Raw genomic sequence first — 55,740 nt, 5'->3', positions numbered from 1 at the left:
GAACGGTCCTTCACTGCCGGTCAAAAATCCGGCGCACCCTCGCAAAAAAAGAAGCCGCCCCGAAGGGCGGCTTTTAACCTTTGGCCACTCGTAAAGAGTGGCGGAGCGGACGGGACTCGAACCCGGTTTGGGCCATTGGAGCAACAAAGGACGTTCCTTCAATCCCTGTATCTGCCAGCCATCAAGCGGTCGCGACTGGTCAGCGATGTAGAACAACCGCAGAACATTTGGCCAAACTACTCTCTCGATCCAAGCTCCCGCCGCAAGTTCTTGAACTCATTCGTCTGCTCAAGGGTAGCCCGAAGCAAAGCGTCCCGCGAAGCCTCCCCTTTCGCCGCATCCTCCCGCATCAGTTTGATGAAGCTGTCCCGATCCTCAATCCGCGACTTCCGCTCGGCGCGCAACTCCCGGTACAGGAACACGATGGCGACGATCGCGCCGGCCAGCATGACCAGGGGCAAGCCGAATTCCCGGATCCAAGCGGGAATCTGGTCGATGGTGGTGCCGATCCAGCCGAGAATGGAAACGGCGGCACCGGTGGCGGCTTTGGCGATGTCGGGTTGCAGGGTCATACAATCGGGCCTTCGATGAGGATGTTCGGCAGGAGCTTCTGCCCGTGCGCTTTCAGGGCGTTCACGGCGGCTTGGATCCACGGCGAGCCCTCCGGCACCGTGAGGCACAGCCATGACGAGGTGCCCGTGATCGGACCGCGGCCGAAGTGCAGATTCACCTGCTGGTGCCCCCACTCGTCGTAGTTCCGCGGATCGTCGCGGCCCCACATGCGGGTGACGTGGAACTTGCCCCCGTGGGGAATCCCGAGCTGCTTGGCGACCTCGGCGTCATCGGCCTGCCGAAACGCGGGCTTCCGGCCCTTGTGGGCACCGGGGTACATCCACCAGACCCCCGGCTTGAGCATGCCATAGGGTTTGCCGACGCCTGGATTCCATCCGAGCTTGCTCGGGTCAGTGTTCGCATTGGCCGAAAGCACTCCTTCCGGGGTGACGAGGAAGAAGGCGTCATCGAAATACCCGAAGTCGTTCCCTTCCGTCGGGCCCATTGTGGTCGCCCGGTATCCGCGCACCGCGAGGTTGTAGACCTTGGGAAGCGGCGACGTGTAGCCAGCCGCACGCCACGCTTCCAGGGCGCGTGCCTTGACCAGATCGAACGGGGCTTTGGGCTGGGAGATCATGGCTTGGAACCTTTGAAGCTGCGCCCGCCGAACCATCGGACGGCGCGGTAAATCATCTCGCGGCGAGGCCAGTCCAGACCAGCGTTGAACATCGCCTCCTTGAAGAGGTCGTCGGACTGCAGGCGCGTGAAGCGGAGGTTGAGCTCGGAATAGAGCCAGTCGTGAATGATCGCCGCGCCGAACCACGGGCCGAACTGCGCGAGCACCGACCAGAAGACCCGCGGGATCGACGCTCCGTCGGTCACGAAACCGGCCGGCACCGTGATCGCCCCGCGGCTCGACAGGTAGGTGAAGGGCGCGAGCAAGCGGAATGTCCGGACGTCGCCCTGCAGGCCGTTGTCGCGGACGTCGATGGGATCAGGGAAAACGGCGCGGCTCATGGGCGTCGGCGTAGGCGGTCGAGGAAGAATCCCGCAGCGAGCGGGACGCCCATCCACACGGATAGGGCGCCGAGCGAGTGCAACAGTGGCTGCGGCGTCATGCGGATGCTGATGAGCGCGAGAACGATCGTCAGAAGCACGAGGATGAAGGCGGTGAGTTTCATCGGCGGTTGCGGATCTCCTCCGCGGTGATGGGTGCGTTCAGATTCGGCGGCGGCGTTGCAGCCGACTTCTCTTTCTCAAAGGTTCCGGCGATCAACCCCGCGACGAACGCCAGCGGGATCAGCAGCAGCGCGAACCAGAATGCCGGCGACAGGCGCTCGCTCGACTGGTGGACGTAGTCGGCTACCGCAGGCTTGCTGCCATGGATGAAGGTCGGTCCCATGAGACGGCGTCGGATGGCGCGGCGAATCCGAAGGAAGATCGGCCGCGGGAGGCTCATCGGATCAGCGGTCGTAGAACTCGCTGTGCGGGCCGAAATCACCCAATGCCTCGGGCCGCTTGGACTCGACGCCCGGGGTGTCCAACGGGTTGGCGGTGCCTTCCCACGACTCCGGAACGGTCGAGGCGCAAGAGGCGAGAGCAAGGGCGGCGGCCACCGCGAGGAAGGATAGGATTCGCGACTTCATGCCCGCCGGCAGTTTGTCAATCCAGCGGCGTCCGGTTCTGGAAGTCGCGCATGTCGCCTAGCAGCCGCACCATTTCGCGCTGCAGGTCGGTTTGCGTCCGCTGGTAAGCAATGGTCGAGTCGACGCCTGCGAACCCGCCGCCGCCGCCGATCCGCTGCATCGAGTCCACGGCCGTGATGCCTGGCTGATAGGTTGCTCCGTCCATCTTCCCGCGGATCTCCCGGAGCTTGCTGAGGAAATCCTCGTTGCTGTCCATCTTGTTGCCCTCGGTGCCGTTGGCGATCGACTCGGCGTCGGCCATCGCCTCCTTGTTCGCGCGCTGCTTCTCCGCAAGCTTGAGCTGCTCACCGGCGGCGACGAGCGCCTCGGCACGGCGCGCGGCCTCGCCGGGATCAATGCCGGCGTCCGTCAGGTCGGCAATCCGCTTGCGCACTTCCGCTTCGCGCTCGAGCTGCGCGACCTTCTCCCGGTTGCCTTCCACCTGGGCGCGGATCATCGTCAGCTCGTTGTCGTATTCGGCGACGGCCGCGGCGCGCTTCTTGTTGGCCTCCTCCTGCGTCTTCGATTGCTCCTTCAGCAGTGCCGCCCGCTTCTCCTCGATGCCCATCAGCTCGGTGGCGATCTTCAGCGACTCCGTGTTGCCGGCAGCGGATCCGTGCCCCTTCGCTTGTTCCCGCTGGATCATGGCGGCGATGTCCTCACCGGACGTGCCGGCGAAGTTCGTCTTGATCGCGCTGTTGAACGTCTCGCGGAGCTTCTGTTCGGCCGCGTTCAGGTCCTCGATCTTCGCTTCCAGCGGCAGCGCATCGAAGCGCGCCTTGTCCGCCTGGGTGAGCGCCTGCTGATACTTCTCCTTGGCCTTGTCGTAGGCGTCTGCCGCCTTCTCGGTGGCCTTGGCCTCCATCAAGCGGGCATTGTTCGCCTCCATCGCGGCGACCTTCGCTTGCTTTCGATCTTCGGATTCCTCCTTTGGTCCGGTGGACGACGGCAAAAAATGGTCCATGGCCAGCCTCGCCTTGAAAGCGATATCCAAACCCGGACCGGATCGGGCGGCCTTCATTCCGAGTTCCGCCATCTTGGAGGCTAAGGAGCTTAGCTGTGAGATCATCCGGGCGATGTCCTGCGAGGCCGTGGAGATATCGAGATCCTTGATCCAGTTCGCGAAATCCTCGGCCACCGGCAGCAACTCGGTGCCGAGCGTCGCCGCCATGTTTTCGAACTGCGCCTGAATGGTCCGCTGGCTGTTGGCCAGCCCGTCGGAGGTCTTCGCGAAATCCCCCTGAGCGGCTGAGGTTTGCTCAAGGATCAGGCTGTAGGCCGCCATTGCCCGCGTCGCCGGTTCCAGCGACCCCTTGCCGTCAAAGATTCCCTGAGTCATCGCCTCAGCCTTCAGCGTGGCGTCGTCGAGCAGCACGCCGTAACGGCGGATCGGTTCGGACTCACCGCGGAGCGCGGCGCCGATCGCCTGGATGGCCTCCGGGACGCTGGTGTTGTTGAAGGACGCGAGGTCCGCCGCAAGGTTGACCATGCGCGTCGACATGGTCGTCACCTGCGCCTGACCGAGCCCCATCGCATTGAAGAGGTTCCCGTAGTCGGCCGCCGCCGCGAGCGCCTCTTGGCCGGCCAGCCCGAGCGCCTCGGCCGAGGTCTCCGACCAGGACATAATGATGTCCTTGTTCTCGCCGAAGATCACCCCGACCTTGCTGACCGTCTCGCCGAGGTCGGACGCCGCATCGATCGAGTATTTGATCGCCTCCGGCATCCGCTGCGCCGTGGCAATCAGTTCGTCGAACATCCGGTGCCCGACCCGCTCGGCGAACCCGTTTTTGATCTTCGCCGCAGTCTCCGCGACCTTGGCTTGAAGCTGGTTCAGGAAAGCGAAGTTGCCCCCGAGCGTGATCGTGATGCCGGCCATGCTCGCGGCGGCACTGTCAAGGGTTGGCGAGGATCGCGTTTATCTCGCGGTCCTCGTAGGTCTCAGCGGCCGGCTCCATCCCCTGCCCCCATGCGTTACAGGCGGACATGGCCAGCAACTCGGCGAGGGAGATTTCATGCAGCGCGTAGTGCGGCGTCCAATGGAAAGCCGCGCACGCGCCGGTCATGATCGTCAGGGCCCACCCGAATCCGCCGTTTTTTTTTGACCGCCCGCCGTCGACTTCATCGGCATCAGCGGGGAAAGCGCCCGCTCGATGTGGGCGAGCAAGGTCTTCGTGCCTTCCTCGAAGTCGGCGAGCTCTGCGCGATCGGCCAGCTCGCAGATGGCGGCTTTCACCCGGCCGCTCTCGATCGCAGCGAAGACATCGGCCGACGGCGTGGCCATCACATAGAGCGCGGTGGCAAAATCCCAGCGGGTCACCTCGACCTGTTGTCCGCCGGCCGCCAGCACGAAGGGATGCCCGAGGCGTTCGAGCGCGAGGTACTGGCCAAGGCGAAACTTCCGCAGCTTCAGCCCGAAGAGTTCCGGCATCTCCGGCAAAAAAGTCTCGAGGACAACCGACGGCGTCCTCGACCCTGCGACCTCAACAGCGGAGGCAATCTTTTCCAGTCCGGGATTCATGCGGATTACGGCGTCTCATCCGCCGCCATGTCCGGGTAGTGCGTGAATGGCACGGTGATCTTTTTCACCTGGGCATTTTGGTAGGTCACTGAAGCATCTTCAACAAAGGTGCGCCCCTCGGCGAAGTCGATGCCATCGTGCTCACCCAGCCCCGTCAGCTCGTCGCCTTTCTCAGGAAGCGTGCTGTCGGGCTCGCACATGATCTCGATCGATCCTGTGTTTTTCTTCGCATGGTCGATGCGGGTGACGATGTCGTTCTCTTCATCGCCGATCTCGGCGACCTCGCCTCCGCGGTTCACCGTGAAATTTTGGACGATCCCGGAGGTGGTGACGCTTTGGACGCCGGTAATGACGCCAGCGGGGACGCCCCAAACAACTTCCCGACCTTTCATGCTGTGAGCCATGCCCGCGTAGAGGTTGTCAAATCTCCGCAGCGATTGCCTGGAAGCCCATCACGTGCACCCAATTCCCTTCGCTCACGGTCAGGCTTGAATCGATCGGCTCAAAGGCCGAGATCGCGACGCCCTTGGTCTCGCAGAAGGTCGCGAAGGCAGCGAGCCGGGCGGCTGCCGCGGCGTTCGTTTCATCCGCACGCGTGGTGAAGTCGACCGGCGCGAACGTCATCTCGGCCGCGGCTTCAGCATCCTCGGCGGCGATCAGATCGGCATTCTGATTCACCGAGACCAGCAGATTGAGGATCCAGACCGGTTCACCCGGTGCCAATGGTTCGGCGGTCGAGATCCGGACGACAGCATACGGCGGTTCGAGATCGAGGTCGCCGGTCTCGCGGTGGATCGTCACCGGCACCGAGATATCGGCCGTCAGGAAGTCGGCGACGGCCGCGATCAGCTTGGAGCGGATTTTCATCAGGGCGTGTAGCTGCCGATGGTGAACCAGCTCGTTCCGTTGGATTGGATCGTCCGGCTCTGCCACTGAGTGGAAAGCGTGACCGAGCTCGATGATCCATCGAGCAACTCGGTGCTATTTGGGTCGATGCTTGGCGCATTGGATGCCCCGACGTTCTTGATCACATAGACGCGGCCGGGGTGGGAGGCGGCGGCGGGTAGATCGACGTCGAACGCTCCCGAGCTGGCATCGCAAAGCACCGTGTGATGGTCACTGCCCAACGTCGTGGTAGTGGTGAGGGCATTGGTCGCCGCTTGGATGCCAGTCGCGGCAAGCCTCCAGCGCCGGCTGGATTGGCCTAGCAAAAAACCATCCGAGAACGGGTGGAGCCCCTGGTTCACTCCCGCCCCGAGGATCGCTGAGATAGTGCCGCCATTCCACAGACGCGGCTCAGCACCGGAGAAATCCATGCGAAAGCCGGTCGCCCGGTTGAGCGGGGTCGCTGGGTCGATGATGCGAACCTGCCCGTCTCCGGTGGGGATGATGTAGACCGAGGAGCGGAACTCTAACCGTCCCTTGTTGTAGACGATGTAGGGATTCCCCAGCTCCGAGTCCGCGAGCGTCTGGCCAAGGTGGATCAGGCCAAGCGGAACGCGCGACCAGAACTGATTGGCCACGAACTTCGCGCCGTTGCCCGTCAAGTGCTGCGTGTCGCCGTAGAGTCCGCGGGCATTGCCGAGGGCGTAGGTCCGGATAGCGGCCGCGCTGTTGACGAATGAGTGGCCCGTGGTCACCGCCCAAGCTCGCTGTGCTGCGCGGATCGCGGGCTGTGTTGCCTCCACATTGCCGTCGAAGTAAATCGGCCACGCGGATTTCAGAATCCAGTCCGTATCCGCCTTGATGGTATTTGCTGCGGCGTAGAGCGTCGGGAATGATCCGCCGGACTGCCATGCGGTGACGGCATCAGCGACCGAAACGACCACGAGATCAGGAGCGAACGCAGTCCAGATCGGCGTGAAGATCGCCGCCGGAGTCGTGTTCATGTCCGTGAAGTCGATGCCGCCCGCGTAGCCGAGCATGTTCCACGTCACGCCCTTGCCGTCGCTGCGAAAGATCCCGCCGCCAAGCAGCTTGAACCCTGCGCCGGTCACATTGTTCACGCGGAGGCGAAAAGCTGGCTCGTTGCTGGTCGGGAGATTGAAGGTCGAGACCGCGCCGATCGTGGTGGCATTCGCCGTGTCGATGGTGCCGAGTGAGGTCCATCCGCCCGTGCCGTTGGCTTGATATTCCAGATCGAACGTCCCGCCGCCGGACTGCTTGAGATAGACGACAACCGCACGATCGCCTTGCCGGTCGATGACCGTCGCTTCTCCGCACCGCAGTTGCGCGGTGGATCCCGAGGCCATCGTGTAAGAGACGCCTGTGATCCAGTCGGAAAAGGTGGACGTGTTGGAGGTGATGGTCCCGGACGTGCTCGCGAGGCCATCGCCGATCCGGCCCTGAACAAACATCCGCACGCCCGGCACGAAGTTGGTCAGCATCGAGTCGCCTAGCAGAACGATGTTCAGCGGCGCGGACCCGGTTGCGCCCGCGGTCGTGATCTTCTTCTGGCAGAACGGCTGCGCGTTGACGTAGTCCTCTGCTCCCGCGACATCGAAAAGCGATGCCGCCAAATCGACGTTGGAAAGGGTGGTGGCGGCTTTCGCATCGAGCGCCGCTTGCGTCGGAACCAGTGTGTCGGCCGCGACGAGGGACGGCAGGAGGAACAAGGAAAGGAGTAGCTTCTTCATGGTCGGTTAGAGTGCGGAGGAAATCGAAAGGGTCGGAGTGCCGCTGGAATCGACGATCTTCAGCTCGTGCCAGGTGTTCGCCGTCTGGTGGCGCATCACCAATTTGAAGACGCCCGAAACCAGCGAGAGCCCCGCGTTGTCAGTGGTGTTCGCGACGATGTTGATGAACGGGATTAGCGTGCCGGGACGATCCGGGAGTTGATAGGTGCGGTCTGCGGTCAGGTCGTCTGCCTCCAGCGTGCCGAACCACCCGTCAGCACTCGGGATCTTCAGGTTGGCAGCCAAAATGGAGACCAAGCCCCAATGCTTTGTGGCGTCATCATCCGGCACGACGACCGTCGGCTCGGCCTCGGTAGCAGCTCCGTTGTTGAGCCGATAGATTGCGAATCGCGGGGCGGTGAAGACCGCTTGCAGCCGTCCGGCCGCGACGTCTGAAACCTCAATCCCGTCGAGGGTCGTCGCCCCGCCGCCGGTCAACCCGATGATCGCGGGATCATAAACAATCCCATGCGCCGCGAGCCAGTCCTCTGGCGACGGCAGCGGCAGCGGCGTTCCCTCATCCCCGCGGATCACGTCGTTGTGAACCCGGCAAGTGAAGGTCCGGATCGAGACCGGGTCCGCCTCGCCGACAGCCCACGAGAATTCGCCCATCAGGTCGACCGAAGCCTTGTCGTTCGCCGAGGTGCCATCGACGAAGAGCAGGTCGTCGAGCTCCTCGGTGTTGAAGTTCGGCGTGCCGGCGTAGATGAAATTCGGCGTCGCGGTCGGGGCGGCGAATTCGTCGAAGAACACCGCGAAATCTCCGTCGTATTTCCCCGACTCCTTCAGACCGAAGGAAAGCACCGAGCCTTCTGGCAGCGCCTCGGCTACCCCGGCCCGCACGAACTGCACCTCGAGCGGCGTCGAGTCGCCCCGCTTGAATTCGACCAGGCTCAGCCGCTTCCGGTCGCCGGCCGAAATGATCAACTGCAGGGATTGGAGATCGACGGTCAGCCGCATGCCCCGCCGCCGATTGTCAACGACCCATCCGCCGCTCTGCCGCCTTCGCTTGCCGCTCCAAGATCGCCTCGGTCGCCTTTTTCAAGCCAGCCTCGCGACGGCGCAGGGCAAGCTGAATCCGCCCGTCCATACCGGAGGGGAACCACGCTTGGAAATTGGAGATCGTGATCAGCGTTCGGCCGCGTCCGGTCAGCACCGTGGCCGCGCCGCCCTGCCTGCCGTGCCGGGTAATCCAAGCCGGAGTGTTCCGCTTCGAGGTGCCCAGCGTTTCCGCCGCAGTCAGCCAGCCCCGATTCAGCAGGCCGACCCGCTTGATCTCCTGACGGATGTATGCCTTGAGGAGGTTCGAGCGCGTGTAGGCCATGTTATCGCCACCCATTGCCCGAGTTCGGCCGGTCTGCCGGTTCCGCGCAACCTGGTGCACCCGCTTGAGATCGGCCGTCGTGAAAGCGATGTCCCGGACGTGCACCGCCCGGCTGTGTTTTGTTGCCTTCACCTTCACCCCGGCGCGGATCCAGCCCTGCACCTCGGCTTCGGGCGCCTTGGTCGTCGGGAAAATCGCCGCGATGTCGGCAGCAATGCGGCTTTCTCCCCGCTTCTTGGCGGTCAGGTCGATCCCGCCGCGCTCGCTCATCGCCTCCCCTCGCTTCCCGCCCGGCGGCGTGATGGCGATCACGTGACCAACGAGTATCCCGCCTTGGTCCTTCATCGCCCCGTCGAGCCCCTTCCGGCCGGCGCGAGAGAACTCGGCGACGGCCTCTTCGAGCGGGCGGGTGTCGATCTTAGCATTGACCACGCCGCCGGGCCGGGGTCAACCGGGGGAAATCCGGCCGTGAATTTCCACTGGCCTCCCGGCGTCTATCCTGCAATCTGCCATCATGAAGCGACTCCCCTTCTTTCTTCCGCTCGTATTCGTCGTAACCCTGGCCGCCGGCATTGGTCGGGAATCGCCACGAACTTGGACCGACACCAAGGGCCGGAAGGTGGAAGGCACGCTCATGGCGAAGACCGAAACCACCGCCGACGTGCTCCTGAAGAGCGGTAAGAGAACTGTTCTGAAGCTGGCCGATCTCTCCGAAGGCGATCAGGACTACATCGAAAAGGCCACGGTGTTTCCGGAGCCTGAGATGCTGGCGAAAACCGTCTCAGTGGACAGCAACGAGGCGAAAACCAAGAGCGACGCCCGCAAGGTCGAGGTGACCGTTGAGAAGATCCACGGACGGGAATACGAGCTAACAATTCACTGGCTCGGGCCGGATGGAAACAAGGTCGGCATCTACAAGTCCGAGACCGCCGACCTCCCCGAGAGCGGGAAGATCGTCTTTTCCGTGACCTATAAGGGAGCCAACAAGAAGGGCGTCGGCGGCGACTACAAGGGCTACGTGGTCGGCCTTCGCGAAAAGGGCTTGGCGCTTTGGAGCGCGAGATCCGCGAGCCAAAAGCCTTTCGAGCGGTTCCTCGACTCAGACGCCGAATAAATCCCGGAGTTCCGCGGTCCGCACCACGGCAGGCAGGCCACTCGGCAGGGTGACGACGTGGGCCTTGTGGTATTTCAGGCGTCCAGCGCGCCACACTTGGACCACGGGGAGCGGGAAGCGCCGGATGCCGCACGTCGCCTTGAATGCCGCGTGCATTAGATTGCTCTCGCCGCAGTCATTGCATGGGGGAAAAGCCGCAAGCTTCTCCGCGACCTCCGCCATCACTTCGCTCGTCGCCGACCAACACCCGGTCCATCTGACCTTGCTGGCCTTCAGACTGTATCCATGGGCGTGCTCGGCCGTCGAGGCTAGCCACTCCACGCCCGCCCGGGATAGCAGCATGTCGGCATCCACCTTGCACACCGTGCCCTGCTCGCCGGCCATGAGTTCCGCAATGCCAATCGCGCACGCACTACCCTTGAGCCGGCGACCGCGCGGAAAGCTCGTTGCGATTTCCCAAGGGCGAAGATCCACGGCGTCTTGTCGGTCGAGTGCGACCACGCTTGAGACACCGAGATCACCCAGGCGACGGTGACACATGGCCGCCGCCTCGCGATCCGGTCCAGAACTAAAGATGAAAGCTTTCATGTATAATTCTACTAAGCGTCGTCGATCCAGCAGCACGACTGAACCGCAATATCAATGGTTCCGCCAACGTCGCTTCCGTTGATGTGGGTAATCCTTCCTTCCGCGATGGTGAGCGCAAGAAGTGGCGTTCCTGCTGTTGGTGGATCTGCCATGGCATCCGCATCGCAGTCCCGAATGGTCACCTCCGCATTAATCCCGACCTCGTCGTCCGTGTAGCTCAGGTTTGATACAAACCCATCTTTCACCGCGATGGTGACCTTGCGGGCATCCGTCACAGCCTCGTCATAGCTATTGCCGCGGATTTCCAGATACTCACCCTCTTCGTTGATCTTGAGCTGCGGGTCATCCGCCTTCTCCTTCAGGGTGCGGAAAATCCACTTGTCCTCATCTTGGGACCGCTCTTTGATGACCTCGCGACCTCCTCCGACCTGCTCGAATTCCCACAGATTTGGGACAAACTCGATTGGCCCTCCGACCTGAAATTGAGTGATGGAAACCACGTCATCCGTGATTTCGATGTAGGCGATCGGAAGCCAGTAGTCGCCAGTTACCCCGTCCGGGTCCGGCTGATAGTGAATGGTCTCCTCGTCTGAGCTGACTTGGATTAGAGGAGTCTCTTCGATGATCCCCTTGGTAGATGTGGTGAAGTGGCAATAGATGAAGTCCCCGTCCTGAATGGTGAGGCGGGCGGTCTCTCCTGTTTCCCCATCAATCGCATCCATGGGATTGCCCTCGATTTCCGGCATCCAGTCGCTCACTGGAAACTCTGCCACGGCCGCAGGGTTCTTGTTTCTCACCCAGCCGGGAGCGATCTTGCACGTCCATTCGCTGCCGTCATTTTTGAGGCCATAGACTTGGAAGGCGTAAGGCTCTGCCGCCCCTCCGCCCGAGCGCCGGCCGCCCTTCGACCAAAGCGTCGTTCCGCTCGACGCGCGCCGCATGAAGAGCCCTGGGCCCGGCAGAATCACCAGGGACTCGAGTTTTTCGAGTAGCTGGTTCCACGATTCACGCGTCGGCGGCCCCACTCCAACGTCACGCTTGAGGTTTTCAAACATCAGTAAATGTCTTCATCCCAGCCGTTGCGGCCGGAGAGCTTCCACGAGATGCGGATTTCGTAGATGAACCCGCGGCGGCGAAACGAGATATCCCACAACAGCCAGTTGCGGCCGGAGAAGTTCGGCGGGTTGCCGTTCGGAGTGTCGATCTCGCCGAGGTCGCCGAGTTCGTTCGGCTCATTGATCGAGTAGCGGGTTTCTGTCCACAGGCCGCCGGGCGAAGCGTACGACGAAACACCGGCCTTTGTGCCGGAAACACCGAACTCACTGAAGACTCCGGTGTCGTCGTCCTCCGTCACCTTGCCAGTCTCGGGATCGAGGTAGACCGCGCCATTTACCGGCTCGGCTGGCGTGCCGGCGAACTCCTCGAAATCCTCGTGCGTCTCGATCGGTTCTTCACTGAGCGCGCCGCTGAATTCGTAAGTCGGTTGCGGAAGCGCGTTGATGAAACCCTCATAGATGTAGGTGACCCGGTAGAACTGCCCGGCCCATTGCCTCGGCTTCTCCCACTGCACACGCGCGACCGCCATTGCTGGGAATTCCTCGTGCACGGTGTAGAGCGCGCGGAGAAGCCGGGTGAAGTCATTCGCCGGCACCGCTTCCACCCGCGTCAGTGAGTGCACGCCGAAGCGATCGACCGATCCGCTCTCCTCAGGTTGGCGGATGGAATCAGCCTTGATTCCCTTGGTGGTGGCGGGCATTGTGCCTGCATGAACTGTCAAGCTATCCTCCCCGTGCTGGTGGCCCTGCTAGGGTCGCCGCTGGTAGCCTCGGAACCGGCCCGCGAAGTCGCCGAAATCCGCCGCCTGTTGGAAGCCCGCGGCGAGCGACTCGACGGCAAGACGCTCGAGCTTCTGAAGACCGGCCGCCCCGCTGATCTCACTCAACTCCGCCGGCAGATCCAGCACGCGCCGCCGCCGCAATCGGCGAACATCGGCCAGGGCGTGAGCAGGAAAGCCGCTGCCTCGCGCAAGCTTCAACCCGGCAAGTTGAACTCCTCCCGCAAACTGTGAGCCTCTATCCTTCCGCGTGGGAAAATCGCCAGCGTGTTCCGGTCACCTTGCCGGACGAAGATGACGATGAAGACGTTGCTCCGCGTCCAGAGCGCTCGGCCGGCCACTCGCTCCGCAAGCTGCTCTTCGTCCTGCTGGCCGACCGCAATACCCGCCTCGGCGTGGAGTGCATGGCGCTGGTCACCGGCATCGGCTACGATGGCTCATCCATGGCCGACATCGCGAGCCGTCACGGCGTGACCCGCGCCAGCGTTTCGAAGCGCTGCATCGAGCTGTGCGAGACCTTCGGATTGCCGCCCGCCCGGGCGATGCGCTCGGTGAAAAACCGGAGGGCTTGCAAGGTGGCCCGCAGCCGCGAAATAGTGGCATCATGATCAGCCTGATAATTGACGCCGACAGCGGTCGCATGATTGCGACTACTACCGCGCTACCCCAAGCCATCACCGCCACGCCTACCGGCCTCGCCTTCACGGGCGAACTCTCTTTCGAAGAATGGTCGGATATTGGGCACCGCTTTGGCCGCGGCATGGAGTCCGTCGCTTGGTGCATTGGCGACTGGCTGCTCTATGGTGAGGCCAAATTCACGGGCCGGGTTGCTGGCGAGGCTTACGACGCCGCCATTGCCGCTACCGGCATGGATCGATCCACGCTCAAAAGCTACGCGTCCGTCTGCAAGTCGATCCCTTCCAACGAGCGCATTGATTCCCTCAGCTTCTACCATCACAAGTCCGTCGCCGCGATGCCTTCTGAAAAGCGGAGCGAATGGCTGAAGGTTGTTGCGCAACAACCTTCGCGCCCATCGGCCCGCCGCCTCCGCGCATCCATCCGCGCCGCGGCCACCGATAAGCCGCACATCCTCACCGACGAGGAAATCCTCAACCGCGACACCGGCACCGGGCACGACAACTACGGCGTGCATCTGACCCGTCTGAAGACCGTTCTCCGCAAGGACTTCCCGAACATGGACGCGCAGCAGAAAGGCGTCGTGAAGGAAGAGATCGCGGAATTGCTGGCGATCGTGGGGATGTGATAGATTTGAGCGGATGAGCCGACATGCACTTCCCGCGAGGGTGACTCAGTGTAGCGGGCTTTAAAACCCGCCCGCTCTATTCTCCAACAAAAAAGCCGCCAGAGCATGGCGGCTTTTTCGTGTTCAGATATCGCGCACGCTCACCGCTTCACCGGCTTCAGCGTGAACTTGCCCACCAAGTGCCCGGGCTGCACGTCCACCTTCGAGACGGTCCACGGCATGTCCTTGTAGCGGACCAAGCGACCGAGCGTCGGCTGCGATGGCAAGTCGGAGAGCAAGAGCATCCCCTCGCTGTCGGCCTCGGTCTGAAAGCCGCCCGCCACAAGCTCGCGCCCGAATGGGGTTTCACTAACGACTGCCTGAATCGTCGTTGCGTCGAAGGTGATAGAAACGCCAACGGCGTCCCTCATTTCGAGGAACGCCGCGGCGAGTTGGTCTTGGATCTGGCCCATTATTCGGCCGGGGTGTCAGCGGCGGGGGGTGCAGGATCAGCAGTTGCCGGGGTGGGTTCAGCAGCGGGTGGAACTGGTTCAGCAGCCGGTGCCGCGGGTGCTTCCGGCTTCGCCTTGCCGCGCTTCTTGGCGGGCGTGGCGGGGGCGGTAGCCGGATCGCGGTTTTCGGGGGCGGGATCGCGGGATTCGACCTTGTCGGCGTTGTGATTCACGACCTTACCGGCTGGAACCAGCGTGCCGACATCGGCATCGAGAAGCTGTTGGGCGGTGACGATGTCGACGTTCACCACCGCGCCCGGGTCTTTGTGCTCACCCTTCACCAGGCAGGCCTTGGTAATCTTGATCTGTTTCATGGAATGATGATTGAGGTTTGAGAGAAAAAGCCCGGCCTCCGTTTCCAGAGACCGGGCCGGGAGGGCTTACGCGCCGAGTGCGTCGAGCATCGCGGCGAACGACTTCGGACGGACAACGCCGCCGTCGTAGTAGGTGTTCGCAACGAGGGTGTACATCCCCAGCTTGGCATTCGCTGAATCGCGGATCAGCTCGAGGGACAGGCCGCCCCAGTAGCCGACGATGTAGTCGACGAAGTTTCCGAAGAAGATCGCCGAGGCGACAGCATTCGCGGAGCCCTTGGTCAGGGTCCGGCTGATCGCGTTGGTGAACTCCGAGCGGTAACCGTTCAGCATGTTCGGAGCGAGGTCCGTCAGGATGAAGTTGCCTTCCACACCCGATGCCTGCTTCGGCGTCTGCTTGAGCTTCGCGCGGATCTGGCCGTTGGTCGCGTAGCGGAGCGATCCGCCAAGCGCGTTCTGGGTGTCGATCGCGGATTCAAGCGCGATGAGGTGGGCATACGTCGGGGCTGCGCCGTTGGTGCCGCCCGCCACGCTGCCGATGCCGGAGGTTCCGGCAATGCCGTTTGCCTCACTGGTGCCGCCGCCGTGGAAGAACGCAGCCTCTTGAACCGCGAGCATCTGATTGGTCAGGTGCATGCGGATCATGGACTCGATCGCCACGCTCGACTGCATCAAGAGCTGCTGGCTGATGTCGATGAACGCAGGGAGGCGCTTCGGCGTCAGGGCAAGGTTGGCAGTAGTCGGGGTGACTTCGTCGGCGCTCGCGTTTTCGGCCTTCTTGGTCGGGGCGGTGCCGGCGACCAAGCGAGGGAGTTCGAGGTTGCCCACGAGGCCGGTCAGCACGGTCGCGCCGAGCTGGCGAATCACCGAGGCGTTGAAGAAGTCGTCGAGCAAGCCGACGCGATTCGTCTGTACCGTCATGCCGCCTTGGTCGCCCGCAACGGAGGTGGTTCCGGTCGCGGTGAGGTCACGTTGCCCACGGCGAACGAACATGCTCGGAAGCATGAGCGTGCCGGGGTTCTGGATGCCGGCCGCACGGGCTTCGTGCACGCCTTCCTGTAGAAGCTCGCGCTCGATGCCGGTAAGCGGCGTGCCTTCAGCCATGGAACGAAGAGCGACAGCGAGGTCGAAGCGGTCCATGTCGCGGACTTCGCCGCGGCTCGGGCCGGGCAGTCCCGGGCTGTAGCTGGTATTGCGCTGGGTCAGCAGCGCTTCGAAGGCGACGGCGCGGAAGGCTTCGACGTTGGAACCATCGCCAAGGGCGCGGCTCGCATCGACGATCACGCCGTTGCTGCGCATCTGGTCGGCAAGGGCGTTGATGCCGGCAACGCGTTGGCGTTCGGCGGCGATCGCATCCTGAACGGACGGAGCGGGAGGCGCTTCGCGGGTGACGACCACCGAAGCGGGCGCCGGGGCGGGAGCGGGATCAGCCTGGCGCTGTGCGGCGGGTGCCGGAGCGGGCTGGGTATTGGCCGGCAGCAGAGCGCGAAGCTCGTCGTCGGTCATTTCATCGCGAAAGGCGATATTGGCCGCGCGGAGGGCGGCGATGATTTGGGCACGGTTCACGTGGGTAGTAGGTGAGTTGTTGTTAGGACCGCGGGACGGTTCAGATTCACCCCGACCGACCCCGACGGAGTCGTCGGCAGGGATGCTCACCAGGCTGATTTCGAAGGGCTCCCAATCGACGACCCGCACGGTTTCCACACCGCCGGTCTGAGTGGTCTCCGTCCGATGCACGCGATAGCCGACCGAAACCAATCGGCGGATGCCATCGACGACGTCCTGGAAAATCTCATTGGCCCGCGCACTGCGGCCGAAGCGCACGACAGCCCGGCCGCGCCGGTCCTGTCCGATGGTCACGCTCTCGACGACGCCGACCTGATCGCCGCGGTCATGGTTGACCAGCAGTGCCGCGCCATTCTCCATCCGGCCAAGGCGGATGGAGCCCGTGGCGTGATCAAGGATCTCGATCCCGAAATAGCGCTCAACGGCAGCTTCGGAGCTGAAAGACAACGCGACGGTGCGCGCTTGTTCATCCACTGCGGCGCGGTCCAATTCGAACTCGCGGCGAAGCTCTTGGCCGGAGGTGAGCGCCTCACGAACAAGGATATCGGGATTGGTGCAGCGCGGCTTCACTGGAAGCGCGGAAACTGTCAATCCTCCTTCGGAGCCGATGGGGGCTTCGGCGCTTCTGGCACCAGCAGCGTGATTGGCTGACGAACATTGCCTTGGGTCGACCAGAGCTTCTTGGCCGAGGACGAAAGGCCTGAGAGTCCGACAAGACGGCGGACCGCTTCCTCGTCTTCAACCTGTGGCGTGATCGTTCCAGCGCGAACGCCGACGCCATAGAGATCGAGGAACCGCTTCAGCGCCTCAGTCGAATCGGATTCAGCGTCGGCACCCGCCAATGCCGGGAACGAAAGACCGAGCTTTGCCGCCTCTTCCTTGTCGGACGCCTGAGCGGTGAAGACGTCGTAACGGTCGCCGCCACCCTCCGCGATCACATCGCGCTGGGAAGTGATGCCCGCGCGGATGCCGAGGATTGCAGCCTCGATATCCTTCTTCGGATCGACCCATTGCCAGCGACGGCCGCGGAACTCCGGCACGTTGAATTTCCACATCTTCGAGATCGGGAGACCGAGCCGACCCGATAAGAGTTCGAGCTCAAGCCACGCTTCGAACACGACTTCGCAAAAGTGCTCGATCAGCCAGCGTTGCAGTGCCTTCCACACCTCGCGCTCTTCCAGCAGGCCGGCGCGAATCGAGCTGTAGTTCACGCCCTCGAGGTCGCTGGTCAAAGTGTTGTAGCTCACGCCGAGCGATGCTGCCACTCCGCGGAGGCGGGACTTGATGAAGTCGCCGAATCCTTGGTTGGGGTGCTGCGGATCCCACGCTTGGAACTCCAGCCCCTCGGGTAGTTCTTCCATCACGCCCGGGGAGGCATCCATTCGGAAATCCCCGTTTCCATCCTTCGGCCCCTCGTAGTTGTCGCCCGGCGACTTGCGAGTAAAGAAGCCCATCTTCGAAGCGGCGGTGCGCGCGGCAACAAGCTCGGCCTCGCTGTAGCCGTCGAGCATGCGCAGGCCCTTCATGGATGCGACGATCCACGGGAAGCCGCGCGTCTGGTCGCAACGTTCTTCGATGAAGAGGTGCAGCAGTTCGCCAACGGGAACGCGGGTCCGGCGGCGGAAGGTCGCAGCGCCTGGCATCGTGTCGCCGGGATGGCGATCGAGGAGGTGGTACGCGAGCACCTCGCGGTCGCGGCCGAACTCCACGCCGAAGCGGACTTCGTTCCCGCCGTCGAGCGTCGCGTTGTAATCGAGATCGAGCAGGTCAGCTTCCAGCACCTGGAGGCGCAGCCCGGCGCGCTGTCGAATCATCCGAACCAGCACCTCGCCGTCGCGGGCGATCGAGCGGACGACGATCTTCTGGACATCGCGCCACGACTGCCGGCGGTTGAGCGTGCAGCGACCGACGCGGCCCCACTGATACCATGCGTTCTCGATGGTCTGGTTCGCGATCTCGTCGAGCCGGCCGTTTTGCTCGCGGACGCGCATCTGCAACGAGATGCCGGTTTCACCGAGCACGTTGTTTTCCAGCGTGCGCAGGAAGCCGCGGATCCATTCGTTGTTCCGCTCGAGGTCGCGGGCTCGGTCGCGGAGGATGTTCAGGCGACCTTGAAGCGCGGAGTCAGCCGACAGCGGCGCGACGATCCAGTCGGCATTGAGCCGCCCGCCCTTCGCGCCTTCGAAGACATCGCGCTGCCCGTCTTTCTTTCGATCGAGCAGAAGAAGTCGGCGCGCCAGTTTCGTCCAAGAATTCACAAGCCGCCGAATTCAATGAGGATGCGGCGACCTTTCCCGCCGTTGGATGCTCGCTTCTCCGCGGCGACCTGCGAGCGCAGTTGGTCGCGGATCCGCTTCAGCTTCTCGATGTCCTGCAGCGTGTAGGACTGATCCCCGAAAGAGGACGAAGAATGCTGCTTGGAAAGGAGCGTCGTCAGGCAGGTTTCAACCGCGGCGAGTTGCTTCTCCGCATCAGTGCGCCCGTCGTAAGGTTCCTCCGATGCGGTGAGGTCCGGAAGCACTTCGACCACGCCGCTCCCGACGGTGTAGGTCTCGCCGTCCTTCGATGCCCGCGAGATCCACGAGTAGCGGCCGGCGGGCAGATCAGCGGTGTCGGCAGCCGCGCCGGTCGAGATCCATCCACCGCCGTCGGCGACGCCTTCGACATCGAGCGACTCCGTTCCACGAAACGCGGTCGTCAGCACCCAGCCGTCGGCAGCCGAATAGTCGGCGGACGACGTGCGCCACTTCCACGTATCTCCGGCGCGCAGTTGATCAGGGATGCCGTCGAGCATTGCCCCGCGGCAACTGTCAACGGGTCACCATTGATTCACGAAGCCGCTTGATCGCCGCGGCGCGCGCTTCGGCTTTTCCGCCGGTGCTGGCTTCTTGTCGTCGGGCTTCTCCACCACCGGCGGAATGATCGCAGCCTTGAGCCGCGCCCAGTTCACATTGAGCAACCCGAGCGCGCCGATCGCATAGACCCGCATGTCGAGCGCTTCGTTCCGCGAGTTGCTCGGGTTCTCGAATTTTGAGTATGGCACACCGTCCTTGTAGCGGGTGACCTTCGTTTCGGAAACGAGCTGACGGAACCAGTCTTCCGGCCGCTCCGATGGAAAGTGCATGTAGCCCGGGCCGAGATCGGCCAAGGTCAGCCGCGAATAGATCGTGTCCTTGACCGTGTCGGTGCCGACGGTGAACAGAAGCGCCCGCTCGACGCCTTGCTTTGTGGGCCTCGAAACGACCGGCAGGCCTGGACCGCCTTTGCCCTTCACCGCGAAGATCCGCCGCGAGGCCCGGCGCTTGGTGTAGGCATAGACCGACTTCGGCTTGTTGCCCGAGTCGATCAACGTCGCGGTCACTTCGAGCTCCACGCCCGAAAGCGGGTGCCGCCACTTCTGCCCGAGAATGTCGTCGAGCGACTCCTGAACGCCTGGCGAGTGAAAGCTGCCGATGATGAAGCGGTGTTGAAGCGACCACGACTCTTCCCCTTCGCCCCATGCGACGATCTCCACCTCGACCCGGTCGCCTTGGATGTCCACGCCGGCCGTGATGACCAGTCCGCCCGCGGGGAACTCGCCCCAGTTCTCCCGCCGTGCGAGCAGTGGCTCCCAAGCTGGCTTCTCGCCTTCATCTTCCCACGTCTCGGCAAGGAACGTGTTCACCCACGTGCGCAATGCCGCCTTGCCCTTCTTCTTCGCGGACAGGTGGTCGGCGACCATCTGGTGAAGCCGCGACTTGTAGCCCTTCTTGTGCCGGAACAGGTTCGCGATCCCGTTCAGGTGGTAGCCGCGGAGCGTCCGATGAGGAAAGGTCGCGACCCACCGGCCGGCGCGCACCATCTTCCGTCGCTCCTCGTCGGTCAGGTGAGCTTCGCAGGCCGGGTGCTCGCACTGATACCAGGCGTCCGAACCGTCCTCGGCCTCGTACCGCACCTGCGCCCACTTCAACGTTTGCGAATGCCCGCACCTCGGGCATGGGCACCACCACCGGCGCTGGTCGGATTCCTCGTATCGCTTCTCAATCCGCGACAGCCCCTTGACCGTCGGCGTCGAGGTTTCGAACACGACCGCATTCCAGAAGGTTTCCGTCCGCCGGATGGCGAGCGACACCGGGTCGCCTTCGGTGCCGGCGGAGATCGGATAGCGGTCTTCCTCATCGCACAGCACCACGCGGCGCGGGCGGCTGGCCAGTCCAGAGGGAGCATTGGCACCGGCGACCGCGAGATTCCCGCCGGGGAATGTCTTGTGGAGGATGGTGTTTCCCGAGTCGCGAGACCTCGCGTCGGCAACCTTCCCCTGCAGCTCGGGCGTGTCGCGGATCATCGGCGCAAACCGCTCCTTCGACCAGGACTCGCCGAGCGCTTCCGTCGGTTGCACGACAAGGATGGGCGCCGGCTCGATGATGATGAAGTAAAGGACGACGTTGTTGACGACCTCGGTTTTCCCAAGCTGCGAGGCAACCATGAGAATAGTGCCCGTCGCGGCCGGATCGTTCACCGAGTCCATCCACTCCTCGGCGTAGGGAGTGAAATCGAGAGTGTATTTCCCGGGGTTCGAGCAGGATTCCGGCGAGAGGAAACGGTAGGTCAACGCGCACTGGCTGACCGTCATCCGGGCCGGCGGATCGAATACCGAAAACCAGTGCCGCGCGATGTCGTGGATGGCGACGTTCATGCTTCGCGGCTCCAATCCATTTCACCAAGCGATCGGAGTTCCAGGAGGCAGCGGTCCTTTTCCTCATCGGTGAGAGGCATACTCAGGATGCGGCTCCGGATCGCCACCGTCACCCGCTCGCCGAGTTTCTTTACCGCGGCGATCTCGGCCCACTCGCCGCGGGCCCGGGCGTTCGCCAGCTCGAGCTTTTCCGTTTCCGCCGTCGTCTTCCGCAACCGCATCTCGTCGGCATCGGTCGACAGGCTCGCGGCTTTCACCAGGTCACGGAGTGAGAACTTGCCGGCGGATTGCGTGCGGGACTTCCCGACCGGCTCCGCACCGAGCGACGCCAGCCGAGCCGCGATTGTGTGCCGGTCGCACCCCGTCGCCTTCGAGAAAGCGGCCACCGTGAACGCCGGATCCGCCTCCGCTTTCGGCTCCTTCGGTGCTGCCGCCTTGGTCTTCTTCGGGTTCGCTCCTGCCATCGCAAGGTGTGGCAGAAAGTCAAATGACCTGACGCTAGGAAAATGGCGCGGGACAGACGACCCCAACAGGCAGGTCGCCGGAAGGACCCGCGCCCTCCGAATGGTCAGGAGGGCTTAATGATCGGCCGCCGACGTCGGTTTCGTTGGTTTTCGGCCTCGACTCACCATCCTCCGAATGCCTGATCTCCCGACCGCCGAATCTTCAATGGAAACCCCGTGCACCCCGTGCACCCCGTAGGGGGTATTTACCCTATGGAGCTACCCAACTTTCAATTATGCATGAAAGTTGGGTAGCCTTATAGGAATTAAGGGGGAACAGCGTGCACGGGGTGCACGGGGTGCGGAGATCAGACATCAGAGATTCGATACATCCGGCGTTCCCGTCGATTACGTGTGATCGGCTCATACTCCGTGACCGTCTCGCGCTCCAATATCCTCCCGTCGACCGTGATCGCATCGCCATTCGACTCTTTGAAAAGCCGAGCTAGAAGTTTTCCGACCCGGACTTCCCCCGCTTCGTTGCTCGCCTGCCGACCTGGTAGCGGGATGTCATGCTCTTCGGCGGCATCCCATAGATCAGACGCACTGAGATGCTCGCCGCCATAGCCATCGGCGACAATCGCGTTGATGATCTCCCGCACCCACTGAAGCTTCGGATTTGCGGTGCGCATTTGCTCTTCCCGGTGACCATCAAGAAGCGGCGGAAGATCGAAGATGTTCTGGACAATCCAGTCCATGCACCTGCACCACACGCGGAAGTCATGGCGACATTCTGTCGTCATCAGTCGCCCACGGGTCACCCATTCGCGGATGACAGCTTGCACGGCGCCGAGAAAGAGCGGCTGGTTGTGCCTAATGTGAGCGAGGATGTCGCCTTCTGGGTAGACCTTGAACGAATGCGAATCGTCGCGCTTCCGGATCCGCGTGATGATCGAGCGATTTGCGAGGTCGCGGGTAAGCTCCGCGCCATTGGTGCTAAGTTGCCACAGGAAGGGCGTGCAGTCGATGTCTGCCGCTACCCGGAGCGCCCGGGCGGAAACTTTGCCCAGCCCGCGAATGGCTGTTTCAAGAATCTGCGAGTCCATGCGCCCGCGGAAGTTGTCGAAGCTGATGAACGGTCGACCAGTGATCAGGGCGGTAGATACACGCTCGTCAAGGCTGCCGACCCCGCCGGCTGCCTGGGTGATCGCGCTGGGGCTCTCCCGATAAATCGCGCAGATCATCTTCTGCCGGTAGGTTTTCCCCGACTGGCTCTGGTCCGCTTCGGCGATATCGAGTGGAAAGTCATCCTCAATCCACCCGCCGATCTTCATGGCCGGCGAGATCATTGAGGCCACCGCCCGGGATGCGTCGCCACCGGCGGGGAAATCGAAATCCTCTAGCGTCATCATCAGTAACCGCTTTGCTTCTTCCAGCGGCACTTCGTCTGGCACGTGCCCCGACGTGATGAAGGTCCCTCCGGCATGTGGATGGTATCCCTTCCCAATCACCTCCACGCCGCTCTCACCTTTGGGAATGATAACGGGCGCGTTCACAAGCTGGCGGATGGTCGGCAGGACTTCGCGCGCCGCATCCGTGAGGAGCGCTACTTTTGCGCTCGCCGCGGGAAAGACAGTGCTGCGCCAGCGCACGATGCCGTCTTCTCTCACTTCGCGACGCATGACCCGCTTGCCGAAGGTCTCAAGCATCGAGACGAAACGCTCCGGATTGACCGGCAGAAGAGTGAAATCACCGGCGGGCTCCTGAGCAACCTCGTGCGCTGTCACGCCGCGCATGAACAAGCGGTTTGTCGGTCCGATTACGGAGAAGATGTGCCGAGCTGCCAGATCGTGGCCGATTTCGTTGGCCGGTATCGGGAAGACATGGGGAGGAATCAGACTCTTGTCGGAGCTCTTCGCCTCCGGTTTGCTGGGTGCGGCGGGTGTCTTCGGCGACCTTGGGGCGATCGAAGATTCGACCGTCGGTGCCCACCCGTTCTCCTTTGCCCTCATGACCAAGGTGCCGAAACCGAAATCCTTCATTCGGGTCTTCAGCTTGTAGGGCATTTCCCCTGGCTTGCGCATGTCCCACGCTTCCAGATAGGGAATTGCGGACTCGCCAAACTGGGCAAATGCCGCCGAGAGGATCTTGTTCCACTCGTCATAGTGCATGCCCTTGGGGATGCAGGAGAGCATTGATTCCAGATCGTGGAGAGTGGGGGGGCGCGGACCAGTCTCATGAAGAATGAGTCCATCCCCATTCTCAACGTCCGCTTCTGTGAGCGGTTCTAGTATCCGGGCTTCATCATCACGAAACCACGCGTCGGGATCATGTGAGACGAAGCACAGCCGGACGGGGTCCTTGCACGCCTTGTCGATCACGAGTCCGACGGCTGTGAAATGCCTTTCGGCGGCAAGGAACGAACCCAGGTGGAGATCAACATCCGGGGAAATCCTGGCGAATCCCTTCACTCCGGTGCCGGAGGCTGATGTCAGCACCGACACCACGTGCGGGTCAGCCATCAGCGCTTCACGCATGGCGCCAAGCGACCAATTCGGGTTATCCTTTCCGTCGAGGTCGATCTGCAGCAATCCGGAATGCTGGAATCGCCCTTCCGTCGCCGCGCCGCTGCGGCCTCCGGTGGTGACCGTGCCACTGATAGAAACGGCCGGAAGAGCCTTTTTCAATTCCCCCGGGTCGACACCGTGTGCGATGCATTCCCGGATTTTCGAGACGGACTCTGCATATTCGTCAGAACGAACCGCCTCAAAAAAATCCCGCAAGGTGGTCACTCCTCGCGGGCTTTTAGCCTTTGCGGAGTTGTAGTAATCGATCGATGGATTGAACGACTTGGGCGGCGCCTTCCGCCCGGCAAGCAGTTCCTTGATTGGGATGGACATGGGGAGGGGTCAGGCTTTCAGCAGTTCATCGAGTTTCCATCGCAACGCCTCGATAGCGTCGGCGACCCCGCCGCGGCGATCGCGCGAGTTTTGTTCACCGGTTTCCATCTCGAACGAGTCGCGAAGCATTCTTAGGGCGGTAAGGCCAGTGCATTGGCGACACAGGCGGACCAACTCCCCGCGCCCGTGCCATTCAGAATACGGGAACGTAAGTCGTTCTTCGCACTCCCAGCATTTTTGGGGTGTGTCCAGGCTAGTGTCTCGATCGACAGGGGAGAGGAACTTTTTGCGGATCATGGCTCTGAGGTGGTGAGCGGTGACCACCGCGGCGCGGTGGCGACGGCTGGCTTGGTGGCGGTGGCGGTGGATTTGCCAGCGAGAAGATCAGTGATAGTCATGGGAAACGGGTGGTGGAGAGGTTTTTTGAAATGCTTCTTTGATGATGACGTGTTCGGACGTGAGCACCTTATTGCCTTTGGTGAAGGCGCTGTTCTTGGTCGCCGCGATGCTTTCCCATCGCCAGAGCGGCGGCGGATAGAGCGAGCGGATCCCGGGCGTGTCGTAGTAGGTGCAGACGACTCGCGCCGGCACCGTGGCAAGCTGGTTTGCCAGAAAGGCATGGTCGCCGGCGCCGAAGGTCCGCGAGTAGTAGTCTTCGCTGCCGTGGTACGGTGGATCGATGAAGAGCACGGCGTCATTGCGGCGACCGTGGATCCTGATCAGCTCCGAATAGTGGAGGTTCTCGATCACGACCCGGCGAAACAAGCCGCCGATGCGTGCCAGCTTCCGGAGCGCGTTGCGGTACCGCGGAACTTCTTTGATCCGGTCGCGATCGCCGGTGCTGATTGCGAAGCCTCCGCTGCGCACCTTGCCGCCGAAAACGAAGCAATGCCGGTAGAACGTCCGCCGAGCCCGCTCGATGGGATCCGCGACGGCGTGAAAACTGAAACCACCCGCGACGTACTGCCGATAATCGTCCTCGAACACCCGACGCGAGGGCGGGAGCCATCGCAGGAGACGGAAGAGCAGTTGCCGCGTGCCGGGATCCGAAATCACCCGGAAGAGATTCACGAGGTCGCCGTCGACGTCGTTGTAGATGAGCTTCCCGAAGCGATCGCCTGCAGCAAGCGTCACCGCGGCCGAACCGCCGAAGACATCGACGAAAGTGTCGGCGGGAGGTACCGCGCACATTTCAACAAGCCGATGGGCCAGCCGATGCTTTCCGCCGACGTAGGGAATCAAGCCATGGTTCATCAGTAGTCCTCCTCGCTTGTCAGAGTAAACGCCGGTTCCGCCGTCTTGATGGTCGCGACGTTGTCGCCCCATCCCGCCTCGATCTTCCGGTGAAATTCGCGGGCCTCGTCGGAAACCCAAACGCCCTTGAACATGTCCTTCATGAACAACCCGGGCAGCCCGCGCACGCGCGAGAGCGCCACGTAGGCTTGCCCCGGCTCGCGCGCGGCGCGGATATCGACCAATGCCCGATCGAGCGTCAGTCCCTGCGATTTGTGGATGGTAGCCGCCCAAGCCAGGCGCAGCGGGAATTGCTGGAAGTAGCCGGTCTCATGCTCCGACGTCGGATCGAATTCCCACTTGTGCGGCTGCACGTAGAGCACCTTGCCGCTGTCGAGCTTCACGCTCACCATCTTCCCGTCGTAGCCGAGCACCGTCCCCATGTCGCCATTGGCCGCGGCCAGCCCGCCGCCGGGCCCGACGTTCGCGTCTGGCAAATTCGCCGTGATCATCACCCGGGCACCATCCTTGATCCGCAGGACCGTCGGCGTGACCAGGTTCTTTTGCAGCCAGGCGACTTCGTCGGTCGGCCCGTCGCCGTCGGCCGTCAGCACGATCTCCGGCTTTTCGATGCAGTTGAGCTGATAGCCGTTCCACTTGTCGACCTGCGCATTGTGCGTCAGCAGCCGCAGCAGATCCTTGTCGGGGAACATCGCGACCCGTGACTTCAGCAGCGCGGCGCCGTCGCGGGTCACGTGCCCTTCGCGGAACATGTTCAGCAGGCCGACGAATTCGCCGTCCGCTTGCCGGTGGACCGTCCGCAGCGATGCCGCGCAGAAGTCGGCAAGCTCCCACGCCGCCGATTGGAACGCCCAATCGTAAGTGCCCGTCTTCGAGACCGGCGGGAGCTGGAGGAAGTCGCCGACGGCCACCACCTGGATACCACCGAATGGCAGGTCGTTGCCGCGGACGCAGCGGCACACGTAGTCGATGAAATCGAGCGTCCGGCCGGGCAGCATCGAGATTTCGTCAATGACGAGCATCTTCGTGCCGCGGATCCGCGAGCATGTCCCGGCCCACGCATAGCCGCGCTTGCTCATCCACTCGTAGTAGTCGCCGAATGACTGCTCAGGCCGCGGACCGATGCCGATCCCCGACCAGCGGTAAATGGTCGATGTCTCGACGTCCTGGCCGAAGAGCGCGGCGAGCTTGTCGCGCAGATTCAGTGCCGCGACGCCGGTCGTCGCGCACACCTTCAGCGAGCGCTCGCCGAGGCGGCGGCGGATCATCTCCACTGTCACCGATGACTTGCCGGTGCCGGCCGCGCCGGTCAGGAACACGTTTTTGCCTTCGTTGATGCGCGCCATCGCGGCGAGCTGGTCTTTGTCGAGAGTGATCATGGTGCTTCGTTTTGGTGGTCGGGGCATTCGCCAAGGAACACGTCGCGCATCCCGGCCTTGTTCAGCTTCTTCGTCGCGTCGCGGAGTTCGTGGGCGCACTGCGCATCGACCAGCCCGACCGCCTTGTCGACGTAGGGCATCCCCTTGATCGGCTCGCCGCAGCATTCGCAGGTGTGGACGGTGGCGTTCACTTATCCTCCTTCCATCGCCCGGTGTGGGCGTTGTAGTTGGCGAGTTCAGCCTTCAGGGCTTTCAGCGTGTAGCCGCTGGAGACCTTGCGGAGCCTACCCTTGAGCATCCGCGCCATCCGGTCTGCGCACGTGTCGGCGCGGCGAAGTTCATTTTCGGCGGCATCAAGCGCCTGTTCCATTTCGGTTACAGTCATGGGATTGTTTCAGTGAGTTCGTAAATCTGGATCCGGCAGCCGGGCGCGGTGCCTGGGGCTGCGAAGCGCTTGCGGGTGATCTGGTCGGTCACGATCGCATCATCGACCCACACCCCGATGCCGGTGAGAGTGTCGAGCACTGCCTTCGCCGCGTTGTCGACGTCCGGCTTCTTGGCGAAGAGCGAGGCGACCCACCGCGTGAGGACGTTGCCCTTCGTGCCGAAATGGAACTTCGGCCGCGGGAAGTAGAACGTGAGCGACACCATCAGCGGCACCGCGAGCCCCGCGCCTTCGAGCGACTCGCAGGCATTCGCGACGCACGACTTCCAATTTTCGGCGGTGCCCGCTTCGTAGACCGACGCACGCTGTGTGCCTCCCTTGCCCTTCTTGATGAAGGCGCGAGGGCGCGGCTGGCCCTTCGGTTCGCCGACAGCGCGGATGTCGTGGATGAGGCGTTGGGTGATCATGCTGCCCCCTTTCGCTCTTCGGCCGCGACCAGTGCGGTCACGTCCTCGCATTGGGAAAGCGCTGCACCCACCAGCGCGCGGGCCAAGCGCCGCGGCACGGCGTTCCCGATCTGCTTCACCTGGTCAGTCTTGTTCCCGGTGAAGATGTAGCCCGCGGGGAAGCCTTGAGCCAAGGCGAGCTCGTGCGGTTGGAGCATCCGGAAGCGGATGTCGAGCAGGTAGCGGTTGCCATCGATCTCCACCACCGGCCGGACCAAGCCGAAGCGGTCCTTGCATGTGACGGTGGGGGCTGGCTCCGCGATGTCGTGCGCCTGTCCATTGCCGTAGAAGCTGACGAGAAACGGCTGAACCAAGGCGATCGCTCCCGCCGTCGCCACTGTGGGCGCGGGCTCACTCACCGGACGCAAGCGGCCGTCGCTCTGCTGCGGGAGCAAGTGAGGCTCGATCAATGCCACGTCGCCACGATTCCCGCAGACGGTTGGCATCGGCTCTTCGAGTGACTTCACCCGCGAATCCTCGCCCCCGCCGTTGGCGGTCTTCACAAGGAAAGGCTCCGCCATGTAGAGGTGTGGGGCATGAGCGGTGACGGTGGGAGCAGGTTGATCTATGTCCGCCGCATCACTCTGGCCCTTCATGTTCACCAGGAACGGCTGTGCAAGACCGAGGTGCGTTCCTCCCGCGGTGACCGTGGGCGCTGGCTTGTCGATGTCAGCGGCATCGTTCGTGCCGCGGAGCTTTACGAGGAACGGCTCCGCCACTCCATGCCGGGCCTTGGTCACCACCGTCGAGAGCGGATCATCGATCGGCGTGATGCCTGCCCCCGGGCCGCCGCTGGTTTGATCCCACGCGACGATGTAGGGCATCACCAGCTTCGGCCCGCTCCCTTCGGCGAGTAACGTGCCTAGCGGCTCATCCACACTCTTCGGCGTCGGGTTAGAGCACTGGGGAACGATGAACGGCTGAACCAACGCTCCGGCCCCGTGGCTGGTTACTGCGGGCGCGGGCCGGTCGATGTCATGAGTGCGAGGCTCCTGCCCCGGCCGCTCGCCGAACTGCGGAACGATGAACCCTTTCAGGCCGAACTTGCGCAGTCCTGCCTCGATCCGCGCCAGAGTCTTGGGCGAGAGCGGTTTCTTCCGCTCAAAGATCGATCCCGCTGGTAAGGACCAGTCGATGATGTCCCGGGCCGGTGCCCAGCGCCGCGTGGCGAGGAGGTCGCCCTCGCGCGAGTGGGTGGCATCCGGCCACACGATGCGGCGGCGCCCGCGCACGGCCTGCACGAATAGCCGGGTGCGGGTAGTCGGGTCGCCATAGTCGGCGGCACACAGAAGCCGGTAGTCGACCTTGTAACCGAAGCTTCGGAGGGTGGCGATCCACTGTTGGAAGATCTCTCCCTTGCGGCGCTTGAGCGGCCGGCCGTTGTGGCCCACCGGTCCCCACGTCGCGAACTCGGGCACGTTCTCCACCAGCACGATCGGCGGCAGCAGCTTCTCCACCCAATTCAGCACATGCCAGGCAGTCGAGCGGCTTTGATCGTTGATGGGCTTCCCGCCGCGGGCGATGCTGTGATGGGTGCATTCCGGCGATGCCCAAAGCAAATCGAGCCCGCCGCGCTCGAAGTGGTCGAGCGGGTTTACGGAGTCGATCCCCGTGCACAGGTGCCGCGCGGTCGGGTGATTCGCGGTGTGCGTGTCGATCGCCACTTGCCAGTGGTTTACGGCGGTCACTTCCGGGAGACGGCCCAAGGCTGCGGCGGCTTCCACCGCTCCGGAACTGGTACCACCAGCGCCACAAAATAAGTCTGCGATTCGGTATTTCATCGGACGCGGAGAGAATTCGACAGGTCGGCAATTTGAAATTCGATGAGGCTGACGGACGCGTTCAGCGACTTCCGTGCTTCCTCAAGCAGCACGAGCGCATTGCCGCGGGCCTCGTGGTCCGGTTCATCGCGAACCGCGCGCACCGCCTCGGCGATCGCGCCGGTGCCGTTGTTGGCATGCTCCCATGCGCGGGTGATTTCGGTTCCGTTCACAACGTCACCTCCGTCCCGTCGGCCAGCACTTCCCGCAGCGGGCGCCGCTTCGCCATGAATTCGGCGATCTCCCGGGCAAACTCGGTTTCGAGCCGGCGGATATAGTCCAATTGCTCGGCGCTCAGTTCGTCATCATTGAGCGCGGTCTCGACGGCGCAAATCTCCGGGCCTGAGCCCTTCCGGCGAACGATGGGCAACAACGCGCGAAGGTGCTCGATTTCGATGGACTCGATCCATTCGCCTTCCTCGTCGAAGCGGTCTTCGTCATCGGAATCGAAAGAGAAAATTGTGATAGTCTTCATGCGGGGGAAGTAGGCGGCGGCACCAGTCGGCACCGCCGCCCGGGTGTGGGTTCAGTAGTCTTCGCTTTCCGGAGCGGGTGCCTCGGGATCGTTGTCGGGCATCGGCTCGGCATCGGCAGGCTGTTCGCTTTTGTCATCGGCTTCATCTTGGGCGGCAATCCAGCCTTGAGCCCACGCGTGCAGCTCCTTCACACGCTTCTTCGTGTAGGGCGGCTTATCGATCGGCTTGCCATCTGCAAACGCTTTGCGGCCGGCGGCTTCAGCCTCGGCAATCGGGCCGAGGCGCGGAGCTTCGTCGACGACGACCGCAACGGGCTCGGCGTCCGGATCCGGCTTGGCGATATCCTCATTGACCGGCTCGGCCTCGACATCGATCACGCCATCGTCGGCGGTCTCATCGAGCGGAAGCATCCCCTGCTTGTCGAACTCGCTCATCCACTCGGTGGCGACGACTTCGCCGGTGTCGTTCCGGATCGTCTGCTTCCGGTCGGGCGTCGGCTGGCCGAAGACGACCGTGCACTCGACCTCGCGCCATTCCTGGCCGCTCGAGACCTTAAGGCGCAGCGTGTCGGCCGCGGCCTGCAGGCCTGCGATGCGGTCCTTGAAGTGATCCGCGTTCTTCTTTTTCTCGGCCTCGACCGCCTCCATGTCTTCGAGGGTGGTGGCGAGATCGATGCCGTATCGGCGGCGCTCGTCATCGGTGAGCGCGCAGATCAGCGACTTCTTCAGTAGTGGTGGTGTCTTCGTGTTCATCTGGATTGTTAGGAAAAGGGTTGCCGCCGTGCCGGTCACAACCAGCCATGGAAAGACCGGCACCGGCGGCGCTGGGAAATCAGCGGGTGGAAACGACGGGTTTGAGGGTGACGCGCAGGCCGAGACCGAGACCGATCGCCTCAAGGTCGGCACCATCGGCGTGCAGCCCTTTGAGGAATGCCAGCAACTCGCGGCGTTTCGGCTCGATGGTCACCAGCATCGGCGCTTCGGCGGCAAGGCGGGCGATATCGACAACCTCAAAGTCCGGTTCGAACTTCACGCCGCCCGCGACACGCGTCGTCGCCACCACCGCCGATTGCGCCATGCGCTCACGCTGCGCGGCCTGCCGTTCTTCCTCGGCGCGGGCAGCCGCAGCCTCGGCCTCACGGGCTTCCTGCTTCGCAGCAATGGCCGCTTGGATGTTCGTCGCCTCGGCGGCCTTCCGCTTCGCGTCCTCGGCTTCGCGCGCGGCACGCTCGGCGGCCTCCCGGGCAAGACGTGCTTCTTCAAATTTCCGGCGCTCTTCCGCCTCGGCCTTCCGCTTCTCCTCAGCCTGCTTGGTGGCGAATGCACCGACGCACAGCTTGAGCCGGTTCTCTTCGGCAGTGACGACATCGATGTAGGCCTTCGCCGCGGCATCGATCTTGCGGCCGAGCTCGATGATCGGCGCTTTCGCTTCCGTCCGCGATTTTTCGACCGAGTTCCGGAAGGCCGCAAGATGGCGGATGTGAACGTGAGCGGCGGCGGATTCGTCAACGCTGCCGACCTGGGTAATGCCAGCGGCGGCATGGATCAGGGCGACCTTGCGGGCGTCGGTCTCGGCTGAGACGGAGAGTGTGTAGCCCGCGCCTTCGAGCGAGAGGATCGTCGTCAGATCGGCGGCGGGGTCGGCAATGGATTCAGTGATGGTGCTCATGAGAATGATTCGTCAGGTGCCAGGGGCTCGCGGGATTCCAGCGCGGCCGAGTTGGACATGGCCGGTGCACACGCACTGGCCTTCGTTAAATTGTCGTCGCCACCGTGAGTGGCAGGTCATGCAAGACCCCGGCGGCGGGGCGAGCAGCTTGTCGCGCTGCGCTTTTGCTTCGGCGGCAAGCGTCGCCGCTATGCTGCCCGGCCGCGGGATGTCCGCCGAAAGCGGCTTGCGGCGCGCGAGCCGAATATGCGGGGGAGCCAGGGGAGGAAGGTAACCGTCATCGGGCTCGGTTAGAACGGTTCCGTCGGCGTCGTCGGCGGCGGGAAGATCGGTAGGGCGAAGAGATACAGCGGCCGTTCCGGCTCCTTCGGTCGGCGAATCGCCACCCATGCCCGCTCGCTGCGCGGGTCCGGATCCGGGATCACGCAAAGCTCCGTGTTCAGGCCTTGCAGCGCCGAATGCCACACGAGTTCCTCCGGCGTCGCGTTGAGCGGTGCTCGCGGCACGTCCTCGCCGGATGTCGAGGAGAGCGACCGCGGGAGGATCTCCGACGGTTGGTCGAAGGGCGTGATCTCCGGCTTGTCGGGGCCGATCTTCAGCCCGCCCGCTAGCGGCTTTTTTGCGGCCGGTGCCGCCGCCCCCGGTTGGACAGGAGCGGCAGCCTTGCCGGACTTCGCCGCGAGAATCTCGGCAATGGTCGGCATCTTAGGCAGTCTCCTTTCCGTTCTCGCCGCCGTCGTAGATCGCAGCTTCGGACAGTTCGCAGATGACGAGAGCAAAGGCGGTGAACCCCCACCCATGCCACACCAGAACGAAGACCATGGTGTAGCCGACGCCATGGGACAACCAAGCAGGCAGGGATCGCCCCCGCAGTCGGAGCTTTTCCTTCGCCTCGTTATTAGCGGCGATCAGGAAGATCAGGACCGCGAAGAACCAAGTAACAAAGGAGAGCAATCTACCCGCTCCGGTGACGTTGTTAACAGCCAACCAGACCAGTAGGCCCAGCGCGGCATTGCTGAGCATCCATCGGAGAACACGCTTCAGTTTCATCTTAGTAGTCGTCGGGGTCGCCGACGGATGCGGGTTGAGGAACGGCTTCCTTCGATGCGGTCGCCACGTCGGGGCAACCAGCATCGAAGCCCATGCGCTCGGCGACGCGAGCGGTCAGCATCACGTCGTTCTCGAGGTAGCGAAGAGCCGCCTCGACATCGAACTTCAGCAGGTCGGCGAACTGTCCGCCGCTGCCCGTCTTCGCGCCGACGCCGAGGAACTTCGCCACGGTGTCGAGCGAGATGAACTCGGTGCGGTCGCCGAGCTGCCATGCCTCCATCAGGTCGATGGACCCGGCGAAGCTCCGGCCGTTGGACCGCGGCGGAGGCAGGATGCCAAGCGACCACGAGCGGCGGAACAGGAACGGCAGATCGAAGCGGTTGGAGTTGTGACCGATCAGGATCGTGCGGTTGCCGATCATCGTCCAAAACCAGCCGATGATTTCAGCCTCGCTGTCGAAGCCGTCGCCTTGAATGGCATGCAGGTATTCGCCATCGATCAGCGCGCCGATCGCCAGCACCCGGCCGGTGAGCGGTGACAGCGCCGCTTTCTCGATCCACGCCGCGCGCTTCTGCTCGATCGCCTCCGCGATCTTCGCCGGGTCCTTGTAGTTGGCGGGCGCTTCGAACTCGGGCATCAGCGCTTCGAGCTCGGCGACTGGTCGCGGGCCCGTCTCAATGTCGAACACGACGATGCCAGGTTCACGCGGTGCGGACGGCTGCGGCGATGGGCCGAGCGTGCCGGCGTCTTCAAAATTGGAGATCATGATAGAATGATGGTGGTGGAAATGGCGGGAGGGATCGGACCTCCCGCCGTAATTCCAGGGTTAATAATCCGCTTCGGGTTCCGCCTCGGGCTCGGCGGCCGTCGTGCCTTCGAGCAACGCCTTCACTTCCTCGAGCGCCGCCTTCAGCCGCTTGTCGTCGGCCGTCGGTTTCGGCTGGCCCTCGGCTCCGCACTTCGGAAGCCACTTCTCTAGCAGCGCGAGCACGGCGTCTTGGTCGAGGTCACCGAGATCGACGCCCTTGTGCTTGCCGACGTGAACCTTGCACTTCTGCCACGGCTCGCGGGCTTCGGCCGCATCGGGCGCTTTCTTGTAGGTGGCATCCTTGCCGCCGCTGCCGCCCGACCCGCCGCCGCTATCGCTCTTCTGCTCGCGGTCCTTGAGACGGACGTACTTGCCGCCTGGCTTCATCGGGGACTCGTCGGGCTTGATCAGGACGATGTTCGCGTAGGTCTCGTTGTCCTTGTGCGTGTGGTCGATCATGAGCTTCGCGCCCATGCCGATCAGGCTCTCGGTATCGAACTCCTGCAGCTCCTGCGCCGTCAGGTCGCGGCCGAGCAGCTTCTTGATGTCCTTCCGGAAGTTCGCCTTCTCATTGAGGGAGGGCGAATAGAGGCGGCTGCGAACCGTGAAGTTGTCGCCGTTCTCCATCTTCTCCTCGGTCTCAAAGACGAGGCGGAATTCCTCCTTCACGCCATACTCGGTGTCCCGCTTCTTCAACGGGGTCACGTCGACGATCACGGCCTTAACGGGGGATTCGGTTTCGGGGTGCGGCGTGAATTCGCCGGTTTTCTTTTCGCTCAGTTTCATAGGATTCGTTTGTTGGAAATGCCCGGGCTCAAACCCGGGGATGGGTGTAGAACATTCGGTCTTCCTCGCGCTCACGGAGGCGGCGCGACAGACGGAGGCTTGCGAACGTGATCACGACCGAGGCACAGGCCGCTCCGATCGCCGACTTGGGCGCTTCGCAGGTCGCGAAGATCACGACCGCAACGGCGCACCACGCTGCGACGATCAGGCCGAGCACGATGATGGCTTTCATCAGTCGACCTTCACGAGTTCTCCGGCTTCGCTGACCTGATACCAGGTGTCGGCCTCGATGCCGTTTTCACCGACGTAGCCGACAGCGACCCGGATCCGGGTTCCATCGTGCCAGGCAAGGGCGATCGCACCGTTGGTCCCGGCCTTCGCTCGTGAGAGGAGGCCGGCGGATACGGCGATTGAGTCGTTGCCGGACGCTGCGAGACGCGAGGCGTAGCCGGACGCTGCGAGCTGCGAGTCGTTGCCGGACGCTGCGAGCTGCGAGGCGTTGCCGGACGCTGCGAGCTGCGAGGCGTTGCCGGACGCTGCGAGACGCGAGGCGTAGCCGGACGCTGCGAGCTGCGAGGCGTAGCCGGACGCTGCGAGCTGCGAGGCGTAGCCGGACGCTGCGAGACGCGAGGCGTTGCCCTCAACAGGGTGCGCAGGATCATTGTCCTTCTTGGCTTCTTCAGCGATCCGGGCGACCTCGGCGTTGATGTGCTTCGGCTGGCAGAACAGCGCACACAGTCCCTCGGCCAGCGAGACCAGCTTGCGGACAATCCCGCTCTGGAACTTCACCTTGCAACCGACACGGGCGAGAGTGGTCTTGTCGGTCACGACCAGCATTGCCTGGGCATCGATATCCCAATTGAGAAGATTCCAGTCGCCGTCGAAGTTGCCTTCCTCGAGCCCGTGAAGACCGGCGCCACATGAGATGCGAGGATCGAAGCCGCCGATGAAGTCGTAAGGCTTTTCACCCCATGCGGGATTCCAGCTTTCCGGCGCATGCACCGGGCCGGACTCGGGCCATGGAAATCCGCCGTAGCCGACAAGCTGGCCGGCCTCGTTGCGGGTGCAAGTGCGAAGGATTAGCACCTCGTTTTCGGGGGCGATGATCACTTCGGGGATCGTTTCGCCGGTGGGTTGCGCCTTGTCGGCGGATGATTTTGGTGGCATTGGTTTGTCGTGTTGAGGCCCTTCGGGGCCGGTGCTCATGCCCTCGGTCGTTCCAGCGGCCGGGGGCAAAATCGTTTCTAGGTCGCCGCGGTTGCAGGTGAACTCGTTGCCGTCATCCAGGCGGACCTTGATCACGCCGCCGAACTCGATCGCGATGATCGCGCCGCGCTTGTTGTAGTGCGCGGAGTGGTAGCTGTGGACGCGGTCGCCGAGGTTCAAGTTCATCGGCGGCGGCGTTTGGTTGCAGATTCGTCAATCAGCTTCTCCACATCGCACCGCCGATAGCGGACGTTCTTCGGGGTCAGCTCGATCCGCTCGAGTCCCCTGCCCTCCAAGGTCCGCACGTCGCACTTGGTGAGTGCTGCGACCATCTCGGGATACATCAGGTCCATCTCGGCGAACTGCTGGGCAGCGAGCTCGCGGGCGGCCATGCGAAGGAGCTGCTGCCGCTCCTCTGGTTCGAGTTGGTCGAGGGTGATCAAGGAAGGAGGCGGTGGGGATCAGCCTTCGGTGGTCGCAGCGGCGGGCTCCGGGGCCGGTTGCGGTGGAAACTCGATCTTCCCCTCGCGGAGCAGATCGAGAGCGGTCGCCAAGAGTTCGCTGCCGGTGTCGGGGACACTCCGCCCTTGGCGAGCGGCTTCGGCTTTCACCTCGCGGTGGACTTCGTCGTGAATGAGCAGCTTCTTCATGTCGGTGACGCCAAGTCACCATAGGGACTAAAAGTCCTCAAGGGAATTTGTTGAATAAAAGTCCCAATTGTTCGTCAATCCCCGGTCCATCAAGGTTTTCGACCCCAAAAAATATGCAGGTCACAGCTCAAGTAATCGAAAAGATCATCCGAGGGATGAAGGATCGGGGCAATATGAGCCAAACCGCGCTCGCCGAAAAACTCGGCGTCGATCGCTCTTACATTTCAAAGCTACTAAGGGGCATCTATCCAACGATCCCTGACGCTCAAGCGATTAAGATCGGCGAGATCTTGGAAATTCGCTTGGTAAAACTCCGCTTTGTAGGAGGGGAAGTTTCCAGCACCGCCCTGCAACTCACGCAGATGGCCGAGGAGGATGCTGCGTTTTCCAGCGTCTTGGAGGCTCTTGTTCTACTGAAAGGCGGCGATGCCAAAAAGGCTTTCCTGCCGTCCGTCAGCACGGAAGCACTCAAGGTGATCGGCGAGGAGATCACCCGAGTGGTGATGCGCTGGGAAGATCACCAGGACCCGCACTATGCGAAGATCGGAGCCGAAACGCTGGGTTTCCTTCGCGATTTCTATCAGAAGGGCGAATTCTAATCTCGGCCAGCATGCCAGTTCGCCAGAGCCTCAAGGTCGGCCGAATCACGGTTGAAATCTACCCGTGGCAGCATCCCACCGGCCGCGATTACTGGCGTTGGGATTTCACGGATCCCGACACCTCGAAGCGCCGGCAGCTCACCGCATCCACGCCGGAGAAGCTCAAGGAGAAGATCGCCAAGCAACTTCACGGCGGGGAAGTCGTCGACGTTCTCGCACCGGTGGTGAAGGCGCGGCTTGCCCGCATCCTCAAGGCGGATCCGACGCTGCGGCTGCTGGAGGAATTCATGGAGTGGAAGACTCGCCAGCATCCAGACGTGACGCTGCATGCCGTGGTCGCCGAGTTCCTCGCCATCAAGGAGGCGAACCGCGGGGCATCGGAGCGCAATATCCGATCACTGCGCGGCGACCTGGGGAGCCTCAAGGCGCACTTCCACGAGGCGAAGGGGATCGGCGCCGTGACCGTGAAGGATCTCGAGGAATGGCTCGCGAAGTCGGCGCACCTGTCGGCAAAGCGCCGGCGGAATCTCCGTGGCGCGGCGGTGACCCTTTTCCGCTGGGCCCGCAAGCGCGACTACCTCCCCGACAAGACCACCGCGGCCGAGAAGCTCGAGCGTCCCAAGGTGGTGCGGAAGGTGCCGCCGACGTACACCGTCGGCGAAATGCGGAAGCTACTCGATGCCTGCCCGCCTGAGTATCGATCGTGGCTGGTCCTCTCCGGCTTCCACGGGCTCCGCTACTCGGAATTGTTCCCTCCCTACGGCTCCGAGAAAAGCCCGCTGGCCGGCGAGGACATCAACCTCGACCGCGGGCTGATCATCGTCCGGGCTGAGACCGCCAAGATGGACGAACGGCGCGTGATCAAGCTCCACGACAACGCGGCGGCCTGGCTCTCTCCCCTACCCTCCGGCCGGCTCACGCCCACGCGTCCGCCCAACAAGAAGCTGAAGCACGAGGACGCGCTCACGACGCGGCTCGGCGAGCTCGTCGGTGGATGGAAGCCCAATGGCCTGCGGAACAGCTTCATCAGCTTCCGCGCGGCGCTGGTCGGGCTCGCGCAAACCTCCATGGAAGCCGGGAACAGCGAGGCCGAAGCCCGCAAAAGCTACAACGACGCCAAGTCCCGGGAGGAAGCGGAAGAGTGGTTCGCGCTGCTCAATCCGTAGAACACGGTAGAACACTGCGGGCACCGGGCAAAAGAAAGCCCCGTAAGTCATTGCGACTACGGGGCTTTTAACCTTTGGCCACTCGTAAAGAGTGGCGGAGCGGACGGGACTCGAACCCGCGACCTCCGCCGTGACAGGGCGGCATTCTAACCAACTGAACTACCGCTCCACTGGTAGTTTCTCTTGCGCGCCGCCGGTTGCTTGGTGCCCCGTGCGGCGTGCGCGGAAGCTAGGTACGTGCCCGGCCCCGCGCAATACCTAATTTGACTTTTTCTTACCTTTGGGAGAGGGCCTCGACGACCGCTTCCAAGGACGCCAGATCCTCGACGGAATGCACCGTCGCATCCTTCTCAATCTTCGCCACCAGGCCCGCTAAAACCTTTCCGGGACCGAGCTCGATGAAGGTGCGGTGGCCCTTTTCCACCAGCAACCGGATCGATTCCGTCCAGCGCACGGAGCCCGTCACCTGCTTCTCCAGCATGCTGCGGATTTCCGCCGGTTTAGACACCACCGAAGCACCGAAATTGCAGACGACGGGAAGCACCGGTGACTGGATCGCGACGCCCGCCAGCTCGGCGGCCAGCTTGTCCTGCGCCGGCTGCATCAGGCGGCTGTGGTAGGCACCGGCGACGTTCAATTTGATGGCGCGGCGGATGCCGTGGTCGCGGGCCTTTTCCACCGCGGCATCGATGCCGGCGACGGTGCCCGAGAGCACGATCTGGCCGGGGGCATTGAAGTTCGCGACATCCACGTCGCATTCCGCGGCCAATGCCTTGACGGCGCCTTCCTCGCCGCCGATCAGAGCGGCCATCGAGCCCTGCGTCGCTTCGCAGGCTTCCTCCATGAAGAGGCCACGGCGCGCGACGATCCTTAGGCCATCTTCGAATGAGAACGTGCCCGCAGCCGAGTGCGCGGTGAATTCACCTAGCGAAAGACCGGCCGCAGCCACCGGATTCAGGCCGCCCACGCGCTCCTTCAGCAGCGCCAGCGCGACCAACCCGTGGAGGTAAAGCGCCGGCTGGCAGCGGGATGTGCGGGTGAGTTCGTCATCCGGGCCCTCAAACATGATCTGCGAAAGACCGAAGCCCAATGCCTCATCGGCCTGGCGGAACAACGCTCGCGCCGTCTCCGATGCCTCGTGGAAGTCCTTGCCCATGCCCACCTTTTGGGCGCCCTGTCCGGAGAAAAGTAGAACGACGTCGCTCATGTCGCCGCCTGTCCTAGCGGGCGGCCAACCCGCGGAGCAAGCTTGCATGATCCGCGACGAGGCGGGTCACCAGCTCCGGCGCGCGCGAAATCGACTCCGCAACCGGCAAGCCGAAGCTTTCCAGCGAGAGGCAGGCATCAAACAACGGGCGCGCTACATCCTCGATCCGCCCCGCGACGGCGACCACGGGGATCCCCGCTGCCTTGGCCATGGCGGCGACCCCGGCGGGCCCTTTGCCACCGAGCGTCTGGGCATCGAGCGAACCCTCACCGGTAACCACGAGATCGGCCGCCTTCAAACGCTCAGCCATTCCAAGCGCCTCCGCCACCAGATCGAAGCCGGGGACGAGTTCGGCTCCCGCAAAGCGCATGAGACCGAAGCCAAGTCCTCCCGCGGCACCTGCCCCGGGAGTCGCTGCTTCGACTTCTCCGCGGGAAATTGCGGCCAGTTGCGAAAGCACGGCATCGAGGAAGGCCACGTCTTCAGATGAGGCGCCCTTTTGGGGACCAAAGACCGCCGACGCGCCACGGGGACCGGCAAGCGGATTGTCCACATCACAAGCGACGACGACTTTCGGCAGGGAGACTATCTCCGAAATATCGATGGCACCGAGGCGGGCCAGATCCGCAGGCACGGGCTCAAGCACCCTGCCCCGTTCATCGAGAAAACGAACCCCAAGCGCCGCCGCCATGCCGGCCCCGCCGTCATTGGTGGCACTGCCGCCGATGCCAACAAGCAGGCGGGATGAGCCCGACACTTCGATGGCATGGCGCATCAGTTGGCCGGTGCCAAAGGTGCTGGAGAGCCGGGGATTTCGCTCCTTTGCCGGAATTCTCCAGAGGCCACTCGCGGCTGACATCTCCAGCACGGCCACGACCTCGCCATTGCTACGATAAATGCCGTAGCTCGCTTCAACGTGGCGTCCCAGCGCATCGGCACACGGAGCGAAAACCCGCTCCCCACCGCTGCCCGCGAGCATGACATCGACGAAGCCTTCCCCGCCATCGGCGATGGGGCAGATGTCGATGGTCCAGTCCTCCGGCAAGCCAGCGCGGATCGCTTCACAAGCTTCCGCTGCGCCCAGCGATCCCTTGAATTTGTCGCAGGCCAGCAGGACGCGCATCGCGGCAAATCGGTCAGGCGAGATTGGTGAAGACGACCTGCACGTCGTCATCGTCTTCGATCTTCTCAAGGATCACTTCCACCTCGGCCATCTGCTCCTCGGTGAGCTCGATCGGCTGGGTCGGGATGCGCTCCAAGCTGGCCTTCTTGGTGGTGATGCCGAGCTTTTCCACCGCAGCCGTGAGATCGGCGAAACTGGCGTATTCGCCAATGGCGCGGGCGATGCCGTCTTCCAATGCAAGCTCTTCCAAGCCGCCATCGATGAGTTCCATTTCGATCTCTTCGAGGTTCATCTCCGGCGTCACTTCGAACTCCACCACGGCCTTGCGGGTGAACATGAAGTCGAGCTGGCCGCTGTTCACGATCTGTCCGCCGTTCTTGTTGAAGATGGTCTTCATGTTGACCACCGAGCGGTTGGTGTTGTCGGTGGCGCACTCGATGTAGAAGAGCGAGCCGTGAGGGCCCTTGCCCTCGTAGGCAACTTCCACGATGTCCGCGGCGTCCTTGCCGGCGGCGCGCTTGATGGCGGCGTCGATCTTGTCCTTCGGCAGGTTCTGGCCCTTCGCATTGGCGATGGCGAGGCGCAGCGGAGCATTGGCTGCCGGGTCCGGGCCGCCGTTCTTCGCAGCCATAGTGATGGATTTGGCGAGCTTGGGGAAAACGCGGGACATGGTGTCCCAGCGGGCTTCCTTGGCTCGGCGTCGGCATTCGAAGGCGCGTCCCATAATACTTGGAGAATTTCTTGGCTGGGCGGGATTGAAGCGGATCGGCGGAATCGGGCAAGCCCGGGCTTGCGACGGAGTTCCGGCCTCTCGTTTGTAGCGGCGTGTCTATGACCGTCGCACTTAAACGGCACGGGCCGCATCCCTGTGGGTGCAATTCGGGAGATACGATTCGAAAGTCTCACGATGCGGCTTGTTGCCGCCAGTTTCCGACGGTCGCAGACCGACGCTACATTTCCGGCAGCATCGGCATCGCCCGCGGCCGTTTGCCAGTTGCGGCAAAGACCGCACTGCCGATTGCCGGGGCGATGGCCATGATCGGGCACTCCCCTGCCCCGGCCGAGGGCAAATCCTTCCGATTCACCAGCACGATCTCGATCGGCGGGACGTCGGAGAAACGAGGCACGCGATAGGTGGAAAACGCGGGGTTCAGGATCTTCCCGCCGCCAAACTGGATCGCCTCGAACAACGCGCCGCCCAGCCCCATGACGATGCTGCCCTCGATCTGGTTCTTGAGATGCACCGGGTTGACCACCGCGCCGCACTCGAAGGCGGCGACGATGCGGACGACCTTCACCTCCTTGCCCTTCACTTCCACCTCCACGCAATTGGCGATGTAGCCGCCCTTGTCGATGCCGCAGGCGATCCCACAATGCCCCTTGCGATCCTTCCAGCCGAAGCTCGCGGCAGCCGCTTCCAAAACCGCGCGCAACCGCTCGTTCCTGAGATTCTTGAGACGGAATTCCAGCGGATCGATGCCGGCCGCCGCGGCGAGTTCATCCATCACGGATTCGCGGGCGAAGCCATTCGCCGCCGCCGCGAGCCCGCGGTAGGACCCTTGCCGCAAGGGCGACTTGCTGCCGTGGCTGCGGACATTTTTCGCGGGCACGTCATAGGGCGTCTCGATCGCCGCACCGCCGGAGTTGTGATTGTGAAAGTCCCAGGCAAGCAGCTCGCCCTCGCCATCGATGCCAGCCTTCACCTCGATCACGCCAGCCGGGCGGAAATACGCCCAGATGAATTCCTCCTCACGCGTCCACACGAGCTTCACCGGCTTGCCCGCGACCTTGGCGAGCCGTGCCGCCTCAACCGCAGCCTCGCCGCTGTGCTTGCCACCGTAGCCAGAGCCGGTGTCGGGCACGATCACCCGCGCCTTGTCACCCGGCAGGGAGAAGGCCTGCATCAATTCGTCCTTCACGCCGAAGGGCCGCTGCGTCCCGGTCCATGCGGTGACTTTCCCGTCCTTCCACTCCGCCACGCCCGCGCGAGGTTCGAGCGGGGCGTGAGCGATGAACTGGACGGTGTAGGTCTGCTCGACGCGATGCGCGGCGGACTTTAATGCCTCATCCACTGCACGGCCCGCATCGCCGCGGTCGATGTCGTTCTTGAGGATGGAAAACAGCTCCTTGTTAGAAGGACCTTCGCCGCCGTCCCACTCCGCCTTGAGAGCCGCAAGGGCCTTCTCCGCCGCCCAGGAAGATGGAGCCACCACCCCCACGAAGTCGCCATCCCGCACCACGGTCACGCCTTCCATCGCCTTCGCCGCGGAATCGTCGAGGGTCTTCAATTTCGCCCCGTAACGCGGTGGCCGCAGGACCTTGCCGTATCCCATGCCGGGAACGCTCAGGTCGCTGGTGTAGTCGTGCTTGCCGGTGACAAAGTCCCGGCCATCGACCTTCGGAACAGAGGTGCCAGCGACTTTCCAGTCACTGGCGGGCCTGAGCTTCACGTTGTCCGTGACCGTGGCTAACAGCTTCTGGCCCTTCATCAGCTCGGAATAGCTCACTGGCGGAAACAAGGGCGGCTTTCCCAACGGTTGATGAAGCACCTTCCCGTCCCTCGCCACCACATGCCGGTCGGTCATGCCCCACTGCTTGACCGCCAAATCGATCAGCGCTTCCCGCGCTGCGGCGGCTGCCTTCCTCAAATGCAGCGCCATGTCCGGCGTGCTGCGACTGCCGAAGGTGCCGGCGTCGAACGGCACCAGATCGGTGTCGGCCATGATCATCCGGATCGAGGAAACCGGCACTTCCAGTTCTTCCGCCACTGCTTGGGCCAGCGAGGTGCGGATGTTCTGCCCGACCTCCGTCTTGCCGGTGAAAACCTGCACCGTGCCATCTTCCCCGATGTGGATCCAGGCCGACACCTCCATCGGTCGCGGTCCCCCGCCACGTCTGCCGCGCCTTTCCTGCGCCGACAGCGGATCGCTGAGATAAACGGCGAGGATCCCGCCGCCGAGGATCTGGAAGAACCGGCGGCGGTTGAAAGCGAGCATTGCGGTGTCGGTGTCGTTCATCGGGTAGCCAGGGTTTCAGAGGCTCGCTTCACGGCATCGCGGATGCGGTTGTAAACCCCACAGCGGCAAATGTTGCCATCCATCGCTTCAAGGAACTGTGCCTCGGTCGGCTTCGGATGCTTCTCTAACAGAGCGACCGCCGACAGGATCATCCCGCAGGTGCAATACCCGCACTGGAGGGCATCGGCATCGAGGAAGGCCTGCTGGACGGGATGCAGCGCATCCTCTTTCTCCGCGAGTCCCTCGATGGTGCGGATCTTGCGCTCCGCCACACTCCCGACGTCAGTGATGCAGGAGCGGACCGGCTTTCCATCGACCAGCACCGTGCAGGCGCCGCACTGGCCCTCGCCGCAACCGGCCTTGCAACCGGTCAGGCCGAGTTCATCCCGCAGGATGGCGAGCAACTGCCGCTCGCCATCCGCTTGCAGCGGGACGTCGCGACCATTGATGTGAAGACGGGAAATCGTTGCCATGGCTCAAAGGCTGACCCTTGCCCGGATCGGGCGGGGATCAAGGTGAAACCTGCCGGCCCCACCCATGGTTGCGCCATTCCGCAAAACGAAGCGGGGCAGGCAGCAGGGCCCCATGAAAAGCCCTGCTACCCGCCCCTGAAAGAATCCACCGAATCCTAAGTTGCGAAGGTCAGTTCACCTTCACCTCGATCTCGCGCGGCTTGGCCTTCTCTTGCTTCGGCAGGTGGACGAACAAGACGCCGTCCTTGAACTCCGCCTCGACCTTCTCGGCATCGGCATTCTCCGGCAGGTTGAAACTGCGCAGGAAAGTCCCGGACGAGCGTTCGACGCGATGGTATTTCCTGCCGTCCTCTTCCTTTTCGAAAGGGCGCTCGCCCTTGATCGCAAGGCGGCCCTTCTCGACCGTCACCTGGACGTTCTCGCGGGTCACCCCGGGCAGCTCGGCTTTGATGAGGTATTCCTTCTCATCCTCGAGGATGTCGACGACCGGCACCCACTCGGCGACGGCGCGGGATTCGCACTGTCCGCCAGAGCCAGTGCCCAAGGCGTTGAAGACGCGGTTCTGCAGTTCTTGAATATCGCGAAGGGAATTCCAGTGTCTCAAAACAGTCATGATCAGTAGGTAGGTTGCAGACGGATCGTTGCTATCGTTGGCGAAAGCACCGGGCCCGTCTTCCCCGCTTGCTTCCGGCACTTGGGACCCCCGCCGCACTCCGGCGGTGAATTCCAATTGCGACTCTAAGATTGCAGGCGTGATGCCAGCGCCGATCGAACTCGCAATCCGTTGATTTCCAATGCGAATCCTTTCGTCGATGAATCCCACACCGCGACAAGCCTGACCACCGCCGCGACATCCCGAAGCGACCCGCGCGACAAGCTGACCAACCGGCGCACGCCTGGCATTTCCGTTAAGGCAAACTCACCTCGACGATCCCGAAACCGGTGGGAAGCGAAGAAAAATCCCGGGGCTCTTCCACCAGGACGCGTTCCCAATGCTCGTCGATCGGCACCACGACCACATCTCCAGACATGGGAACGAAGGAACCGGGCTCCAGCGTGGCGGAAACCTTTGGCGTGTAGATGAGGCCGCTACCCCTGCGCCTCAGGAACTCGAGACGCAACACCGTCTCCGCGCCGCCTTCGTCGAAGACAAAGGAAGGCAAGCCGGAGGTGCCGCCACCGGGAACCAGCACGCTGACATCGGGCCCGCTGCCGTTCATGTTGAAGGCGTATTTCAGCAGGTTCGACACGCCGTCGCCGAATGGGACCGCGTCCGGCAAAGCGTCGTCACCGGCGAGGTCGTTGCCCTCACTCCACGAATCGAAGATCTGCTCGGCCGGCCGCGCCGTGCCCGTGAGCTGAAGGAAAAATGTGCCTTCGTCGGGGTCGCTGCTGGCAATTTCAAGGACCGCCTGTTTCTCACCATCTGACGATGGCGAGAAAGCGATGGAGAAAGCAGCGGACGCGGAGATGGCGAGATCGGGAGACGGTGTCCCGACAATCGAAAATGCCTCGGCATCGACACCGGAGATGGTGATCGCGATGCCATTGAGCGGAGCCGTCCCTGGATTTGCGATCGTGAATTCGCGGACCAGCTCAGAGCCGGTGGCCACCTCGCCGAAGGTCACGATGTCGGCACTGGAAAGCGGACCGCCATCGGACTCGATCACGATGTCGGGCTCGCCAGGGACTAGGGTCGCGACCACCGGATCCGCGGCCAGCCAAGTCGCATCCCCATCCTGCCAGGCTCTCACCTCCATATCACCGGGACCAGTGATCGTGAGAAGGCTGCCGTGGATCACGGCAGGTCCGCTGACCTCGTAGCGAATCGGCAAACCACTTGTCGCAGTCGCCGCAAGCGGGATCGGCATCCCGAATCCGGGAATGGTCACCGTCGGGAAATCGATCTGCTGTAGCAGCGCCACCGGCAAGATCATGCGTGGCTCCGGCACCGGTCCCGCGGGCGGAGTGCCCAGGGCGCCCTCGCCATTGTAGCCCCAGGTCCAAACGGACCCGTCCACTCCCAAGCCGACTGAATGCACACTGCCCGTCACGGCCATTGCCCACGCGACCGTATCACCAGCCCTCACCGGAACGCTGGAATTGACCCAAGTCTCGGAATTCGTCCAGTTCCCATCGCCCAGTTGACCATACTGATTGTTACCCCACGACCAGAGGGAGCCAGCGCTTTTCCACCCGAGCGAATGGTAGTTGCCCGCGTCAATCCCGGCCCAGTCGGAGTCGGTTCCGACCTGCACCGGACTATTCTTCGGATCGAGGGTCCCGTCTCCCAACTGGCCAAGCTGGTTACTCCCCCACGCCCACATCGATCCATCCGAGCGCAGCGCGAGGGTATGGGCATTGCCCGCTGAGACCGCCGTCCATGAAGTCTCCAAGCCGAGCTGTTTCGGGCTCGCTTCCGGGAGCCCGCTTCCGTCGCCAAGCTGGCCATCGCCGTTGCTTCCCCATGTCCACAACGTGCCGTCTTCCTTGATCGCGACGGAATGCCGCCCGCCCGCCGAAATGGCCTGCCAGTCCGTGTCCGTCCCAATCCTCACGGGACTCCAACGGCTATCCGTGGTGCCGTCGCCCAACTGGCCGTGGCTCTGTCCGCCCCACGCCCACAAGCTCCCGTCGCTCTTGATCGCGAGCGTGTGATCGCCACCGCCGGAAATTTGCTCCCAATCCGAGGCGGTGCCCACCTGCGAAGGAGTATCATGGTATTGGGTCGTCCCGTCTCCCAATTGCCCCTCGTCATTATCCCCCCAGGTCCAAAGCGTTCCATCCTCCTTCAATGCGATCGTATGACGATAGCCGGCGGAAATATCGGCCCAGTCGGATGAGCCTCCGATCTGGACGGGAGCGTGTTGGTCAACGCCGGAGCCGTCACCCAGCTCGCCTTCCATGTTATCCCCCCACGACCACAGGGTTCCATCGTTCCGCAAGGCATGGGAGCGCTCGCGCCGTGCAGCCACCTTCTCAAACGCGACGAACACGGGAAAGGTGAGGTATTGATCCACCGCGGGAAGCAGGTCGCCGGCACCCGGCCACGAAACCCGGATGGTCACCCCACCGGTATTGCCGCTGAGGCTAACCGTGCGGCCAGCCAGGCTCGCGAGCGAACCGCCGGCGACGACCTCATAGATTACCGGAATCCCGGCGATCTCAAGGTTCGGCAACTGGAAGGGAGGATGTCCGACATCCTTCGGGCTGATGCGATCGACCGCCAGAATGGGACGACTTCCCGCGAAAACCAGGACCAGATCGTTCCCATCGCCACCCTGATACGTCACGGTGAAGTCGTGGTTGAGTCCACCATGACTGGCCGATACCACGGCACCCTCCGGCAGGCCATCGAGGATGCCACTAATCGGCTCCACACCCGTGCTCTCCACGAGCGTCAGCCGGTCTCCGGCGGTGGGAGAAAAGCCGAGCACCAAGGTGTCGAGCCGCACTCCGGTAGCCGTGAAGATGTCCGTGGAAACGACGATGTCTGTCGGCCACACGAACTCCGCCTCAATCGTATCCTTCCCTGAGCCTGTTAGATGAATGACGAAGGGATTCACTTCCGGATCGTTGCTGGCGATTTCCACCCGGGCGGACTTGATGCCGGGACTGTCCGGAGCGACGCGGACCCTGAAGAGCGTCGAGCCACCCGCGGGAATCGAAGGTGCCGGAGCAGTGGAGACCGAGAACAACGCCGCATCCTCACCCGCGAACGAGAGGCTGATCCCTTCGAGCTCTTCTTCTCCCAAATTGCGGATCATGAAGGCCTCCCGCAACGCACTCCCCATCACCACCACTCCGAGTTCCACCGCCGCTCCAGAGGCCAATGGATTGAAGGGCGACCGCTCTACCCTGATATACGGTGCCGGCAAGGCCACGGTTTGATAGATCGGCTCAGCTGCCAGCCAGTTCGCGTCACCTTCTTGCCAGGCGACGACGCTTACGGATCCCTGGCCGGTCACCGTGACTTGATCGCCTTCAATCGTCGCCGGCCCGGAAACGCCGAAGCGCACCGGCAAGCCGCTGGTGACTGTAGCGGATACTGTGAACGGAATGCCCAAAACGGGCGCGGGCAGCGGGGTGAGCGAGACCGTTTGAGCCGCTTGGCCCGGGATGCGCCGATCCGGAACGTAGGACTTGCGACCTGCCGCGCCGAGCTTGCCATCGCCATTCCAGCCAATCCCCCATAGCGATTCATCCCGTGCGATGGCGAGGATGCTGCCGTAGCCCTGTGAGGGCACCAGCGACTGCCAGGCATTCGACGTTCCGATCCGCTGCGGAGCGAGGCGATCCACGGTCGTGCCATCACCAAGCTGGCCATACTCGTTGTTGCCCCATGCCCATAAAGACCCATCTCTCTTGAGTCCCACGTAGTTTATCGGAGTGGAAGCGATATCGACCCAATCGTCGCCCCCTACCTGCACCAACTGCCCCCCAGCGCTTTGGCTCCACTCCCAGAGGGTGCCATCCGCCTTGAGTGCCAGGAGGGTCCAGCCGCTCGTGACAATCTTCGCCCAGTCATGATCGGTGCCCACCTGTTCGGGCGAGAAGGCAAAGGGCGGCCAGCTCCACGACCACAGCGTGCCATCCTGCTTCAGCGCGTAGTGGTGTGCGAGCGGCCAACCGTTGGTGGTGGCCACGGCAGCCCAGTCGGCGTCTTCTCCCAAGGGCTGTAATTCATCCCCTCCGTCCGGCCAGCGCCACAGGGTGCCATCGGTCTTCAGCGCAATCGTGCCATTCCCCCAATTTGCGGCGATCACTGACCAATCGCTCTCCGTGCCGATCTGGTCCGGGGTGATGTGGTGATCCCCGTTGAAAAAGTTCCCCCACTCCCAGAGCGTGCCATCGTCCTTCACGCCAAAGCTACCGGCCCAATAACCGGTATTCACCCGGGACCATCCGCCCCCTGACCCGATCGCTACCGGTTCGCTCCTGTCATGGGTGGTGCCGTCGCCGAGTTGGCCTTCGCCGTTTTTGCCGGTGGCGCGGAGAGTGCCATCCCGGCCCACGATCAAGGTGTGAAATACTCCCGAGGCAGCGGATTTGACAGGGAAGTAGCTCCCTCCCGTCACCGGGGACAAGGTCTCATGCCGGCTCCAATCCGGGGGGTGGATCACCCCTTCGTCTTCATATTGGCCCCAAAACCACAACGCGCCATCAGCGGTCAGCCCGACCGTGTGGTAATAGTTCCCGTCCACCGCGGTCCAGTCGCTCCGGTCACCCACCCGTGTAGGCACCAGCCGCGCCTCCCGGGTGCCGTCGCCGTGCGTTCCATATTCGTTGAGTCCCCAGGCCCAGAGGGTCCCGTCCGCTTTCGTGGCGAAGGTATCGTTGAACGCGCCGGACACGCTTGACCAATCGGTGTCATCTCCGATCCGCACCGGGGAAGCGCGGAACGTCTCGGTTCCGTCCCCCAGTTTGCCATCATCGTTGGCACCCCAAGCCCAAAGGCTCCCGTCCTCCTTGATCCCCAGACTGTGGTTGTAACCGGTTGAAATCTTCGCCCAGTCGTCATCGGAACCGACTTGCACCAGATTCGGCTTCATCGTCGTCGTGCCGTCACCCAACTGCCCGGAATCGTTGGAACCCATCGCCCACAAGGTGCCATCCTCCTTCAGCGCGAGATGATAGTTGTCCCCTGATGAAACCGCCACCCAACCGGCCGACGAGCCCACTTGCTCCGGGGCTTCATCCATGTTCCCGGCAGCGAGTGAATTCGTATCCAGGATCCACAGCGTGCCATCCTCCTTGATCAGGAATGTCGTCTCCGCATACCCGTAGGCACCGGAGGCCTCCGACCAATCCGAATCGCTGCCTACCTGCACCGGTTCCAGATAGGGCGGATCCAGCCCGTCGTCCTCCGCATCGTAACCGCCCATGCCCCACAGCCACAGGGTGCCATCGGTCTTGATCGCCACGGCGTGATGCCCGCCAGCGGCGATCTTCGCCCAATCCGTCTGGGTGCCGATCCGGACCAGACGGTCCTGCGGATCGGTGGTTCCGTCCGCGAGTTGCCCGTGCTCGTTACTACCCCAGGCCCACAAGCTGCCGTCACTGCGCAGCGCCAGGCCGAAGTCCCAGAAGGTCGAAATCGCGACAAACTTCGCCTCCATCACCGTGAAGCTCCGGTAAACGGCCTCTGCCGGATCGAAGCCGTTGCCCCCGCCCTGGCTTGCCCTGACCGTCACGGTGCCGGTGGTGCCGGCCAGCGTCACGGTATCAGCGGCAAGCGTGGCAATGCCTGCTCCCGCGACGATTTCATAGGTCACGGGAAGTCCGCTGTAGGCGGTGGCGGCGAGAGCGAAGGGAACCGAGGAAATCGTCTTCGCGGGGATCTCCGGAAAGAGAATGAACTGCCCTCCGGAAGTCGCGGCGGTGAGGACCAGGTCATTCCCGTCGCCTCCCGTATAGCTCGCCGTGAACGAGATAGTGTGGCCGCCGAAATTCGCGGTCACCGTGGCCCCTTCCGCGAGATTCGCGAAGGTCCCGGTGATCGGATCCGGGCCGGTGTTGTCCACGATCCGGAGTTGGGTGCCCGCCACCGGAGAAAAGCCAAGCGCCAGCGGTCCGAGCGTCAAGCCGGTGGCATCGAATGCGGGAAGCGACAGGATCACATCCGACAAGGCGTCGAACGAAGCCGTCACCGTATCGCCCCCACTGCCGTCCAAGATCAACCCGAAGTCCGGCGTGCTGGCATCATTGCTGGAGATATGGAGAGTCGCTTCCCTTTCACCCGTTCCCATCGGGGAAAATGTCAGTTCGAAGGTGGCCTCGGCACCGGGCTCGAGAAGGGAAGGCAGCGCCCCGTGATCGAATTCCGCAGCATTTGCCCCGTCCAGAAGGGCTCCGATCCCTGTCAGGGGAAAGTCGCCATCGTTGCGCAGCCGGACAGTCGCTGAGACTCTCGCTCCCAATTGAACTTCCCCGAGATCCAAGGTGCTTCCACTTTCAAAAACCGTTCCCGGCGGAGTTTCCACCACGAGATCCGGCCCCTCTGCCGAACCTGTCAAAAGCAGCTCGATCGAACCTTCGTCCGGATCGTCGCTCACAATGGTCATCGTCGCCTCGGCGGTTCCCTCAGCTACGGGCTGGAAGGTCACGCTGACCGTGGCCATGCCGCCCGGTGCAATTCCTCCGGCGGGCAAGCCGGACGCTTGGAACAAGGCGGCATCATCGCCTCCCATCGTGATTCCCAGGCCATCAAGCTGCTGGTTTCCGGTATTCCGCACGATCACCTCCCGCACATTCGATCCCGGCTCGTAGTCGCCGAAAGGAATGCTCGATCCAGCAGTCAGGAGCGAGCCATCCGGATGCTCGATCCGGATGTCCGGTATCAAGCTGAAGGGAGACATCTGCACGACCATCCCCTGGCTCGCGTTCGAGAGCCCGCCCGTGGTCGTCCCACGCGCCCGGATCATGCCGCTGGATGGAAGTGTCAGCCCGAGCGCTTCCCAATTGGCGGTGCTCCCGATGCGGGAAGCATCAGCCACCTTGCTCCAGGTCTCTCCTCCATCCTCGCTGAGGTCGAACGCGACCCGCCCGGCATCGGGAGCGGCTGAGCCTCTCGACCACCACACCCGCGACGGAGAACTGGCCATGATCGCACTAGTTGCGGAGGCATTCTCGACGCGAGCCAAGCGCAGCCGCGTGACCGGGGAAGCGGCGCCATTTGACTGGAGCGCGCCAAACGCCCCGGAGACCAGCACCTTCCCTTCCGACTGATGCGAGACCCCATACACCGGGCCGTCAGTTGCCGGATCGAAGCCGGGTGCCAGAGTGCCGTTGGCAAGCAGCATGGCCACGCGCCCTCGGGATACCGGGATCGTTGCACCGACCGGTTGCAGGGTCGTGAATACCCCGCCAATGACGATCCGCTGGTCCGCTTGCACGGCGATCCCATAGACCCGCGCATCAGGGCGGGGATTGAAGGTGGAATCGCCACTGCCTGCCGAGTTGATCCGGGCGACGAAGCTGCGCGACAACGAGCCCACCTGGGTGAAGGCTCCCCCGAGCAGGATGCTGCCGTCCGCTTGCAAGGCGATGACATCGACCACGCTGTTCGCACTGGGATTGAACGCGCTATCCACGGTGCCCGCCTCGTTCACGCGTGCGATCCGGCTGCGGTTTACGCTCGATCCGCCGTTTGGCTGGAGTTGGGTGAAGGTGCCGGCGAGCAGCACCTTCTTGTCCGGCTGAACCACGATGCTGCGGACCTCGCCGCTGTTCGCCTTGGGATCGAATCCACTGTCCAGCGTGCCGTCCACATTCATCCGCGCGATCCTGAAGCGCTGGGTGAATGCCGCGGCGCTATGCGGCTGGAAATTCGTGAATGCACCGCCTAACAACAACTTGCCGTCCGCCTGCAGGCAGAGCGCGAGAACGGCACCGTTCACCCCCGCACTCAGGCTGGTGTCCAGGCTTCCGTCGGGATTCAATCGAGCGAAGCGGCTTCGTGCTACCGGGGCTTCAGCACCGTTCGGCTGCAGGGTGGTAAATGTGCCCCCAATAAGGATCTTCCCGTCATCCTGAAGGGCGATGCAGCGGACCTCGTCATTCGCTTTCGGGTCGAATCCCGCGTCGAGCGTGCCGTCGGCATTTAGCCGGGCGATATGGCTGCGGGCCACGCCATGAACGGAACTGAAATTGCCGCCCAGCAGGATCTTCCCGTCCGCTTGGGTTACGGCGACCTGGACCGTCGTGCCCGTGACGTTCGCATCAAGACCATCAGGATCGCCCGGAACCGCGAAAAGGGACGTGGTGCATAGCACCATCAGCACGGATACAAACCATCGGAGGGAGCTCATTGGCGGTGGAGGGAAATTGCGGGGAACGGCTGGCCAAGCCGCACGGCGATCTAGCAGCCGCGGGATGAATTCGCAATTTCCCGGCTGGCAGATCGCAAACCCTTGTCATGAAACCCGATCACCTCGCCTGAGGATACGCCCTTCCCGATTGATTCTCTGCCGCTTGTGAAGCGGGCGGGTTATCGGAAAACCTCCTCACTCATGGGAAACGCTCCCATATCTTCCGGCCGGAAACCATCATCCTATCCAAAACAAGCTGCACACGAGTGTGCCGTTGAGCGGGGTTCCGAAGATCACTTCACGGGGCTGTTAGCCCGCTTACTCGAGCCACGTCGATTCCATCTCTTGGAAAAACCGGTCATCGGAGGCCGCCCTTTGCGCTTCCTCCACCGTGTCGCCGTGACGGAGATGTGCGCGCACGCCGTCCTTCTCCCGATCCCTGTCGATGGCGCTATCGAGAGCAGCGGAGGCCAGGCCGACCGCCATTTCGGCGCAGCTTGAGAGGGCCATGGATCCGAGAACGACGAGGAGGAGATGAGGCGATATCTTCATGGGAGACAGGGGTTGCATGGACTGAAACTCTCTGCATCGCGAATGGTCGCGCCAGCTCCTCAGTGGACTCCAACAAGTTCCTCCAAGGCCATCTCCAGCGTGGGATAGCGGAACCGGTAGCCGCTATCCAGCAGCGCACGCGGCACCGCGCGCAGGCTCGAAAGTGCCGCCGCCGAAAAGTCTCCGATCACCATCTTCAGCGCGAACGGCGGAACCGTCATGAACGCGGGCCGCTTCAGTGCTTTCGCCAGCTTCCGGGTGAAGTCCGCATTCCGTTCCGGCTCGGGGGCGCTGCCATTGACCGGACCGACGAGCGATGCGTGGCCGATGCCGTGCAGCATCGAGCCCGCGAGATCCTCCACGTGGATCCACGGCATCCATTGGGTGCCCGGCCCGAGTCGTCCGCCGAGGCCAAGGCGGAAGGGCAACAGCATCTGTTTGAAGGAGGCTCCCTCGCGGCCAAGGACCACGCCGATCCGCCATTTCATCACCCGCAGGCCGAGGCCCGCCACCCCATCGGCCGCCACTTCCCAATCCCGGCAGAGGTCCGCAAGATAGCCGGTGCCGGACTTGGCGTCATCCTCGAGAATCTCGTCGCCACGGTCCCCGTAAATCCCGACGGCTGAGCTATTTACCAACACTCGCGGGCGCTCTTCTTCGGCAAGCTTTTCGACACCGCGGCGTAGCGATTCCGTCACGCCGATCCGGCTCTCGTGGAAACGCCGCTTGTTCTCCGCCGTCCAACGCTGGTTGATCGGTTCGCCGGCCAGATTGACCAACGCCGTCAGGCCGCGCAGGTCCGGGCTTTCCGACCACTCGCGCCACGCCGGGATCCCGGGCTCCGGTCCCCTCGCCTGCCGGCTGAATCCGCACACCTTCCAGCCGGCGGCCGTCGCTTGGCGCGCCAGTTGGCGGCCGACGAAGCCGGACGCGCCGACGATCCCTAACGAGCCTTCCATTTCCCCTCATGTTCCGCGTGCCGGCCCGTCCTGCAACCGCTTTCGGGCTTTGCCCTTTACTTGAATCCAGCGACCCCGTCTCATCCCGCCACGATGAGGGTTGCCGTTGTCCCCGCCATTTTTGTTACCACGCTCAGACTCGCCGCGCAGGACCCCGAAGTCCTGCCGGAAGTCAACCCCACCCCGCCCGCCGAAGCCCCGCTGCCCATTGGCCCCGTGCCAGTGCCCGAAGGCATCAATCTGTTCCCGGGAGACCCGACCGCGGGCAACTTCGGCATCCCGAAAAACATCCAGATCCGCGACGAGGGCCCGTCGGTTGTCTATGACGCACAGACCGCCGTCGCCCAGTTCTCCGGTCCCTTCTACGCCGATACCGACAACGGGATGAAGCTGCGCTCCGACAAGGCGCGCTGGGAGGGCAAGGAGATGAAATTCTACGTCGATGGCTCGGTCAAGCTGACCACCGAGGACGGCATGGAGGTTTACGCCGACCACGCCATCGCCGACACCAAGTCGGAAACCGTCACCATGACGGGCAATGTCAGCGTGTACCGCGGCAGCCTGCTGCAGCGCGGCGAACAAGTGATCTACTACTGGGGCCAGGAGAAGTTCGACGCGACCGGCCTGCGCGCCGGGGTCGACCCGCTCCTGTTGGAAGCCGGTCAATTCACCATCGAGGAACGCAACGGCAAGCAGGTCTACGTCGGCCGCGATGCCGGCGTGACCACCCACGACGTGGAAAACCCGGGCTTCTGGCTGCGGGCGAAGGAAACGACGGTCTATCCGGACGACAAGGTCACCTTCAAGAACCTGCGTCTCTACGCCGGCGACACGCCGATCTTCTGGCTGCCCTACCTTTCCCAGCCGCTCGATACCGACCTCGGCTATCATTTCGTCCCCGGTGCCCGCTCGAACTGGGGTGCCTTCCTGCTCAATAGCTACGGGATCATGCTCGGCGGTCGCCCGAATCCGGAGACCGGCGAGAATGAGGACGCCTGGTTGCTCTCACGCTGGCATTTCGACCTGCGCACCCGCCGCGGCGTCGGCACCGGCGTCGATCTGACAGACAAGCGGCTGGAGGACAATCCGAACCTCACCGGCCTTTCGCTCTACTACACGAACGACCTCAACCCCGACATCAGCCGTACCGGGATCACCCGCGGCTTCGTCAATGAGGACCGCTACCGCCTCGCCCTCCAGCACCGGGTGCCGCTGGAGTTGGAAAAGGACGCCGAGTGGCGCTTCGATGCGAACCTCAACATCCTCAGCGACAATTATTACCTGGAGGACTTCAATCCAGACCTCTTCCGCAGCGATCCGAACCCGGACAACACGATCGGGCTATTCCGCCGGGATGAAGGCACGTTGTTCAGCCTGTTTGGCCGCGTCCGGCCAAATGAGTTCTACCGCTCCGACACGCGTCTGCCGGAGATCGCGATGGACTTCGCCCGCCGGCCGCTTTTCAACCTGCCCATCCTTCATGAGGGCTCGGTTTCTTTCTCGGTCATCGAGGAAGAAATCGGCAGCGCCTCGATGTCGGCAATCCGTCCGCTGCTGACCTTGCCGGCCGGCGACCCGCTGGTGCCGGTGCTGCTTTCCCAGCTCCCGGCTTATGAGCGCCAGCTGATCCAGCAGATCCGTTCGTTGCCGCCCGGTAGCCCGGCGATCCCCGGTCTGGCCACCCAGCTCTTCAATCCCGGCTACAATCGCTTCCACACCTATCAGGAAATCTCGATGCCCATGAACGTGGGCGGATGGCTCTCGCTGACCCCGGAAATGGGCCTCGGCTACAGCCGCTACTCGGATGTCAATGGTGCCGCGAAATCCGTGGACCGCACCCACATGCACGCCGGAATGGAAGCTTCGCTCAAGTTCTCCAAGAACCTTGGCGACATTGAAAACC

At 63.2% G+C, this 55,740-nt stretch carries 59 protein-coding genes and 1 tRNA gene (1 of these 60 running past the window's edge); 7 read left to right on the top strand and 53 right to left on the bottom strand.

Annotation, left to right across the window (positions count from 1 at the left end):
- Nucleotides 1-236: 236 nt before the first annotated feature.
- The 14 genes from OKA05_RS02140 to OKA05_RS02075 all read right to left on the bottom strand — a co-directional run bounded on the left by OKA05_RS02140 (nt 237) and on the right by OKA05_RS02075 (nt 9,186).
- Nucleotides 237-572: a hypothetical protein gene (locus OKA05_RS02140; RefSeq protein WP_264485442.1), complete on the bottom strand. Its 336-nt coding sequence runs from the start codon at nt 570-572 to the stop codon at nt 237-239.
- Nucleotides 569-1,189 (bottom strand): hypothetical protein, encoded by a 621-nt coding sequence (locus OKA05_RS02135; protein ID WP_264485441.1) that lies wholly within the window; start codon nt 1,187-1,189, stop codon nt 569-571. Before OKA05_RS02135 ends, OKA05_RS02140 begins: the two co-directional genes overlap by 4 nt.
- Nucleotides 1,186-1,569: a DUF1353 domain-containing protein gene (locus OKA05_RS02130; protein ID WP_264485440.1), complete on the bottom strand. Its 384-nt coding sequence runs from the start codon at nt 1,567-1,569 to the stop codon at nt 1,186-1,188. Before OKA05_RS02130 ends, OKA05_RS02135 begins: the two co-directional genes overlap by 4 nt.
- Nucleotides 1,566-1,733 (bottom strand): hypothetical protein, encoded by a 168-nt coding sequence (locus tag OKA05_RS02125; RefSeq protein WP_264485439.1) that lies wholly within the window; start codon nt 1,731-1,733, stop codon nt 1,566-1,568. Before OKA05_RS02125 ends, OKA05_RS02130 begins: the two co-directional genes overlap by 4 nt.
- On the bottom strand, nt 1,730-1,954 hold the full coding sequence (locus tag OKA05_RS02120) for a hypothetical protein (RefSeq protein WP_264485438.1): 225 nt from the start codon (nt 1,952-1,954) through the stop codon (nt 1,730-1,732). The genes OKA05_RS02125 and OKA05_RS02120 overlap by 4 nt, the downstream gene beginning before the upstream one ends.
- Nucleotides 1,955-2,015: 61 nt before the next feature.
- A complete protein-coding gene (locus tag OKA05_RS02115) occupies nt 2,016-2,198 on the bottom strand; it encodes a hypothetical protein (RefSeq protein ID WP_264485437.1) in 183 nt (60 codons plus the stop codon).
- A 16-nt stretch (nt 2,199-2,214) separates the two neighbouring features.
- Nucleotides 2,215-4,113: a hypothetical protein gene (locus OKA05_RS02110; RefSeq protein ID WP_264485436.1), complete on the bottom strand. Its 1,899-nt coding sequence runs from the start codon at nt 4,111-4,113 to the stop codon at nt 2,215-2,217.
- Nucleotides 4,114-4,129: 16 nt separating this feature from the next.
- Nucleotides 4,130-4,300 (bottom strand): hypothetical protein, encoded by a 171-nt coding sequence (locus OKA05_RS02105; RefSeq protein WP_264485435.1) that lies wholly within the window; start codon nt 4,298-4,300, stop codon nt 4,130-4,132.
- 5 nt (nt 4,301-4,305) lie between these two features.
- A complete protein-coding gene (locus OKA05_RS02100) occupies nt 4,306-4,755 on the bottom strand; it encodes a hypothetical protein (protein ID WP_264485434.1) in 450 nt (149 codons plus the stop codon).
- A 5-nt stretch (nt 4,756-4,760) separates the two neighbouring features.
- Nucleotides 4,761-5,159, bottom strand: a complete 399-nt coding sequence (locus tag OKA05_RS02095; RefSeq protein WP_264485433.1) for a hypothetical protein — start codon at nt 5,157-5,159, stop codon at nt 4,761-4,763.
- 16 nt (nt 5,160-5,175) lie between these two features.
- Entirely contained in the window at nt 5,176-5,622 is a 447-nt protein-coding gene (locus OKA05_RS02090) for a hypothetical protein (RefSeq protein WP_264485432.1), read from the bottom strand.
- A complete protein-coding gene (locus tag OKA05_RS02085; protein WP_264485431.1) occupies nt 5,622-7,391 on the bottom strand; it encodes a hypothetical protein in 1,770 nt (589 codons plus the stop codon). Before OKA05_RS02085 ends, OKA05_RS02090 begins: the two co-directional genes overlap by 1 nt.
- Before the next feature lie 6 nt (nt 7,392-7,397).
- Nucleotides 7,398-8,390: a hypothetical protein gene (locus OKA05_RS02080; protein ID WP_264485430.1), complete on the bottom strand. Its 993-nt coding sequence runs from the start codon at nt 8,388-8,390 to the stop codon at nt 7,398-7,400.
- A 16-nt stretch (nt 8,391-8,406) separates the two neighbouring features.
- Entirely contained in the window at nt 8,407-9,186 is a 780-nt protein-coding gene (locus tag OKA05_RS02075; protein WP_264485429.1) for a hypothetical protein, read from the bottom strand.
- Between the two features lie 82 nt (nt 9,187-9,268).
- Here OKA05_RS02075 and OKA05_RS02070 point away from each other — a divergent pair, with 82 nt between their 5' ends.
- A complete protein-coding gene (locus OKA05_RS02070) occupies nt 9,269-9,868 on the top strand; it encodes a hypothetical protein (protein ID WP_264485428.1) in 600 nt (199 codons plus the stop codon).
- Here OKA05_RS02070 and OKA05_RS02065 read toward each other — a convergent pair.
- The 3 genes from OKA05_RS02065 to OKA05_RS02055 are packed head-to-tail and all read right to left on the bottom strand — an operon-like array spanning nt 9,854 to nt 12,212.
- Complete coding sequence (locus OKA05_RS02065; protein ID WP_264485427.1) at nt 9,854-10,456, bottom strand: hypothetical protein; 603 nt, start codon at nt 10,454-10,456, stop codon at nt 9,854-9,856. The genes OKA05_RS02070 and OKA05_RS02065 overlap by 15 nt on opposite strands.
- Nucleotides 10,457-10,467: 11 nt before the next feature.
- Nucleotides 10,468-11,511, bottom strand: coding sequence for a hypothetical protein (locus OKA05_RS02060; protein WP_264485426.1), 1,044 nt, complete (start codon nt 11,509-11,511; stop codon nt 10,468-10,470).
- Entirely contained in the window at nt 11,511-12,212 is a 702-nt protein-coding gene (locus OKA05_RS02055) for a hypothetical protein (protein WP_264485425.1), read from the bottom strand. Before OKA05_RS02055 ends, OKA05_RS02060 begins: the two co-directional genes overlap by 1 nt.
- Nucleotides 12,213-12,221: 9 nt before the next feature.
- On the opposite strand from OKA05_RS02055, the gene OKA05_RS02050 reads away from it, so the two are divergent.
- Genes OKA05_RS02050 through OKA05_RS02040 form a run of 3 tightly spaced genes read left to right on the top strand, consistent with a single transcriptional unit; the run spans nt 12,222 to nt 13,554 of the window.
- Entirely contained in the window at nt 12,222-12,524 is a 303-nt protein-coding gene (locus OKA05_RS02050) for a hypothetical protein (RefSeq protein WP_264485424.1), read from the top strand.
- Nucleotides 12,521-12,898 (top strand): hypothetical protein, encoded by a 378-nt coding sequence (locus OKA05_RS02045; protein ID WP_264485423.1) that lies wholly within the window; start codon nt 12,521-12,523, stop codon nt 12,896-12,898. Before OKA05_RS02050 ends, OKA05_RS02045 begins: the two co-directional genes overlap by 4 nt.
- A complete protein-coding gene (locus OKA05_RS02040; protein ID WP_264485422.1) occupies nt 12,895-13,554 on the top strand; it encodes a hypothetical protein in 660 nt (219 codons plus the stop codon). The genes OKA05_RS02045 and OKA05_RS02040 overlap by 4 nt, the downstream gene beginning before the upstream one ends.
- Nucleotides 13,555-13,694: 140 nt before the next feature.
- Here the strand turns inward: OKA05_RS02040 and OKA05_RS02035 are convergent, their stop codons facing one another.
- The 26 genes from OKA05_RS02035 to OKA05_RS01910 all read right to left on the bottom strand — a co-directional run bounded on the left by OKA05_RS02035 (nt 13,695) and on the right by OKA05_RS01910 (nt 35,931).
- Nucleotides 13,695-14,006, bottom strand: coding sequence for a hypothetical protein (locus OKA05_RS02035; RefSeq protein ID WP_264485421.1), 312 nt, complete (start codon nt 14,004-14,006; stop codon nt 13,695-13,697).
- A complete protein-coding gene (locus OKA05_RS02030; RefSeq protein WP_264485420.1) occupies nt 14,006-14,359 on the bottom strand; it encodes a hypothetical protein in 354 nt (117 codons plus the stop codon). Before OKA05_RS02030 ends, OKA05_RS02035 begins: the two co-directional genes overlap by 1 nt.
- Before the next feature lie 66 nt (nt 14,360-14,425).
- Nucleotides 14,426-16,495, bottom strand: coding sequence for a phage major capsid protein (locus OKA05_RS02025; protein ID WP_264485419.1), 2,070 nt, complete (start codon nt 16,493-16,495; stop codon nt 14,426-14,428).
- Between the two features lie 17 nt (nt 16,496-16,512).
- Nucleotides 16,513-18,183 (bottom strand): phage portal protein, encoded by a 1,671-nt coding sequence (locus OKA05_RS02020; RefSeq protein ID WP_264485418.1) that lies wholly within the window; start codon nt 18,181-18,183, stop codon nt 16,513-16,515.
- Nucleotides 18,180-18,719 carry a hypothetical protein gene (locus OKA05_RS02015; protein WP_264485417.1) on the bottom strand — a complete coding sequence of 180 codons (540 nt, stop codon included), beginning with the start codon at nt 18,717-18,719 and terminating at the stop codon, nt 18,180-18,182. Before OKA05_RS02015 ends, OKA05_RS02020 begins: the two co-directional genes overlap by 4 nt.
- A 24-nt stretch (nt 18,720-18,743) precedes the next feature.
- Nucleotides 18,744-20,600, bottom strand: a complete 1,857-nt coding sequence (locus OKA05_RS02010; protein ID WP_264485416.1) for a phage terminase large subunit family protein — start codon at nt 20,598-20,600, stop codon at nt 18,744-18,746.
- Nucleotides 20,597-21,064 (bottom strand): terminase small subunit, encoded by a 468-nt coding sequence (locus OKA05_RS02005; protein WP_264485415.1) that lies wholly within the window; start codon nt 21,062-21,064, stop codon nt 20,597-20,599. Before OKA05_RS02005 ends, OKA05_RS02010 begins: the two co-directional genes overlap by 4 nt.
- Before the next feature lie 347 nt (nt 21,065-21,411).
- Entirely contained in the window at nt 21,412-23,943 is a 2,532-nt protein-coding gene (locus OKA05_RS02000) for a BT4734/BF3469 family protein (protein WP_264485414.1), read from the bottom strand.
- 384 nt (nt 23,944-24,327) lie between these two features.
- On the bottom strand, nt 24,328-25,197 hold the full coding sequence (locus OKA05_RS01995) for a DNA adenine methylase (protein WP_264485413.1): 870 nt from the start codon (nt 25,195-25,197) through the stop codon (nt 24,328-24,330).
- Nucleotides 25,197-26,576, bottom strand: coding sequence for a DEAD/DEAH box helicase (locus tag OKA05_RS01990; protein ID WP_264485412.1), 1,380 nt, complete (start codon nt 26,574-26,576; stop codon nt 25,197-25,199). Before OKA05_RS01990 ends, OKA05_RS01995 begins: the two co-directional genes overlap by 1 nt.
- A complete protein-coding gene (locus OKA05_RS01985) occupies nt 26,573-26,767 on the bottom strand; it encodes a hypothetical protein (RefSeq protein ID WP_264485411.1) in 195 nt (64 codons plus the stop codon). The genes OKA05_RS01990 and OKA05_RS01985 overlap by 4 nt, the downstream gene beginning before the upstream one ends.
- Nucleotides 26,764-26,961 (bottom strand): hypothetical protein, encoded by a 198-nt coding sequence (locus OKA05_RS01980; RefSeq protein WP_264485410.1) that lies wholly within the window; start codon nt 26,959-26,961, stop codon nt 26,764-26,766. The genes OKA05_RS01985 and OKA05_RS01980 overlap by 4 nt, the downstream gene beginning before the upstream one ends.
- The gene (locus tag OKA05_RS01975) at nt 26,958-27,428 is read right to left on the bottom strand and encodes a RusA family crossover junction endodeoxyribonuclease (protein ID WP_264485409.1); all 471 of its coding nucleotides are present in this window, start codon (nt 27,426-27,428) and stop codon (nt 26,958-26,960) included. Before OKA05_RS01975 ends, OKA05_RS01980 begins: the two co-directional genes overlap by 4 nt.
- Complete coding sequence (locus OKA05_RS01970) at nt 27,425-29,248, bottom strand: DNA cytosine methyltransferase (RefSeq protein ID WP_264485408.1); 1,824 nt, start codon at nt 29,246-29,248, stop codon at nt 27,425-27,427. The genes OKA05_RS01975 and OKA05_RS01970 overlap by 4 nt, the downstream gene beginning before the upstream one ends.
- A complete protein-coding gene (locus OKA05_RS01965; RefSeq protein WP_264485407.1) occupies nt 29,245-29,460 on the bottom strand; it encodes a hypothetical protein in 216 nt (71 codons plus the stop codon). The genes OKA05_RS01970 and OKA05_RS01965 overlap by 4 nt, the downstream gene beginning before the upstream one ends.
- On the bottom strand, nt 29,457-29,762 hold the full coding sequence (locus tag OKA05_RS01960) for a hypothetical protein (RefSeq protein ID WP_264485406.1): 306 nt from the start codon (nt 29,760-29,762) through the stop codon (nt 29,457-29,459). The genes OKA05_RS01965 and OKA05_RS01960 overlap by 4 nt, the downstream gene beginning before the upstream one ends.
- 51 nt (nt 29,763-29,813) lie before the next feature.
- The gene (locus OKA05_RS01955; RefSeq protein ID WP_264485405.1) at nt 29,814-30,515 is read right to left on the bottom strand and encodes a hypothetical protein; all 702 of its coding nucleotides are present in this window, start codon (nt 30,513-30,515) and stop codon (nt 29,814-29,816) included.
- Nucleotides 30,516-30,594: 79 nt separating this feature from the next.
- On the bottom strand, nt 30,595-31,431 hold the full coding sequence (locus OKA05_RS01950; RefSeq protein ID WP_264485404.1) for a hypothetical protein: 837 nt from the start codon (nt 31,429-31,431) through the stop codon (nt 30,595-30,597).
- Nucleotides 31,432-31,721: 290 nt separating this feature from the next.
- Nucleotides 31,722-32,135, bottom strand: a complete 414-nt coding sequence (locus OKA05_RS01945) for a hypothetical protein (protein WP_264485403.1) — start codon at nt 32,133-32,135, stop codon at nt 31,722-31,724.
- A 1-nt stretch (nt 32,136) separates the two neighbouring features.
- Nucleotides 32,137-32,481, bottom strand: coding sequence for a hypothetical protein (locus tag OKA05_RS01940; protein ID WP_264485402.1), 345 nt, complete (start codon nt 32,479-32,481; stop codon nt 32,137-32,139).
- A gap of 1 nt (nt 32,482) precedes the next feature.
- Nucleotides 32,483-33,247: a 3'-5' exonuclease gene (locus OKA05_RS01935; protein WP_264485401.1), complete on the bottom strand. Its 765-nt coding sequence runs from the start codon at nt 33,245-33,247 to the stop codon at nt 32,483-32,485.
- A 60-nt stretch (nt 33,248-33,307) separates the two neighbouring features.
- Nucleotides 33,308-34,075: a phage replication initiation protein, NGO0469 family gene (locus OKA05_RS01930; protein WP_264485400.1), complete on the bottom strand. Its 768-nt coding sequence runs from the start codon at nt 34,073-34,075 to the stop codon at nt 33,308-33,310.
- A gap of 28 nt (nt 34,076-34,103) precedes the next feature.
- A complete protein-coding gene (locus tag OKA05_RS01925; RefSeq protein ID WP_264485399.1) occupies nt 34,104-34,307 on the bottom strand; it encodes a hypothetical protein in 204 nt (67 codons plus the stop codon).
- Entirely contained in the window at nt 34,307-35,467 is a 1,161-nt protein-coding gene (locus OKA05_RS01920; RefSeq protein ID WP_264485398.1) for a YdhT family protein, read from the bottom strand. Before OKA05_RS01920 ends, OKA05_RS01925 begins: the two co-directional genes overlap by 1 nt.
- Nucleotides 35,464-35,724: a hypothetical protein gene (locus tag OKA05_RS01915; protein WP_264485397.1), complete on the bottom strand. Its 261-nt coding sequence runs from the start codon at nt 35,722-35,724 to the stop codon at nt 35,464-35,466. Before OKA05_RS01915 ends, OKA05_RS01920 begins: the two co-directional genes overlap by 4 nt.
- Before the next feature lie 18 nt (nt 35,725-35,742).
- Nucleotides 35,743-35,931 (bottom strand): hypothetical protein, encoded by a 189-nt coding sequence (locus OKA05_RS01910; protein WP_264485396.1) that lies wholly within the window; start codon nt 35,929-35,931, stop codon nt 35,743-35,745.
- Between the two features lie 50 nt (nt 35,932-35,981).
- On the opposite strand from OKA05_RS01910, the gene OKA05_RS01905 reads away from it, so the two are divergent.
- Nucleotides 35,982-36,530, top strand: coding sequence for a helix-turn-helix domain-containing protein (locus OKA05_RS01905; RefSeq protein WP_264485395.1), 549 nt, complete (start codon nt 35,982-35,984; stop codon nt 36,528-36,530).
- Nucleotides 36,531-36,541: 11 nt separating this feature from the next.
- Nucleotides 36,542-37,696: a tyrosine-type recombinase/integrase gene (locus tag OKA05_RS01900; protein WP_264485394.1), complete on the top strand. Its 1,155-nt coding sequence runs from the start codon at nt 36,542-36,544 to the stop codon at nt 37,694-37,696.
- A 92-nt stretch (nt 37,697-37,788) separates the two neighbouring features.
- On the opposite strand, the gene OKA05_RS01895 is transcribed toward OKA05_RS01900, so the two are convergent.
- From OKA05_RS01895 to OKA05_RS01850, 10 genes are all read right to left on the bottom strand, one after another.
- Nucleotides 37,789-37,865 (bottom strand) — tRNA-Asp (locus tag OKA05_RS01895).
- Nucleotides 37,866-37,970: 105 nt separating this feature from the next.
- Nucleotides 37,971-38,903, bottom strand: a complete 933-nt coding sequence (gene fabD, locus OKA05_RS01890; protein WP_264485393.1) for an ACP S-malonyltransferase — start codon at nt 38,901-38,903, stop codon at nt 37,971-37,973.
- Nucleotides 38,904-38,916: 13 nt separating this feature from the next.
- Nucleotides 38,917-40,026 carry a glycerate kinase gene (locus OKA05_RS01885; RefSeq protein ID WP_264485392.1) on the bottom strand — a complete coding sequence of 370 codons (1,110 nt, stop codon included), beginning with the start codon at nt 40,024-40,026 and terminating at the stop codon, nt 38,917-38,919.
- Nucleotides 40,027-40,039: 13 nt separating this feature from the next.
- Nucleotides 40,040-40,750 carry a YebC/PmpR family DNA-binding transcriptional regulator gene (locus OKA05_RS01880; protein ID WP_264485391.1) on the bottom strand — a complete coding sequence of 237 codons (711 nt, stop codon included), beginning with the start codon at nt 40,748-40,750 and terminating at the stop codon, nt 40,040-40,042.
- Between the two features lie 226 nt (nt 40,751-40,976).
- Nucleotides 40,977-43,043, bottom strand: a complete 2,067-nt coding sequence (locus OKA05_RS01875) for a xanthine dehydrogenase family protein molybdopterin-binding subunit (protein WP_264485390.1) — start codon at nt 43,041-43,043, stop codon at nt 40,977-40,979.
- The gene (locus tag OKA05_RS01870) at nt 43,040-43,516 is read right to left on the bottom strand and encodes a (2Fe-2S)-binding protein (protein WP_264485389.1); all 477 of its coding nucleotides are present in this window, start codon (nt 43,514-43,516) and stop codon (nt 43,040-43,042) included. The genes OKA05_RS01875 and OKA05_RS01870 overlap by 4 nt, the downstream gene beginning before the upstream one ends.
- A gap of 169 nt (nt 43,517-43,685) precedes the next feature.
- Entirely contained in the window at nt 43,686-44,129 is a 444-nt protein-coding gene (locus OKA05_RS01865; RefSeq protein ID WP_264485388.1) for an Hsp20/alpha crystallin family protein, read from the bottom strand.
- A gap of 295 nt (nt 44,130-44,424) precedes the next feature.
- Nucleotides 44,425-52,326, bottom strand: a complete 7,902-nt coding sequence (locus OKA05_RS01860) for an RCC1 domain-containing protein (protein WP_264485387.1) — start codon at nt 52,324-52,326, stop codon at nt 44,425-44,427.
- Between the two features lie 318 nt (nt 52,327-52,644).
- Nucleotides 52,645-52,878 carry a hypothetical protein gene (locus tag OKA05_RS01855; RefSeq protein WP_264485386.1) on the bottom strand — a complete coding sequence of 78 codons (234 nt, stop codon included), beginning with the start codon at nt 52,876-52,878 and terminating at the stop codon, nt 52,645-52,647.
- Between the two features lie 59 nt (nt 52,879-52,937).
- The gene (locus OKA05_RS01850) at nt 52,938-53,837 is read right to left on the bottom strand and encodes a TIGR01777 family oxidoreductase (protein WP_264485385.1); all 900 of its coding nucleotides are present in this window, start codon (nt 53,835-53,837) and stop codon (nt 52,938-52,940) included.
- A 93-nt stretch (nt 53,838-53,930) separates the two neighbouring features.
- Here OKA05_RS01850 and OKA05_RS01845 point away from each other — a divergent pair, with 93 nt between their 5' ends.
- Nucleotides 53,931-55,740, top strand: the 5' portion of a protein-coding gene (locus OKA05_RS01845; RefSeq protein ID WP_264485384.1) for an LPS-assembly protein LptD. Its footprint extends 758 nt past the window's final position; the window shows 1,810 of its 2,568 coding nt (coding positions 1-1,810); the start codon lies at nt 53,931-53,933; its stop codon lies off the right edge, out of view.

Source organism: Luteolibacter arcticus (assembly GCF_025950235.1).
GTDB classification, from domain to species: domain Bacteria; phylum Verrucomicrobiota; class Verrucomicrobiia; order Verrucomicrobiales; family Akkermansiaceae; genus Haloferula; species Haloferula arctica.
This window is presented reverse-complemented; position numbering and strand designations above follow the sequence as displayed.

Coding starts and splice junctions, on each gene's coding strand:
- OKA05_RS02140 (WP_264485442.1), bottom strand. CDS start 572: ATGACCCTGCAACCCGACATCGCCAAAGCCGCCACCGGTGCCGCCGTT.
- OKA05_RS02135 (WP_264485441.1), bottom strand. CDS start 1,189: ATGATCTCCCAGCCCAAAGCCCCGTTCGATCTGGTCAAGGCACGCGCC.
- OKA05_RS02130 (WP_264485440.1), bottom strand. CDS start 1,569: ATGAGCCGCGCCGTTTTCCCTGATCCCATCGACGTCCGCGACAACGGC.
- OKA05_RS02125 (WP_264485439.1), bottom strand. CDS start 1,733: ATGAAACTCACCGCCTTCATCCTCGTGCTTCTGACGATCGTTCTCGCG.
- OKA05_RS02120 (WP_264485438.1), bottom strand. CDS start 1,954: ATGGGACCGACCTTCATCCATGGCAGCAAGCCTGCGGTAGCCGACTAC.
- OKA05_RS02115 (WP_264485437.1), bottom strand. CDS start 2,198: ATGAAGTCGCGAATCCTATCCTTCCTCGCGGTGGCCGCCGCCCTTGCT.
- OKA05_RS02110 (WP_264485436.1), bottom strand. CDS start 4,113: ATGGCCGGCATCACGATCACGCTCGGGGGCAACTTCGCTTTCCTGAAC.
- OKA05_RS02105 (WP_264485435.1), bottom strand. CDS start 4,300: ATGACCGGCGCGTGCGCGGCTTTCCATTGGACGCCGCACTACGCGCTG.
- OKA05_RS02100 (WP_264485434.1), bottom strand. CDS start 4,755: ATGAATCCCGGACTGGAAAAGATTGCCTCCGCTGTTGAGGTCGCAGGG.
- OKA05_RS02095 (WP_264485433.1), bottom strand. CDS start 5,159: ATGGCTCACAGCATGAAAGGTCGGGAAGTTGTTTGGGGCGTCCCCGCT.
- OKA05_RS02090 (WP_264485432.1), bottom strand. CDS start 5,622: ATGAAAATCCGCTCCAAGCTGATCGCGGCCGTCGCCGACTTCCTGACG.
- OKA05_RS02085 (WP_264485431.1), bottom strand. CDS start 7,391: ATGAAGAAGCTACTCCTTTCCTTGTTCCTCCTGCCGTCCCTCGTCGCG.
- OKA05_RS02080 (WP_264485430.1), bottom strand. CDS start 8,390: ATGCGGCTGACCGTCGATCTCCAATCCCTGCAGTTGATCATTTCGGCC.
- OKA05_RS02070 (WP_264485428.1), top strand. CDS start 9,269: ATGAAGCGACTCCCCTTCTTTCTTCCGCTCGTATTCGTCGTAACCCTG.
- OKA05_RS02065 (WP_264485427.1), bottom strand. CDS start 10,456: ATGAAAGCTTTCATCTTTAGTTCTGGACCGGATCGCGAGGCGGCGGCC.
- OKA05_RS02060 (WP_264485426.1), bottom strand. CDS start 11,511: ATGTTTGAAAACCTCAAGCGTGACGTTGGAGTGGGGCCGCCGACGCGT.
- OKA05_RS02055 (WP_264485425.1), bottom strand. CDS start 12,212: ATGCCCGCCACCACCAAGGGAATCAAGGCTGATTCCATCCGCCAACCT.
- OKA05_RS02050 (WP_264485424.1), top strand. CDS start 12,222: ATGAACTGTCAAGCTATCCTCCCCGTGCTGGTGGCCCTGCTAGGGTCG.
- OKA05_RS02040 (WP_264485422.1), top strand. CDS start 12,895: ATGATCAGCCTGATAATTGACGCCGACAGCGGTCGCATGATTGCGACT.
- OKA05_RS02035 (WP_264485421.1), bottom strand. CDS start 14,006: ATGGGCCAGATCCAAGACCAACTCGCCGCGGCGTTCCTCGAAATGAGG.
- OKA05_RS02030 (WP_264485420.1), bottom strand. CDS start 14,359: ATGAAACAGATCAAGATTACCAAGGCCTGCCTGGTGAAGGGTGAGCAC.
- OKA05_RS02015 (WP_264485417.1), bottom strand. CDS start 18,719: ATGCTCGACGGCATCCCTGATCAACTGCGCGCCGGAGATACGTGGAAG.
- OKA05_RS02010 (WP_264485416.1), bottom strand. CDS start 20,600: ATGAACGTCGCCATCCACGACATCGCGCGGCACTGGTTTTCGGTATTC.
- OKA05_RS02005 (WP_264485415.1), bottom strand. CDS start 21,064: ATGGCAGGAGCGAACCCGAAGAAGACCAAGGCGGCAGCACCGAAGGAG.
- OKA05_RS02000 (WP_264485414.1), bottom strand. CDS start 23,943: ATGTCCATCCCAATCAAGGAACTGCTTGCCGGGCGGAAGGCGCCGCCC.
- OKA05_RS01995 (WP_264485413.1), bottom strand. CDS start 25,197: ATGAACCATGGCTTGATTCCCTACGTCGGCGGAAAGCATCGGCTGGCC.
- OKA05_RS01990 (WP_264485412.1), bottom strand. CDS start 26,576: ATGATCACTCTCGACAAAGACCAGCTCGCCGCGATGGCGCGCATCAAC.
- OKA05_RS01980 (WP_264485410.1), bottom strand. CDS start 26,961: ATGACTGTAACCGAAATGGAACAGGCGCTTGATGCCGCCGAAAATGAA.
- OKA05_RS01975 (WP_264485409.1), bottom strand. CDS start 27,428: ATGATCACCCAACGCCTCATCCACGACATCCGCGCTGTCGGCGAACCG.
- OKA05_RS01970 (WP_264485408.1), bottom strand. CDS start 29,248: ATGAAATACCGAATCGCAGACTTATTTTGTGGCGCTGGTGGTACCAGT.
- OKA05_RS01960 (WP_264485406.1), bottom strand. CDS start 29,762: ATGAAGACTATCACAATTTTCTCTTTCGATTCCGATGACGAAGACCGC.
- OKA05_RS01955 (WP_264485405.1), bottom strand. CDS start 30,515: ATGAACACGAAGACACCACCACTACTGAAGAAGTCGCTGATCTGCGCG.
- OKA05_RS01950 (WP_264485404.1), bottom strand. CDS start 31,431: ATGAGCACCATCACTGAATCCATTGCCGACCCCGCCGCCGATCTGACG.
- OKA05_RS01945 (WP_264485403.1), bottom strand. CDS start 32,135: ATGCCGACCATTGCCGAGATTCTCGCGGCGAAGTCCGGCAAGGCTGCC.
- OKA05_RS01940 (WP_264485402.1), bottom strand. CDS start 32,481: ATGAAACTGAAGCGTGTTCTCCGATGGATGCTCAGCAATGCCGCGCTG.
- OKA05_RS01935 (WP_264485401.1), bottom strand. CDS start 33,247: ATGATCTCCAATTTTGAAGACGCCGGCACGCTCGGCCCATCGCCGCAG.
- OKA05_RS01930 (WP_264485400.1), bottom strand. CDS start 34,075: ATGAAACTGAGCGAAAAGAAAACCGGCGAATTCACGCCGCACCCCGAA.
- OKA05_RS01925 (WP_264485399.1), bottom strand. CDS start 34,307: ATGAAAGCCATCATCGTGCTCGGCCTGATCGTCGCAGCGTGGTGCGCC.
- OKA05_RS01920 (WP_264485398.1), bottom strand. CDS start 35,467: ATGAACTTGAACCTCGGCGACCGCGTCCACAGCTACCACTCCGCGCAC.
- OKA05_RS01910 (WP_264485396.1), bottom strand. CDS start 35,931: ATGAAGAAGCTGCTCATTCACGACGAAGTCCACCGCGAGGTGAAAGCC.
- OKA05_RS01900 (WP_264485394.1), top strand. CDS start 36,542: ATGCCAGTTCGCCAGAGCCTCAAGGTCGGCCGAATCACGGTTGAAATC.
- fabD (WP_264485393.1), bottom strand. CDS start 38,903: ATGAGCGACGTCGTTCTACTTTTCTCCGGACAGGGCGCCCAAAAGGTG.
- OKA05_RS01885 (WP_264485392.1), bottom strand. CDS start 40,026: ATGCGCGTCCTGCTGGCCTGCGACAAATTCAAGGGATCGCTGGGCGCA.
- OKA05_RS01880 (WP_264485391.1), bottom strand. CDS start 40,750: ATGGGACGCGCCTTCGAATGCCGACGCCGAGCCAAGGAAGCCCGCTGG.
- OKA05_RS01875 (WP_264485390.1), bottom strand. CDS start 43,043: ATGAACGACACCGACACCGCAATGCTCGCTTTCAACCGCCGCCGGTTC.
- OKA05_RS01870 (WP_264485389.1), bottom strand. CDS start 43,516: ATGGCAACGATTTCCCGTCTTCACATCAATGGTCGCGACGTCCCGCTG.
- OKA05_RS01865 (WP_264485388.1), bottom strand. CDS start 44,129: ATGACTGTTTTGAGACACTGGAATTCCCTTCGCGATATTCAAGAACTG.
- OKA05_RS01860 (WP_264485387.1), bottom strand. CDS start 52,326: ATGAGCTCCCTCCGATGGTTTGTATCCGTGCTGATGGTGCTATGCACC.
- OKA05_RS01855 (WP_264485386.1), bottom strand. CDS start 52,878: ATGAAGATATCGCCTCATCTCCTCCTCGTCGTTCTCGGATCCATGGCC.
- OKA05_RS01850 (WP_264485385.1), bottom strand. CDS start 53,837: ATGGAAGGCTCGTTAGGGATCGTCGGCGCGTCCGGCTTCGTCGGCCGC.